Below are 57,671 nucleotides of genomic sequence, written 5' to 3'. Positions count from 1 at the left end.
GCTCCCATAGGAGAGGATTTAGAGTACAAGGTCGACATTTTGCCATAGAGCGAAACTATCCCCTAATGAAATAGTATATTTTTCAACAAAGAAATCTCATCTGCCACCTGTCCTACCAAGGACGAAGCAATACAAAAAAGCCCAGCATGGCGCTGAGCTTTTTAAACAATCGATATTTGGATATCGTTCGCTCTGTCCTAAAGGTATGGCACCTTAACAGCAGGACTATGGGTTACACATTCAACAACAGATGCTCTCGCTCCCAAGAGCTAATCACCTTATTAAAGGTTTCAAATTCAGACCGTTTCACTCCGATATAAGCATCAACAAACTTTTGTCCCATGATCTCACAAATTTCTGGGCAATCTTCTAACAGACGCAAAGCTTCTTCTAATGTTCTCGCCAAATCCACCTCACCCGTTTCCTGAGCAGAATTCACACTAGAAGGCTCAGTGGGACGCAACTTCTCTTTTAATCCTAAATAACCACAGGCTAAGCTGGTCGCAATGGCAAGGTACGGGTTGCAATCGGATCCAGGAAAACGGTTCTCAATGCGGTAAGCTTCTGGAGCCGACACAGGAATGCGCAAGCCAGCCGTTCTGTCATCTATCCCCCACTTCATATTTACTGGCGCTGCCATATCTGGCGCAAACCGTCGATAAGAATTAACATTTGGAGCGAAGAAACTAATAGCATTCGGGGTGTATTTTTGCAGCCCCCCTAAGTAGCAGTAGAAAGCTTCACTGTATTCACCGTTATCATTAAAGATATTTTTCCCGGTTTTTATATCAATAAGACTTTGATGGATATGCATGGCACTGCCTGGTTCATTTTGCATAGGTTTGGCCATGAAGGTGGCATGTATATCATGCTTAATCGCTGTCTCACGCATGGTGCGTTTAAAGATGAAAACCTGATCAGCCAAATCTAATGGGTCACCGTGCAAAAAGTTGATTTCCATCTGCGCCGCACCCGACTCATGAATCAAGGTATCTACATCCAGATCTTGAGCCTCACAGTAGGCATATAAGGTATCAATCACGGGATTAAACTCATTGACCGCATCAATGCTGTAGGAACGACGAGCCGTTTCACGACGGCCGGAACGCCCCGCTGCTGGTTTGAGTTCGTAATCAGGGTCATTGTCTTTTTGCACCAGATAAAATTCCATTTCAGGCGCAACAACAGGACGCAATCCTTCTGCTTCGAACAAAGCCAGCACACGCCGTAAAATCGTCCGGCTGGACAGAGGGTGTGGGTTACCTTCGGTATCAAAGCAATCATTGATCAATTGAGCCGTTGGCTCATCCGCCCAAGGCACAATACGCAAGGTATTAGTGTCCGGCACCAGAATCATATCTCGATCACGGGCGTCCACGATATCGTAATGATTGTAAGCCCAATCCCCAGTGACACTTTGAACCAGTACGGTTTCAGGCAACCGGCCTCCTTGTTCAGATAAAAACTTACGAGTCGGATAAAATTTACCTCGCGCATTACCTGTCATATCCGGCAGAGTGGACTCTATTTCTGTAATCGAATGCGTTTTAAGAAAATCCTCTAGGATCCCCATACATCACCTTTTTTGTTTGTGCTAATAAAGTTAACCAGTACCTTGTTTGATATTGTCCCTTTTAAGCAAAAATACCACTAAAAAATGATCAACGCATTGTTCTTTCTACGTTAGGATAGCTTACTATCTTTAAGAGACGCTTATCGAGGAGGCTCTTTTCATGAAAAATCAAGGCTTTGAAGCATCGTACTACGCCAATACGGCCAATCAGAATATACGTTTTCCCAGCTTAGAGGGGGACCAGGAAACGGATGTTTGCATCATTGGTGGTGGGTACACTGGCTTGTCTGCAGCCTTGCATTTATCGGAAAAAGGTTACCGAGTCACCTTACTCGAAGCTCATCGCATTGGCTCTGGGGCATCCGGACGCAATGGTGGTCAATTATGCCAAGGCCATAATATGAGCCATGCTGCATTAAGCCAAAAAGTCGGCAAGCACCACGCCGATTTACTATGGGACATGTCTGTCGAATCCGTCGAGTTAGTGAAGCATTTGATTCATCAACATCAAATTGACTGTGATTTAAAACCAGGGGTGCTGCATGTCGCCGCCAAAGCCTCTCATGTGGAAGACATACAACAGGCCGTCGACTACAAAAGAAACACCCTTGGTTATCAAAAAGTGCATTACCTCACCAAGCATGATGTTTCCGCCGCCCTTGGTACGTCCCATTTTCATGGTGGCGAATTGTATGAAGATGGCGCTCATATCCATCCCTATAACTTTTCCCTTGGGCTTGCTAAAGCCGCCCAAGAAAGCGGCGCGCAATTGTTCGAGATGTCCGAGGTGATTCACTATCAAGGCGGAAACCAGCCCAGCATACAAACCCCAAGAGGCACAGTAAAAGCCAGCTACTTACTGTTTGCTTGTAATGGCTACCTTGGCAAACTTCACCCTCAAGCGGCGAAAAAAATCATGCCGATCAATAACTTTATTCTAGCAACCGAGCCGCTTCCAGAAGCCGTTTATAATAGAATTAACCCTCAGGATTATGCCATTGCCGACTCCAAGTTTGTGGTGAATTATTTTCGACTGTCAGCGGATAAAAGACTGCTGTGGGGAGGTGGAGAGAACTATCGCTCACGCTTTCCGAAGGATATTGCCAGCTTTGTCAAAAAACACATGCTCGAAGTATATCCTGAATTAACCAACACCAAGATTGACTTTAGTTGGGGAGGCACATTGGCCATTACCTTAAATCGAATGCCCTATTTAGCCCACCAAGAGAAAAACGTGTTTATCGCCCAAGGCTATTCTGGTCACGGTGTCGCTCTGGCCACACTCACAGGCAAGTTAATGGCCGAAGCCGTTAGTGGCACTGCCGAGCGGTTTGACGTGTTCTCAAGCGTCCCTTGCGCCAATTTTCCTGGTGGCACCCTGCTACGCTGGCCAGGACAGGTTGCTGGAATGCTTTACTACTCATTAAGAGATCGCTTTTTCTAACTTAGCCGATTTGTTTTGGCCCTTTTTAGGAGACGATGATGAGACGGATTCATCGTCATTTTTTTGTAAGCGCTCTCAAAAAAGAGGGATTTAATAGCCTGAAAATCGAACACACCGTGTTAAAAACAACACATTCTTTATTTTTTCTCATTTCATTTTTTTATATTTCAGCCTGACTAGAAGACAAAAAAATTCGATTTTGCCCTGTTTTATAGCAGAAAAATAGAGAATATGGTGCGAATATCAACCATCCTATTTTTAGGATATTGTATCCCACTTTTTGCCATTGATCTTCACTGACCATCTCCTTACTCTTGCCGCTCTTTCCCCATCTTCCCAATTAGTTAAACCTTTAGTGTTGTGAGTAAATAGAATCAATGACCGATACAGAAAAACACATCATGAACAAGAAAACGACGGTCGTGGTACTGGCTATTACCACCGTCATCGCTTGTATCGCCGCCTATATTTGGTGGTCAAAAATAGGACAGTTTCATGAGTCAACAGAAGACGCTTACGTTGCCGGTAATGTGGTTAATGTCATGTCGCAAGTCTCTGGTACCGTAACAGACATCATGGCGGAAAATACCAGCTTGGTTAAGCAATCTGACCTACTCGTTAAAATAAACCCCGTTGATGCCCAGTTAGCACTTCAAGAAGCGCAGGCGAATCTTGCCAGTACCATTCGCGCAGTTCGCAACAGTTTTGCCGCTTTAGAAGAACAAAAAGCCAATGTTGAATTAGCGAAAGTCGCTCTGGATAAGGCAGACAGTGATTACCAACGGCGGGTTAAACTGAGAAAAAACAATCTCATTTCGAGTGAAGATCTAAGCCACTATAAAAGCACCTATATCAGTGCGAAAGCCTCATACGACGTTGCTCAAAAAGCCTACGATGCCATCAAAACCAAAGTGGATCACACAACCGTACTTACTCACCCAGATGTTCTAAAAGCCGAGTCCGCGTTAAAAAGCGCCTGGCTTGCTTTGCACAGAACCACCATTGTCGCACCAGTCAGCGGCTATGTTGCACAACGTAGTGTGCAAGTTGGACAGCATGTCTCTGCAGGCAGTACCTTAATGTCGATCGTGCCGTTAAATCATGTGTGGGTCGTAGCAAATTTTAAAGAAACGCAAATAGGAAATATTCGTGCCGGACAACCTGTTAGTTTAACCTCCGATGTTTACGGTTCATCAGTCATTTACCATGGTACGGTACAAGGGATCATTCCAGGAACAGGCAGCGCCTTTTCATTATTGCCAGCCACTAACGCAACAGGTAACTGGATCAAAGTGGTACAACGTGTTCCTGTACGCATTGCCCTCAAGCCACAAGAACTCATTGATCATCCTCTTAGACCCGGTCTCTCCATGAATGTGACGGTCAACACACAGAATGCAGGTAAAGCGGAATTAACCACCGTAGCAACACCTCCAACACCTTGGCGAACCGATGTATTCGACGATGGGGATAAAGGCGCCAATGCGCTTATTCAAAAGATCATTAAAGAAAACATGTAACCACTATGATCCAACGCATTAGCCAACATAAATACGTTCCTGCGCCGTCGCACAATTTTTTGATGCTGGCGACCATCTTCTTACTGATGCTGCTAAACTTCCTGCAAACAGGGATGATCGCCTTCGCGGCGGCCCCCTTAATGGGGGAGTTAGGCGTCTCACCACAGGAATACAGTTTAACGACGGCGGCATACGCTTGTGTCGCTGTCGTCACCATCTCGAAGCAGCGCTGGTTAATCGAGCGAATGGGCTGGAAATACTATATTCTAGCCTCGCTATTCATCTTTTTTATCGGCTGTTTGATCTGCTTTTATGGCAATAATTTCACGGTCTTTTTGATCGGTCACGTGGTGATGGGGTTTGGCGGCGCGGCTTTTATGGCGGGTGCACGGGTCATTATCACCTTATTTCCACCAAGTCCACTTCGACTCACGGGCATCAAAACCTATGCTTACGGTCTCACCATCAGCTCTGCTCTGGCACCGTTTTTAGTGGCAAACTTGTTTTTAGATGCCTCTTGGCAATATCTGTTTGCTATCTTAATGGTCTTCACTGTTCTCGCTGCCATCACTGCAGCGTTTTGTTTGCCAGGCATTCCAACCAAGAAAGAGCTACGCTCCCAATCCCATCCCTATCTCGTCATGGCATTAACAGCGGGCTCCTTTTTAATACTTTACGCACTGCGTTATGGCAGCTATGAGTTCTACAGCAATACCGTTTTAGTCAGCGTCATTTTATTGCTCGGATTAACCAGTATTTATTACTTTATTCGCAGTACCATTCGTCACCATCACGCCAGACCGCTGTTGTCGATAAAGCAACTTTTCGAAAGCAAAATCTACCGCTCCGGCGTACTGGTGTTTTTTACCTGCTATTTGATCATGGGGTCGAATAACTACCTACTGCCACAGATATTGCAAAAAGGGCTAGGCTTTAGTTGGAGTACAGTGGGGAACTGGTATGCATTAGGTTTAGTGTCTGCCATTCTTGGGGTATGGGTTCACATGAAGGTGTTTCCAAAAAGACCCAATGGGAAAAAGTTTTTCATGTTTGGCTTTTTTTGTTTAGGTTGTTATGGCTATATCATGTCGCACTTGACACCAAGCTCAAACATGCAAACGCAGATTTTGCCCGCCATTGCTTTCTTTGGTTTCTTTACTGTGTTTTTGCAAGGTACCGCAGCGGCAAAATCTTTTAAGGAGCTTGAACACGATGAAACCGCTTTTTCCCATGCTCAGCAGCTAAAAAATATGATTTCTCAGATCGGCATGTCAATGGGCACCGCATTCGCAAGTATTGGCTTACAGTGGCGTACCACGATTCACTACAACGCACTGAACGAGCATGTGGCAGCAAACAATCCCATTTACCAAAGTACCCTGCACCAAGTAGCAAATGCCTATGGACAAGTCAGCCAAGTCGTCGCCAATAAAATGGCCTTTGCCTGGATTGCTCAACATGTGAAGCAAAATGCCGTGCTATTAGCGGGGATCGATTATTACTCTCTGTTATTTATTGTTGCTATTATCGGTTTTATTATCATGGCGTTGCAAAGTCGCCTTAACTAACAAGCAATCACGTCGACTCACAAACACCGTCTTAGCAGACTGGAGAGACTAATTACCAATGGATTTTAACGATCTCTACTATTTTTATCTGACGGCCGATAATGGCGGCTATACTGCTGCAGAAAGGGCATCTGGAATTACTAAATCCCTACTTAGTCGACGGGTGGCTAAGCTTGAAGAAAAAGTTGGGGTGCAATTAATTCAACGTAACAGCCGGCAATTTTCACTGACCGAAGCCGGCCGGCAGCTTTACGAAGGGGCCATAAATATGGTCGCGGAAGGGCAATCCGCTTATGACTCGGTTGCTTTATTACAGTCGGTGCCCTCAGGGTTGGTACGAGTCAGTTGCCCAACCGTTTTGGCTCAACACCATATTTCCTTGTTATTGCCTGACTTCATGCGACAATATCCAAAGGTCACCGTCTCTCTTGATGCCACAGACAGAGATGTACAAGTCATCGAAGAGAGGGTCGATATTGCGTTGCGTTCCAGAAAGTCCTTAGATTGCGAGCCGGGGTTAGTGGCCAAGCCACTGGCAAGCAGCAAAATGATTCTTGTGGCGAGCCCAGACTTTATCAGCACTCACGGTAATCCAACCCACCCAGATCAGCTGTCTCATATGCCAACATTGAGCGAACAGCTCAATAAACTAGAAAGTCAGGAACATAAGTGGGAGCTATTTGGCCCAGATGGCGCCCCTTGCATCGTCAAACATCACCCTAGACTCTTTTGCTTAAACCGCTGGATTCAATTGGAAAGTGCAGTGCAAGGGATTGGCGTTGCCCTTATTCCTGCACCGGTTGCGTCCCCCAGTATTGAAACTGGGCAGTTGATTCAATTACTGCCAGAATGGACTTCCAAAGCTCATACTGTGCATGCCGTTTTCTCTAAACGAAAAGGCATGAACCCCGCAACACGAGTCTTTCTTGATTATCTGATTCTGCATATTCCTGAGGTACTCAAAGACCCCCCTTTCAGGACGGGACAAAGTCGATAAAAAAAGCAAACAGGGCCACTGCTTGCTTTTTTGTTTAACGATGAAATGCAATATCAATTCAGCTTCACATACTATTCAGATGTTGGTTGCCAAAGCGACGTCTAATTAGAAAGGATACGCCGTTGCTTGTTCTTTCACTGTCATCCATTGCCAATGAGTATAGGTATCCCAATCTGATGGACCACCGACCGCATTGCCATTACCTGAATTACCACAACCACCAAATGGGTTGATGCATTCGTCGTTTACTGTCTGGTCATTAATATGCAACAAGCCGACATGCAATTGACTAGCAATTTTTTGCGCTCGACTAACATTGGCACTGATGACCGCACCGGACAATCCGTACTCAGTATTATTAGCCAACTCAATAGCTTCTTCGTCGGTACTGAAGGTGACAATATTCGCCACAGGGCCAAAAATTTCTTCTTCAAAAGAACGCATGCCTGGTTTCACCCCCGACAAGACCGTTGGCGAATAGAACAATCCCTCATAAGTTCCCCCTACTTCAAGCGTCGCGCCTGCAGCAATGGTATCTTTTATAATGCTGTCCACTTTCTTCAATTGTGTTTCGTTGATTAACGGCCCAAGTGCGACTTGTTTAGTGGTAGGATTCCCTACTGGCAAGTGTTGCGCTTTTTCAACAATTTTCGCGGTCAATGCTTTTGCGACACTCTCTTGTACTAAAATACGACCTGATGCCATACAAATCTGGCCTTGGTGGAAATAGGCTCCCCATGCGATGTTGCTGGCCGCCACATCTAAGTCCGCATCTTCCAGTACAATCAGCGAGCTCTTACCCCCTAATTCTAAAGACACTTTTTTAAGATTTCGGCCACAGGCTTCACCCACCTTGCGACCCGCAGCCGTTGAACCTGTGAAGGCCACCATACCGATTTCTGGCGCATTACAAACGGCTTCGCCCGCTTCTACAGCACCAGGTAGCACCTGATACAAACCTTTTGGTAAGCCCGCAGCTTCAAAGGCCAACGCCAATAAGAAACCACCAGTAACGGGCGTTTGAGGATCAGGTTTCGTGACGATTGCATTGCCCGTTGCTAACGCTGGAGCAATAGAACGAATCGATAAAATAAGCGGGAAATTAAAGGGGGAAATAACCCCAATAACGCCATGGGGTATGCGTTTTGCTATGGAAGTACGACCCGCCGTAGTCGGTAGAGTCAAACCATTTGGTTCGAGCACCATGTGCGCCGCTAAACGCAAAATGGTTGAGGATTCACGAACCTCATGCTGACCTTTTTGAAAAATCCCACCCGTTTCGCGGGCGATATACATGGCAAATTCTTCAGCATGCTCATCAAAATAGTCCGCCGCACGATAAAATATGGCGGATCTTTCTCTTGGCGACATATCCAACCATGTTTTTTGAGCCGCCGCCGCATCCTTAGCAGCACGATAAATATCGTCAGCAGTGGCTAGCACAATACTGGAAAGAGAATCACCTGTGGCAGGCTCAATGACAGAAACACTGTTACCGGAGGCCTCGACCCAATCACCATTAAAAAAAGCATTATTCCAAGGCTTTGACTGTAAAACATCGGTACTCATAATCTTACCTTCTTTCAATTTATTATTGTTATCTACCCAGTATGCATACAACTGAGCATGGATAGTCGTTTTTCTTTCCCTCGGCGCCGTCCTAGCATTATATAGTTTTATTTATAAACAGTTTTAGAATCAACTTTTTTTATGACAAAGTACAATATAAATTATCTATTACCATAACGTCCTCATCGACTAATCAACTGATTGCCACCGAGCAGTCACTATGCCGCCGCCGTCACTTATTTAAGTCACTAGCGTTCAGTTATCTATCAAGAAATCATAAAAAATAAGACCAAATGCCATGACCAAAGAAAGGAAAAAGAAAAAAAATAGGAAATATTGTTGTAAGACAAAACAGTTTATGACATAAGTATAAGGAGGCAAAGGAAGCCCCTTTTGTCCAATCACATTCACCGACAAAAAAAATAAAGGTGTCGATTATGCGAATAAAATCTCTTTTAATGGCCGCAGCCCTGATGCTTACCACTGTCTCTTTCGCGCAAGCGGCTGAGCCTGAATTTACGTTTAAACTGCACCATATGTTGCCCCCCTCCTCAACGGCCCACACTAAAGTATTAGAACCTTGGGCGGAAAAGGTAATGAAAGAGTCTAATGGACGAATCAAAATCGTCATTTACCCTGCGATGCAATTGGGCGGTAAACCCGCTTCTTTATACGATCAGGTACGCAAAGGCCGTGTCGATTTGGCCTGGACGGTCGCAGGTTATACGCCTGGCCGTTTTCCTAAAATGACAGTCTTCGAACTACCTTTTATGGTTGGCTCTGCCAAATCCACCAGCATGGCATTGCAAGAATACTATGAAAAAGAAATGACGGATGAAATGCGCGACGTTCATGTCCTTGCCTTACACACCCATGCCCCAGGATCCTTGCACGTTCGCGATAAAGAAGTCAGAACCCTAGAAGACATGAAAGGCTTAAAAGTTCGTGTGCCGAATCGCATCATGGGGGATGCATTTTCTCTATTAGACGTAAACAGTATTTTTATGCCAGTGACACAAATGGCCAGCGCGCTATCTAAAGGTGTGGTGGATGTTGCCGTGCTGCCTTTTGAAGTAACAGCTCCTCTGAAAATTGATGAGCTAGCAACGCACAACGTTGAAATCTCTGGCAAGCGAGGTTTGTACTCTAACACCTTTGTATTTGCCATGAATAAAAAGGCTTACAACTCCCTTCCAAAAGACCTGCAAAAAGTCATCGATAATAACTCAGGCATTCCCCTAGCAGGTTTTATCGGCGACGAATTTGATAAAAACGAAAAGGTTGGCCGCGATGCGGCTGTCGCCGCAGGCAATGACTTTTATACCTTACCGGATGAAGAGGTCGCCCGTTGGAAAGCGAAAATGCAGCCTGTGACAGATAAGTGGATTGAAACCATGAATAAATCCACAAATGGTCGCGGTCAAGCACTGTACAACGAAGCAGAAAGCCTGTTGTCAAAATATGAAAAGCAAAATGGTGAGTCATGAGTGATACCCCCATTACTTCTGAGTCCGAATACCTAGGGAGCAATCCAGCTCTGACCTGGGTATCACGACAGCTCGCGATTCTTGGTGGACTCATTATGATGGCACTTGCCATCATGGTGGTCGCCAGTATTTTAGGGCGTCTTTTTTTTCAAACGTCTGTCACCGGAGACTATGAGTTAGTAGAAATGGGGTTAGGAATCAGCATTTTCTGCTTTTTGCCCTATTGTCACCTAAAAAAAGGCCATGTGGTGGTAGACATTTTTACCGCATCAGCAAGCCCACGCACCCTTTCGTGGCTTGCTATATTGAGTGATTGCTTGATGTGCCTTGTCGCTGCTCTATTAACATGGCGGTTAGCCCTAGGCGGTCTGGATGCCTATGACTACTTTGACTACACCATGATATTACAGTTACCAAATTGGGTCGTGTATGCCGTTGGCTGTGGTTCGTTTGCTCTATTAACACTCAATTGTCTCGACAGCATACTGACCTCTTTAAAAGGATTGAAACATGGGTAATGTGGAACTGGCATTATTAATGATGGCATTCTTGCTTATATTAATGGCCATTCGTATTCCAATTGCGCTCGCAATGCTCATCAGCGGTGGTACAGGCTATATCGCACTGGCTGGAACACCCGCCCTATTAAGCTATTTAAGTACTGCTCCGGTGGCGAAATTCTCAACCTATGATCTGTCTGTGGTGCCTCTGTTTTTATTAATGGGAGAAATCACCACACGTTCAGGTATCACTAGTGAGCTTTTTCGTACCTGTAATAAGTGGGTCGGCCATTTAAAAGGAGGGCTGGCTATGGCGTCCATTGCTGGTTGCGCTGCCTTTGGTGCCATTTGCGGTTCGTCTTTGGCAACCGCCTCCACCATGGGGAAAGTCGCCTTACCGGAAATGAAAAAGCACAAATACGCTAGCGGCTTAGCCGCTGGAACCCTTGCAGCAGGAGGGACATTAGGCATCTTGATTCCACCATCCATGGTGTTAATTATTTTTGCGGTCCTGACTGAACAAAATATCTCGAAGCTTTTTATTGCGGCCTTCTTGCCAGGTTTTTTAGCCGCTTTTGGTTACATGTTAGCCATTGCCATTTATGTCCGCATCTTTCCAAAAGCGGGCCCCCGTGGTGAAAAGACAAGCTTAAAAGAAAAAATCACCTCCCTAAAAGATGTCTGGCACATAACAGTTATTTTCCTAATCGTCTTAGGAGGGATTTACCTAGGCTTCTTCACGCCAACCGAAGCGGCGGCAGTGGGAGTGATTCTGACGTGTTTATTAGCCTTACTGAATGGCTCATTAAGCTTTAATGTGCTGATTGACTGCATCACCAGAACGGCAGTCTCATCCGCGATGATTTTCTTCATCGTCTTTGGGGCTGATTTGTTCAGTGTCTTCATTGCCCTCACACAGGTTCCTAGCCTTGGGGTCCAATACATAGAAAACGCAGGGTTTAGCCCTTATTTAGTATTAACGTTAATGCTACTGACCTACTTAGTGCTTGGCTGCTTTATGGACAGCTTAGCCATGATATTACTGACAATCCCTATCTATTTCCCAGTTATCATGGCAATGGATTTTGGTTTCCCGCCTGCGGATGTGGGCATTTGGTTTGGCATCCTCGCCTTGATCGTCGTGGAAGTGGGATTAATCACTCCTCCGGTGGGTATGAATGTGTTTATTATCAACTCGTTTGATAGTTCCTTGTCTCTCAAAGAAAGCTTTAGAGGTGTCATCCCCTTTTTACTCTCTGACGTAGCACGGGTGGTGTTGTTAATTGCCTTTCCTTCCATCACCTTGGTGTTGGTTCATGCGTTAACCTAACGTCTCTCTAAAAGTGTTTCCGCACAATCTAAATAGCCGTCATCAAATGGATTGATGACGGCTATTTACTATCGCTCCCTATATTTGATACATCCCTTGCGGATGCGCCAAAACGGAATATTTTACAACAAGCTCACAAGATGATTTCCCATACCGGAAAGCGCTTGTATTGAGCAAGTCGCACCAAGATTAATCGCCTCTCTTGGCATACCAAAGACAACACAAGAGGCCTCATCTTGAGCGACGGTGTATCCCCCTTTGTCTTTAATCTTCTTCAGGCCTTGTGCCCCATCCTTACCCATGCCTGTCAGTAAAACGGCCATGGCGGTTTTACCAATCAGTTCCGCCACGGAGTCAAACATCACATCCACCGATGGTCGGTGTCCACAGACTTTCTCGCCTATAACAAGATCGGTATAAATTAGGTTTCCTTTACGGCGTAAGGTTAAATGGTACCCTCCCGGAGCGATATAAGCAGTACCAGGCTTCACCACTTCTCCCCCTTGGGACTCAACAACTTGAAAACCGGTTTGCCGATTCAATCGCTCGGCATAGGTTTTCGTGAAACCAGGTGGCATGTGTTGCGATATCACTACCCCAAACTGTTCTGCGGGCAGCTGCTGTAATAAATCACGGATGGCTTCCGTGCCTCCCGTAGACGCACCTATCGCCAATATTCTATTAGAAGCATTTTTCTTTAATGGTATTTTAGCTGGAGGCGTGGCTGCCTTAGTCCGAGATCGAACATTCGCTCTAGCAGCTTGACGCACTTTACTAATCATTTCTTTTGCATATTTGTTCAGTGTCGAACCGTCATAAACTTTAGGCTTCGCGATGTAATCTACCGCACCGTATTCTAAAGCCGTTAAGGTGGCCGCAGCATGTTGCTCGGTCAAGGTCGATACCATCACGACTGGCGTCGGGTTCGCCTTCATTAAAACCTGAAGAAAACGCAGTCCATTAACTTCCGGCATCTCAATATCCAGCGTAATCACATCCGGAGATAGCTTTTTAACCTGCTCTTTCGCCTCATAGGCATCTTTAGCCGTTCCCACCACTTTAAGATGAGAATCTGACGATAAAATGCTGGTCAATAAACTCCGCATCAACTCTGAGTCGTCAACAATTAATACCCTTACTTGCGACCGCTCACTCATATACAACTCGCTCTTATATGGATAAAAAATGATCGTTATAAAATCAGGTCTTAGCAAACTGATCCCTTAGCAAAACATAGCTAAAGGTCTTAGACTAAAAGAAATCAATATCACCGCCTGAACTGTTTTCAACTTCTTCTTTGGCTTTTCCTTGATAGCGTTTCTCTTGAGCAACTACGTCAGATTGGTAAATATCGGCAAGCTGTTTCACAAATGCCTTTCCACTTTGAGGGAAAAAATTGACTTTTCGAGGGGTAATATCCAACACACTTGACGAGCAGACAGGGATATTTTCCTGCTTTAAATACATCATAATAAAGGCCACATTACGCTCCCCAACACTGGAAGCAGACGACAAGCTTTTTATCACGTTCGCACCACCAAATACCTTGGCTTTAATCCGTTCCCGCCTTGCCCCTAGTTTCATCAAATGGTTCACCAACAGCTCCATGGCATACACGCCATAGCGCCCTGATGATGACAACATACTGTTGTCTCCATCCTCACCAGGTAATAAGAAGTGGTTCAGTCCTCCAACTTTCGCCTCTTCATCAAACAAACACGCCGCCACACAAGAACCAAGTAAAGTGGTAATCATAATGTCGTCTTTTGACGCGTAATATTCACCAGGTAAGACCTTAACACCAGCGGCTTTAAACTTATTGTCATAGTACTTATGGGTCGCTAGGTGCTCTAAACTTTTTGAGTAAGAATACATATAAACACCTTACTTTTTCATGTATACGGTTTTACCAATGGGGTGCAAATACTCCGACATCCCTGAAAAATGTTCCGAGTGCCCTGCCACATACAAGCCACCCGGACGAAGTTTTTCGACTAATTTTTTCAAAATTTCTAACTGAGTTTCTCTATCAAAATAAATCATCACATTACGGCAAAAAATCACATCCTGTAGTTCATTAATTGGTAACCTCTCATCCATAAGGTTAATGCGCTTGAATTCGATCATTTTTTTAAGTTCCGGGATAACTTTCGCAAAACCAATGTTTGGCCCAGTCCCTTTACGAAAAAAGCGTTTCTTATCCGCCAGCACGTCCACTTGTTTCAAGGCATAAATGCCTTTCTGAGCTTTCGCCAGTACATTGCTGTCTATATCTGACGCAATGATTTTGCAGGCATTGAACGACTCAAAAGCCTTTACTAACGTCATGGCAATGGAATAGGGTTCCTCCCCCGTACTAGAAGCAGAACACCATACCCGCTGGACTTTTTCTCCACTCTTCACAAACTCCGTTAATATTTCAAAATGGTGTGGCTCACGATAAAAAGAGGTTAAATTCGTCGTCAATAAATTGATAAAGTGCTGTGTTTCCTCATCATTTTCCATCAAAAAAGCCAGATATTCCTTCACTGACTTAAAACCAAAACTCCTCAATCTCGGTGCTAAACGACTGTAGACTAGTGAGTCTTTACTATCTGCCAGCCTAATACCTGCCGCCTGACGAATAAGTTCACGAACAACATTAAAATCAGCAGGCGTATACTCAAAATCTCTTAGTGGGTCGGTCATAACGGCTAAAATTCTTCCCACTCATCATCATCGTCAACGGGTGAAGTAACGGGTTTTGACGGAGCGGGTTTAACATTGGCCTTCGGTGCTAATTTCGTCTCAGACACCAGTTTGGGAGACACCACAGAGGCTTTTTTCGCAACAGGTGGTTTCTGAATCATTGGTTTCTGGGTTGTCGTTTTCTCCACGGGTTTAGCAACAGTGGAAGGTTCTTTACTCACTGGCTTATTTACTGACGCACCAACCTTATGTGGCAATGTCTCTTTAGAGGCTGCTGGTGAGGGCAGAGGAGAGTTTGTTATAAATGTCGAGCTTTGGGAGTAATCGGACTGGCTCAAAACAAAGTTAGACACCTGATTGGTTAACAAACTCGCCTGATGTTGCATGCTTGCTGCAGCGGCTGCTGACTCTTCTACCAAAGCCGCATTTTGTTGCGTCATCTCATCCATTTGCACAATGGCTTTATTTATTTCATCTACCCCCGATGCTTGCTCAGCGGAAGCACTGGCGATTTCCGTCATGATGCCGTTTACACGCTTAATGGAATCAACAATACGATCCATGGTTTGACCCGATTGCCCCACCAAATGATTACCATTTTCTATTTTACCCACCGAATCCAAAATCAGACCTTTAATGTCTTTAGCCGCATTGGCAGAACGTTGGGCAAGCGTCCTCACTTCTGATGCCACAACCGCAAAACCTCGCCCTTGTTCACCTGCACGAGCCGCCTCAACTGCCGCATTCAAGGCCAGAATATTGGTTTGAAAAGCAATACCATCAATCACACCAATAATGTCTGAAATTTTCTGCGACGATGCGTTAATCGCCGCCATGGTATTGACTACCTCTGAGATCAAATGCCCCCCTTCTAACGCCACTTCAGAAGCTTCAGCCGCTAGAATATTCGCTTGATTGGCATTATCGGCATTCAATCGAACCGTACTGGTAATTTGTGCCATACTGGATGAGGTTTCTTCCAAGCTTGATGCCTGTGTTTCTGTTCTAGCAGATAAATCCATATTACCATTGGCTATTTCAGTAGACGCTCCCTTAATGGTCTCCGCTGCATGACGAATCTCACCCATCATCTTTGTGAGGTTTTCACTGGTTTGATTACAGTAACGCTTTAAATCGTTAAATTGACCTTCATAATCGGCAGTGATTCTTTCGGTTAGATTACCTTGGGATAACGCCATTAAGACCCGGCTGATGTCCTTTAAGCCATCATCTGAGGTTTTCACAAGATGGTTTAGCGAGTCAGAAATAAACTTCATAAAGCCTATTTTATTACTCATGCTAATGCGTTGAGAAAAATTACCTTTGGATGCTTGCTCGACAATTGCCGCAATTTCATTCTCAGCTTCTATCTCAGACGTTCGATCTAACCACTCTATGACCGAACCAAGACACTCACCGTTAGCACTGACTATCGGGTTGGCGTTCACCCTAAAAAACAAATTTCCTAAGGTTATTTGTGTGTCCTTGCTACTGGATAATTCCTCTAGGGCTAAAGAGTCCGTTGCAGTGTCCTGATTAAAAAGACTTAAGTGACTTCCTACCATTCTGCTAGCCTTGAAATTAGGTAACACTTTACGTAGCTCACCTTCGGCATTCGTCAACATCGCCGTCAGAGAATGGTTTGCATAAATGATTTTATGCTCATTATCAACGACCATCACATTGGTAGAGGTGACGTTTAAAGCTTGCTCTATTCTCGTTGTTTCAATCAATCTTGCTTCTATTTCAGTTTGTATCCTATCTCGCTCATCACGGGCTTTCGACAAACTCTGCGCCATTTTCATTAAGCCCCGGTTAATTGGTCCAAATTCATCTTTACGAGCCGTCTTTAGCTGAACGGCAAAGTTGCCATTAGACACTCCATCAACCGCCTTAATAAGCAACTCCAAACTGCTCTTAAGTGAGCGAATCACACCGATTGAGATAATCAGCAGTAGCGCAATCAAAGCACCGATAATACTGAGGTTAGTGAGTATCGTTTGGTTAGCTTGTTTAATACGCTCAAGCATCATAGAGGATAATACTTGATTACTAGATTGCCCAAAGAGGTAAAGCTGGTTAATGATCGCCGAACTTTCCTCAAAAAAAGAGTTCGGGTTATAAGTGGTAATGTCTTTACTAAGTATCTCTTCGTCGACAACCTTTAGTAGTTGACTAATGCTCGTATCCAGCCCCTTCATTTTGGCCAACAAAGCGTTGACTTGCAGGTTATCGCCCGATTTCGATGATACCTCTAAATTATGAAATAGTTTTTGCTCTGCTGATTGCAATAAAGAGGAGAGTGAGTTAATGCTGGTAAGCTGGGCAGGATTGACTATTCCTTTAGATAACGCCGCAGCCCCCTGCCCCCGCAACTGAGCCATATATTCAATCAAGGCGGGAAGGTTGTCGTTCGTCGCAATAATCAAGTGATAAGAGTTCGCCACAGGGTCATAACTTAACCCTGAGGTCTCCATAATCGCAGGAATAACACCGTACATCAGTACATTGACGACATCTGTTTGTTGAGCAAATGCCTCACTTGGTAACACCGTTTTCGACTCAACGCGTGCTTTAAGTTCAGAAAACGCTGTTTGCGCACGACTCAATTGCGTTAGCATTAGCGATTTAGGGTACTGACTATTTAGCAACTCACCAACCTGCTTGAAAGCAGCTAATACCTCACTTCCTTTGGCAGATAATGCCTTATTGTCATCATTACTTTGATTGAGATAAATGGCCGTTAAGCCTCTATATTCCTGAATTTTTTTTATCAAAAAAAGCACACTAGTAGACGGTTCGATACCATTAAGCTCCTGTTTAGAAGCCTCGACTAACCCCGTCTCAACTTCGTAAAAAAACTTCGTGGGAATCACAATGCATAAACACGCCAGAAGTCCTAATACCAGAAATTTGAAAGACAATTTTATATTCGAAAAGACACTCATTGCCCTCTCCCTAAACAGTATCTACCGTGTCAAATAATCCCAGCTCTTCACTGGAAACCAGAGCCTCAATGTCTACCACGATGACCATTAGATCATCTACCGCCGCCAACCCATCCAAATAACGACTGTCGAAAGCGGCCCCAAACTCTGGCGCGGGCTTAATGTCTTCTTCTTCAAAGTTCATCACATCCGATACACCATCAACCACAATACCGAGAATGCGATCCTTGATATTGAGCATAATGACGATAGTCCACTCATTGTAACTGGGCTCTCCCACACCAAATTTGATGCGCAAGTCCACAATAGGAACGATGTCCCCTCGTAGATTAATCACCCCTTTTATGTAGTTAGGCGCATTGGCTATTTTGGTCACTGGTTCGTAACCCCGAATCTCTTTCACGGACATAATATCGAGTGCATATGTCTCATCTCCCAATACAAAGGCGAGAAACTCTTTTGTTACAGAATGCACAGCACTGCTATTAGGTAAGGATGACATGATCAATCTCCTCTTCGAGTTCCAATGATTGAGAACTGACTAACGATTCAATATCTAAAATTAATGCCACACTGCCGTCCCCCATGATGGTTGCGCCAGCCACGCCTTTGACACGACGATAGTGTCGCTCAAGGCTTTTGATCACCACTTGCTGCTGCCCCAGCAAGCCATCGACGATCAGCCCATATCGTCTTTTCGCAGTTTCCACCAATACCACAATGGATTCACTGATATTGACAGGATGCTGACCGCCATAAAGCGCTTCTTCTAAGTTAATCAATGGCCAATATTCATCCCGTACCCATAGCAATTGCCTGTTTTGCATCACTTTTATTTGACTCTCTAATGGCTGAATACTTTCTACAATGTTCACCAGTGGAATCACAAAAACTTGGCTTGCGTTTTCAACACACATCCCATCCAGTATTGCCAAGGTAAGCGGTAAGCGAATTTCAAAGGTCGTCCCTACACCTTGATTTGACTCGATACTGACCCGCCCACCTAATGCCTCAATATTGCGCCTCACCACATCCATACCCACGCCTCGGCCAGACACATCCGTCACCTCAGCGGCGGTGGAAAAGCCAGGGGCAAAAATCAACAACCAAATGGCGGCATCGGTTAAGGGATCAGGCAGGGAAATACCTTTCTCTAGCGCTTTATTTAAAATGCGTTCTTTATTAAGACCCGCTCCATCGTCGCTAACGGTAATCACAATTTCCCCCCCCCTTTGCGAAGCAATCAGCTTCACTACGCCTTTTTCAGGTTTGCCCTTGGCAATACGCTCTGCAGGCGGTTCAATACCATGATCAACGCTGTTACGAATAAGGTGTGTAAGTGGGTCCGAAATTTTCTCGACTAGGTTCTTGTCTATTTCTGTGCTTCCACCTTCGATCACCAGCTCAATGTTCTTGGTTAACTTATTCGATAAATCTCGAACTAAGCGTGGAAAACGATTAAACACAAAGGAAATAGGTAACATCCTCACGGACATCACGGCTTCTTGAATTTCACGAGTATTGCGCTCAAGCTCGGTTAATGCCGTTTGCATTTTTTCGGCAATGCTTTCTTGCGCTTCACTGCCAATCAGATTCAACATGGACTGAGTAATGACTAACTCACCGACAAGGTTGACCAGCTTATCAATTTTAACGGTCTCTACTCGGATACTGGCGGATTCTGATGACTTACTCTCGGCTGCCGCTTTGCCTTTCACAACAGGCGTTTTATCCTCCTTGGCGGACGTTAGCTTGGTCGTCGAGACCGCGCTGGGCATTTGATTACCTTGTGAAGGATGAATCTCCTCCTTGCTTTGCTGATCACTGGGTGATGATGAAGCCATATCGGTCTCAAGTCTTTCTTGAAAAAAGCCATACCCTTGAGACTCTTCCGCCGTTTCTTCTTCTAAAGACGCTGTTTCGAAAAAACCAAATCCTTCGTCTTCAAGACCACTGCTGCCATTTATCTCTTCAGTCTCTTGCTCAAAAAAGCCAAAACCTTCATCGTCAAGAGCACTGTCATTTGAGCCCGCTACCTCCTGCTCAAAAAAACCAAAACCTTCGTCTTCAAGCTCAGTGTCATTTGCGTCCACTATCTCTTGCTCAAAAAAACCAAAACCTTCATCTTCAGCATCAGAGGCTGTTAATTCACTTGCTTCTTCTTGCACAGGGCTTTTTTGCACAGCCTCTTTCTGAACATCGTGAGCTTCTTGCAGAACACTTTTCAATCGTGTCTTACCTGACTCCACTTCGTCCCAATCAATCTCAATCTCTTCATGATAGTTATTGAGAATGATTTTTAATAAATCAATAGTTTCTAGTAAAACAGTGATCAAATCATTGGTTAAAAACAGTTCTTGGTTACGTGCTGAGTCAAGCAGGTTTTCCATCACATGGGTCAACCCAGTCATGGCCTTAAAACCAAAAATGTCACTCCCACCCTTAATAGAGTGAGCCGCACGAAACACACTATTGAGTGCCTCAATATCGGGCTCACCTTCTGGATCATAATCCAGCAAAAAGGTCTCCATGGTTTCTAGATGCTCTTGGGCTTCCTCAAAAAACATCTCACGGAATTGGCTCATATCATCCATACACAACTCAACTGTAATCAATAATGAATCGACGGAACGTTTTACTAAATGCGCTCGTACACTATGCTAGCCAAGCACTTTTTTCACCACATCCAACAGTTTAGAAGGATCAAAGGGCTTCACCATCCAGCCCGTTGCGCCCGCTGCCCTACCCTGACTTTTCAAGGCATCACCAGCTTCTGTCGTCAGAACGATTAAAGGCACTCGTGCATAAGCCGACATAGCTCGTAAGGATTTAATTAATGTAATACCATCCATACGGGGCATATTCTGATCGGTCAGAACAAAGTCAAATCGTTCACTCCGGCATTTTTCAAATGCTTCCTGACCATCTTTTGCCGCCGTAACCGCATAGCCAGCGCCCTTTAATGTCGCTTCAATCATTTGGCGAACCGAAGGAGAATCATCAACAATCAACAATTTTTTAGCCATCTCTACACCCTATTTAAGCAATAAGAACTGTCGTTTTATTTTCTGTTTTATCGTAACAATAAGACTCACTGACTTTTCTAATGAGTTTGAGTCCTCTACCGTGCAATTCGGTATCATCACTATCCCCTAATACTGACACGTCATACCCTTTACCGCTGTCTTTAACACCAATCATCATTCTCATGTCTTTCGCAAGCCATTCGACGGTTATCTCAATAAAATCATTATCTAACACTTTTTTTAAACCTTCAGATCGCTGTTCTAAATATTCAAAAAAGTTCTTTTCCTTTAACTCTGAGGAAAGGCTCAAAACACCATGATCAATCGCATTACTCACCAGCTCAGTTAGTACTAAAAATACCTTTTGCAAAAAATCAGTAGGAAACGGATATTTTTCAAGCATAGTAATAAAACTAGATACAATTTCTTCATTTGCAAGTGCTTTTCCCATCAGAACAGAACGAAACTCGATATCACCAATGTCCTTCCTACTTTGATCTGTTTGCAGAATATTCGATAGGCTCTTTTTTACCTTAAAAAAATCAACATAAGAGAAAGACATATCATCAGCATCATCAATAGATTCACTGAGAGCATGATATTTATTAATAACATCCAAAGGGTGCAAACGGTTAGATTCAAGATCTTGATAAATTTCTTGAAATGAGAGTAGCTTTCCATTGGCTATTTTATTTTCTATGACGCCATCACTCATCAGCATCGCAAAGCCAACCTCTTCCAAAGAAAAACGATCAAACTTAGTCGTTATCAAATCATTACTAAGTATTCCCAATGCCATATTCTTGGATTTTACTCGGGTGAAAGGCTGATTATTTTTATCCATCAATAACACATCTGGCATCCCGGCGTTCCAGATAGAAATTTCATTTTCCTGATAGAGAACTTCAATCATAATGCAGGAAATAAAACGATTATGTGGTACTGTTTGCGTGTGTTTTTTATTCAGCTCCAATAAAATTGCAGCAGTGGAAAATCCTTTGTTAATCAAAGAAGTAAAGGTCGTCACCATAGGATAAATAGTCAGTGCGGCCGCCATACCATGGCCCGTTGCATCTGCTAACATAATCATCAAATTACCATTCGGTTTCACCACTTGCATTAAGATATCGCCGCAAAACTTACCATGAGAAAGGCTTGCGTGCTCAACACCATCCAGTTCTTTTATGTTTTTATTGATGATATGATCGTAAACGTAAAAAGCTAAGGCTTCCTCTTGGTCTTTATCATGCATTATTCTTTCTAATAATACGGTTTTTCTTAGTTCTTCAAGCTCTACGCTGTAACTTTCAATGACACTGATAATTTTTCTAGAAAAAAGATAGACGTTGATCGGCTTATGCAAAAAATCTTTTGCTCCCAACTCATAAAAATCAGAAATGATTTTATTTTCTAAATCTCCTGTTAAAACGACCACGGGAAGCCGACTATTTTTCTCATGAATGTATTTCATAAAAGACTGGCTTGGCCCGTCCTCTAGATTCACGTCCAATATAATGAGATGAAATTCATTCTCATCAACCATTTTTTTCGCTTCTTTATTTGACGCGACAATGATCACTTCTAACTCATGAGAAGAAAGAATGTTTCTTATAAGCGACTGTGTTGGAAAAGAATCCTCAACTAAAAGGATCTTTTTTTTATTATTCATATTGATACAAGTTACCAAAATTGGCCATTTCTAAGATTTCTTTTGCATTGCCAGATACGTTTCTTACCACCCCTTTTTTATTTTTTTCAGCCAATAGGCGATGCAGTAAAACCATCATCCCCAGTGCAGAGGAGTCAATATATTGGACACAAGAAAAATCAAGAACAATATTATTGTTAGTTAGCAAAGCCTTTTCATACTCTTTGGTAAACCATTTATGGGTACTAAAATCAAACCTTTCTGGTAAAACAATCACAATATCAGTCATAAGAAGTCCTTATTCTAAAATAGCTCGACATCACCACTATCGACCCCTTTTTGTGAGACAGGGTTATGCCTTTTTTCTTTTCTCTGATTTAAAAGAGCCAGTCTTTCTTGAAGAATATTCTCAATTTCTTCTGCTGATCCACCATTAAAGGCTTGTAAGTTATCCTCAATAAATTTTAGCGTTTCCATGATGAATAATATGTTTTGACTATTGATGTCATCAAATTGCAACCCTCTCGTCGCTTGGTGAATAGCTTGCTCTAAAGTACCAGACAGACTTTCTAATTCGCTGGTTACCCGCGCGTCTGAATGTGCCTTTTTGACAATCCTGTCCAACGCAACATTCATCTCTTTTTTCGACTCCATGATGTAAGTCACATCATGAGCAGCGACTTTTTCCATAGAAACCGATAGCTGGTTGACCTGAGTTTGAATATTGTTAATACGAGACTGAATGGCTTCACTGAACCCAGTGGAGCGATTGGAAAGAGAACGCACTTCATCCGCTACCACAGCAAAACCTCGACCAGCCTCCCCCGCTCGGGCCGCTTCGATGGCGGCATTCAATGCTAATAAATTGGTTTGAGCAGCAATATCATCAATATCTTTTAAGGCTTTGGCGATTTCTGGCATTTGTTCGTTAATCACATTGACCTGCTTTAATAACTCCATAGAAGACGCTGACATCTCCACCGTGCTGGAAATAAAACGGTCAATGGTCTTTGATGTTCGGTTGGCAAACGCTTTCATGGCATTACTGTAGGTGTCTCCGCCTTCCATACCATCTTTGACCAACTCCTCAATATAACCAGACTGGGAAGTAACAAGATTGTCGATATCTCGAAAGGACTCGGTAAGTAACGCTACGGCATCCTCTTGAGTCTTTAAGACATTCGATAAATCGTCATCACACGAATGTAGCAATGGAATCAGCTCATTTTGGAATAAATGCTGTTGCACACTCTCCATGTCGACTACTGGTTTTTTGATGGTTTCACCATCATCAGTATTTGCAGGTTGATCCACAGTAACCAAATGCTTTTTGGCAACCACAATGACCGCTCCGGCGCCTACAGATAAGCCGATAAAACCCGCTAGGGGAGCAACAAACACAAACAGACTGCAGCAAATAACCAGCAGAAAAAAATACAACCACAATGTTTTTTTCATAACGATCCTAGTTACTAAATATAGGCCCTTGTATGAGCGGTTAAGCCATTGCTTGCTCAGAAAGTAGAAAAAATAAAGAGGGGTACAGTTCACGGCGGACAAAAAGCATGCATCGATGAGGTTTCAATTACGACTTGCTCCTGTAAACACTTTTTATAGGCGCCAAATAAGGCACTTTGTCTTCCCTACGTTACTTTTTATACAATGCAATTAAAGTAAGCGTAGTAGACTCCCCAATAAAATGTACGTTGAGTTTGTAATTTTTTTATACCAAGTGAACACTGACATAGACCTGATAGCATAAGGCTATAAGAGAGGTTTTTAACGCGGATAACTCGCTGATACAGCATCAATAATTTGTGGGTTTTGCTGTATAGCCTTATAGTTAAGCAAGGTACAAACAACGGATAAACATGATCATGTCAAAGCATGATCCTGACTAGAATACTATTTTGCCAGCTCACTTTTTGGATGGTCCATAATGCGCATCGTTTTCCTTATAATTGCTTTTTCACTGTTAACCGCTTGTAGCTTCATCAACACCAAAGCGCTCTCTCTACAAGAAGGGATGGATAAACAACAAGTCACGAATATTATGGGCAAGCCCATCTATCGCTCCTTCAATGGCACCACTGAAGCATGGCAATACGCCGCCTTTAATGGTGTAAAGCAATGTATCTACATTACCGTTTGGTTTAAGCAAGGTCAGATGGTTGCTATGACCAACCGTCAAGAACCTAGCCAAGATCAAAGCTGCTTACAAGGTATTCGAGAAATTGACTGGACACAAATTCCACGAGGCTTATAGTCGGTAATCAACGTCTTAGTGACCCCGCCAAACATAACAACAAAAAACCCACTAGAGGAAAGTATGGGCCAACAAAAACAAACCACCGCTACTCTAGATAGCGACCAAATAGAGCTGAACAATGGCCAATTACGCGTGGTTATTTTGCCTCTGGGCGCCAGCATTCAGTCTATTCATTTAAGCGGCTATGAGCATTCATTGGTGCTTGGTAGTGCGTCTCTTGATCGCTACTTAGACCAAGCGAAATACTTTGGTGCCGTGGTTGGGCGTGTCGCCAATCGTACCGCACAAGGTCGCGCTCTGATTGAAAACCAACAATATACTCTGCCCCTTAGCCCACCAGAAAAACACCATTTACACGGTGGCCCCTTGGGAACCAGCAGTAAAAATTGGTCCGTCGTCGAACATAATCTCGAGCGGGTTCACTTACAAAGTGTCTTGGCGGATGGAGAAATGGGGTATCCAGGTAAGATGGTTGTGGATGTCTTTTATCGGCTATATGGGACAGCACTAGAACTGGAAATTCTTGCTACAACAGACCAGCTAACGATCTGTAATTTTGCAGGGCACAGCTATTTTAACTTAGACGGGCAAGGTTCTGTACTCGACCACAAGCTCGCGATTCAAGCGGAGCATTATTTACCTGTGACAGAGGAGTTAATTCCCACAGGTGAGGTTCTCGCGGTTCAAGACACACCCTTCGATTTTCGCACACTAAGACGTATTGCCAGGGACGATTATTCTGGTTTAGACACCAATTTTTGTCTGGCCCAAGACAAACAGCCGTTACGGGACGTAGCGACACTTATTGGCCCATTAACAGGCATTCAAATGTCATTAAAGACCAATGAAACAGGCCTACAAATCTATGATGGTAGACACATTCAACTGGCTCAGGAGCACAATATTAATCACGGTGCATTAAGCGCTTATTCAGGATTAGCCATGGAAGCACAAGCCTGGCCAGATGCCATTAATCACGGCCACTTTCCCTCTATTTTGCTCTCCCCAAAAGATCGCTATCAACAGATCACACGTTATTGTTTTTCTTAACAGCGAGTATTATAAAGCGCCATAATAGCATCATTATCTTGATGCTATTATGGCGCAACAAATCAGACCGACTGATAGCACAGCCCTCTTGAGCACTACAACAGTACTTAGATACTAATCACCTCATCGGCGACTGGTTCTTGATACAGAAGAGCGATTTGATCAGGACGATTATCTTGAACCGCACGTTGGTTTAACGATCCTTTATCAGTAATTTCGTGGGCGTCAATACTAGCCGCTTTGGATTGCAAAATAATGCGTTTTACCAAAGTAGAGCTACCAGTACTGAGTTGAGCGAATTCCACCAATTTTTCTCTAAAGGCTTCACGTACGTTGCTATCACGGATGATATCCTCATAAGACACCTCTTCATAGCCAGGCATAATCGCACGACAATGGTTCCAATCTGGAAACACCATTGCTGTGACGAAACCTGCGTTTGAACCACATATCACCACGTCTTGAACAAACGGCGCCAATGCACTAATCAGTTTCGCTTTAATAACGCCAGAGCTCACCCAGGTACCGCTGTCCAATTTAAAATCTTCAGAGACACGTCCATCAAAACGGAACCCACGATGAGGGTTTTGCTCATCCACATAAGCAAACGCATCCCCAAGGCAATAAAATCCTTCTTCATCAAACGCTTTTTTATTCAACTCAGGTTGACGCCAATAGCCTGGCATAGTGGTCACCGCTTTGACCCGCGCTTCCAACTTTCCTTCATTAGGAACCAACTTGACCGTCACACCCGGTGCAGGCACACCGATCACACCTGAAGCAGACTCTTCAACAGAAGCAAAGGTGGCAGACGGTGCCGTTTCAGTACAACCAAGCCCCGTTAACATAGGGATTTTCTTGCCAGTATATTGGATGGCTAAGGCATCGAGATCGTCCCAAATATGTTGAGCTAAGCCAGCGGCGGCGAAAAAGGTAAACTGCAATCGAGAGAAGAAGCTTTCCGCTAGTGCACTGTCAGCTTTCAAATGCTTAACCAAAAGCTCAAACCCTTTTGGCACGTTAAAATACACCGTTGGCTTGACGTCCACGATGTTTTTCAGGGTTTTATCAAACAGTTTTTCGGTTGGCTTCCCATCGTCCAAATACAAAGCACCGCCATTGTATAGGGCAATCCCCACGTTATGGTTACCACCAAACGTATGGTTCCAAGGGAGCCAGTCCACCATAACAGGTGGTTTCTCTGCTAAAAATTGCATAACTTGATGAATCATCACCTGGTTAGCACAAATCATTCTCTGGGTATTGGTCACCCCTTTTGGGAGCCCTGTTGTACCAGAGGTAAACAAGATTTTTGCCACCGTATCGCCATTCACTTCAGCATTTTTAGCCTCAATCACAGGGTCCAGTGGATGATCCCAAAACGCATCAAATGAAATGGTTGGGTTGGTGATTTTTTGTGGTTTAACGTCCCCTTTAATCACCGCGACAGGAGTACTGGTATCCGAGCAAACAGCCTGTATGGCTCTTTCATAAGGCGCTAAATCATCTACCACAATCAACCCTGGCGTTAAAACATCAAAAATGTGCTTAAGCTTGGTATAATCTGTTGCGATTAAAGAATAGGCGGGAGAGACAGGGGAATGAGCAATACCCACATACATTCCTGCTAACGCCAGCATTAAATGCTCAACACTATTACCGCAGAGAAAAACGATTGGGCGCTCTAAAGAAACGGGCTGCTTAATCAACCAAGAGGCAATCTGGCGAATACGTTGCAGGGCTTGAGAGTAAGTTACCTCATCCCATTCACCATTATCATTACGTTGCGCAACAAACACTTGATCCGGCGTTTTATCTGCCCATAAAGCAAGCCGATCGGTCCAACAACGTGCATAGTCATTCAGCGCCTTCTGGCTACTGATTATTTGTACCCCATCTTCCCTATATTCGATATCAATAGGGTGAGCAGTCACTTTGATAGGATGAAATTCACCATTCATTTTAAGCTCCTAAAACCACGCTGGTTATTTTTATGTGGTTAAAGTTTTAGGGAAGCGACCATCATAGCCACAACCAATATTATTGTTATTCTCTCGACGAGACAGAAGCCCATCAGCGCTTGCAATAGCAGGATTAGCTCGCTAAGCGAGTTATTTAGCGGCCATCCGCAATGCACCATCTAAACGAATCACTTCGCCATTTAACATGACATTTTCAATGATATGCTGTGCCAAAGCCGCATATTCATCTGGCTCCCCCAAACGAGAAGGAAACGGAATAGCAGCACCCAATGATTGCTGAACGTCTTCTGGCAGCACATCCATCATCGGAGTTTTAAACAAGCCAGGGGCAATGGTCATAACGCGAATACCAAAGCGTGCAAGCTCACGGGCAATTGGCAATGTCATCGCACAAACCCCACCTTTAGACGCAGAATAGGCCGCTTGACCAATTTGCCCATCAAACGCCGCAACAGACGCCGTATTAATGATCACACCGCGTTCTAAATCCGCTGCTTGTTCGTTATGCTGCATTTTGTCAGCCGCCAAACGAACCATATTGAAAGTCCCCAACAGATTGACTTTTAAAGCACGCTCAAAGCCAGCTAAGCTGTGTGGCCCTTCACGTCCTACCACCCGTTCAGCACCAGGAATACCAGCACAATTGACAATGCCGCGAATTGGGCCAAAAGCGTCGACGGCTTTATCCATACAGTTTTGTGCCGATGCTTCATCAGACACATCTGTCGTCACAGCCTGAACGTGTTCACCAAGATCCGCTGCCACACGCTCTAACCCTTTTTCATTCATATCCGCTAATGTAATCTTTGCCCCCAAACCATGGAGGCGGCGAGCAACCGCTTCACCAATACCAGAAGCCGACCCAGTCACAATAAAATGATTATTTTTGATTTGCATATTAATTGCTCCAATGAAGGTATTAGGAATTCTTTTTACGATTTAGAAAGGCATCAATGCGCGCTTTCACTTCAGGACTGGTTTGCGTCACACCACAGAGTAAAGACTCGGTGTACATGCCCTCAGAAGCCGACATACTGTTAATATGACGTAATCCGGTGGTCATCGCCCAGTTAGAATATTTAGAGTTGGTTGCAATCGTCGCTGCGACCTCACGCGCTTTTGCTAACGACGCGCCATTGTCAACCACATAATGAGATAAGCCGATGCGCAACCCTTCTTCTGAATCGACATCTCGTCCTGTCAGCATCATTTCCGTCATTCGACTGGTACCAATAACATTTGCTACATTGACCGATGCACCACCGCCGACAAAAATGCCGTGGCGACCTTCTGGTAATCGATAAAAAGTTCCCTTTTCAGCAACACGGATATGGGCACAGATTCCCAGCTCCAAGCCGCCGCCAATGACAGCCCCTTGCATCGCCGCTACAACAGGAACCCCTGAATTTTGGATATGGCCAAAAACGCGATGCCACATATTCGAATGCTTCACCACATCAAATGGCTCACGTGCGGTGTGCTCACTTAGATCTAACCCTGCGCAAAACTCAGGGCCCGCCCCTGATAACAAAATGACACTCACCTCATCACTCAGATTGATAAATACGTTTTCAATCTCAAGACACAACTTATCATTGATCGCATTCTTCTTTTCAGGGCGATTTAACACTAGATGGCCAATACCATCTTCTACGGAAAATTTAATGTACTCGTACGTTGCCATGCGTCTGCCTCTATTCTTATGGTTATGCAGCCAAGGTCTGCCCATGTTGTTTATATCGTGAATAAATCATTAAAGTGATAATAGTTGTACACATAAACAAATGTCAAACTCAACATTCTATAATAATTGAAAATATTTAAATAAAACGGTGTGTTGCGACCTGTAAAAAGCCAGAAAAAAAGCCATCCGAAGATGGCAAGCCTTACAGCAACGGAACATCATCACCATTCGCCCATCCTGCGCAAACGGTGAACAAAACAAAGACCAAGCCTAGCGTTCGGACACTTTAATAATGGCAGCCATACCCGTATCACCCGCCGCACAACCAGTAAACAAGCCATAACCGCCGCCACGAATCGCCAGTTCCTCAATCATCTCAATAATGGCGCGTAACCCTGTTGGCCCCTGAGGGTGCCCCCAGATCAAAGAACAGCCATAGTTATTCATCGTCATGACATCAATATTCAATGCCTTAGCCAGTGCCACATCGTTCACCGCAAAGGGATTGTGTGTCTTGATCGCATCTATTTGTTTAATATCAAGATTGGCCATTTGCAACGCACGTTGTGCCGCCTCAATGGGAGCCGCTGGCATGTAAGCCAAATCATCCCGAGCTTGACCAAACCCCAAGACTTCTACCTTGATCTCTGGCCGAGTCGACAGAGCCTGAGCTTGATCACTATGACAAACAATAATCGCCGCATTACCATCCGCAGGATGAGTTTGGTTACCAAAGGTGATCACTCCCCCTTCCATAATGGGTTTCAGCTTCGCCAACCCTTCAGCCGTCGTAGGAAAAACCCCTTCATCACCTGTCAGAACCGTTTCTTCTTTTTTAAAGTTTGCGGTTGGCACAGACAAAGGCAAAGTCATAAAGCGCTTTTGGAATGCTTGGTTGTCTTTTAAAGCTTCTTGATACTGCTCATAACGACGTAAAGTAACGGCATCCAACTCTTCCCTCGAAATATCAAAACGCTTGGCAACATTTTCACCGGTTTGCATCATGGAATGCCCCCCCATTGGGTCATTCATCATGTTGTATGTCACCTGTGCTTCGCTCTCACCATAGCCCCCCATACCTTTTGGATTTGGGTAATAAATCTGTGGGCCGTTAGAACAACGATCAGCCGACATTAGCAATGACACCTTCGCCATACCACACATGACTTCCGATGATGCCGCAAATAAGGCCCGTGCACTGGTTGCGCAGACCTGATTAACCGCATGACCTGGGGTACGAATTGCCCCAAGATCATACAAAGCCCAAGGGGCACCGTTAAAAGATTGATACTGATTAATGGTCATACCCAACACACCAGAATCAAAAATCAGTGGATCAATCTCGCGTTTGGCCAGCTCTTGTTTCGCAACATGAGCGGCAAACTTCATCGAATGCAAATACTGTAGCGAGCCTTGCCACTTGGTAAACGGCGTACTCCAATAAGCACCATAAGGAATTTCAACATTATTAATAGACATAAACTTACCCCTTGTTATCTTGTAGCCGCTACTGCCATAGCTTTCGTTAAACCGCCCCATTGCTCATAAAAGATCTCTTCCGGCATGGTTTTCAGATCCTCAGCAATCACTGGTTTGAAATCCATCATATCAAGCACATCTTTTTGTAAATCCAGCCCCGGCGCGATTTCTGTTAACACCAAGCCTTCTTCCCGTAGCTCCAAGACACAACGCTCAGTAATAAAGAACACAGGCTGCTTATTGGCTTTCGCCACCTCACCACTAAAGGTAATATGATCCACGGAGTCGACAAATTTCTTCGTTTTGCCTTCTTCTACCACACGTACTTTTCCCGCTTCGAAGGCTAATTTCGCACCATTCACCAAGGTACCGCAGAAAACCACTTTTTTCGCACTTTGCGAAATGTTAATAAAACCGCCCGGACCAACTACTTTTGGCCCAAATTTACTAACATTCAAATTACCGTTGCGATCCACTTGGGCTAAGCCAAGAAACGCCATATCCAAACCGCCACCGTCATAAAAATCGAACTGCGCTTCATGGTTAATAATGGCTTCTGGGTTCCATGCTGCCCCAAAATCACCACCTGAAGCAGGAATACCCCCATAGGTTCCAAGCTCTGTCGTCAGGGTGAATAAGTGTGCAGCGTTTTCTTCCGCCGCCACCGACGCCACGCCATCAGGCATACCAATACCTAAGTTGACAATCGCCCCTTCGGCTAGCTCCATGGCGGCACGACGGGCAATAATTTTGCGATCAGAAAATTTTAAAGGAGGGATACCATTGGATGGTACACGGGCATTGCCTGCTAAGCCGGGGTTATAATCCGTGGTGATGGTTTGCATATGGTCTTCTGCCGGAGCAACCGTGACATAGTCAACCAACACGCCAGGGACTTTGACTTCTTTAGGTGGAATGCTGCAAGCCTCAGCAAGATACTTCACTTGAGCAATCACGATGCCGCCGCGATTTTTCGCCGCTTGCGCCATAGACAAAATTTCTGCCATCATGGCTTCTTCTTCAACGGATAAATTGCCTTTTTCGTCTGCCGTAGTGGCTCGAATCACCACTACATCAACTGGGAAGCTTTTATACAAAAGCCAATCTTCCCCTTCAATTTCAATACGTTTAACCAGTTCTTCTGTGGTAATGTTCGTTACCTTGCCACCATCGATTAATGGATCTACATACGTCCCCATTCCGACTTTGGTTATCACACCCGGCTTGTTACCGGCAATCTGACGCCATAAAGTGGTCAAAACCCCTTGGGGTAATAAATAGGCTTCGATTTGGTTATCCGCGATCAAATTCGCCATTTTGGGGGCTTGCCCCGTATGACCCGACACCAAGCGCTTTACCAATCCTTCATGGGCTAAATGGGACATGCCCTTTTCTTTGCCATTACCACAACCGCAGTCATGAACTAAGGTTAGATTCTGTGGGTGGCCCGTTTGCAAAAAGCGCTCTTCAACAGATTTCGCTACCGCCTCAGCAAAATACGACATACCAACGGTAGACCAAACCACACAGTCGCCATCGTTAATCAGGCCCGCCGCTTGATCCAAGGATATTACCTTGCTCATAAATCACCTTCTTTATTTTAGATTTGTTATAGAATGAACCGGATAAAACATTCCATTGTTGTACACCACAACAGTTATTTTTGTAAATAATTATTTTGCTAGCTGCGCCAAAAAGGCTTAAAAAGCAAACGAAAGGAAAGCAAACTCTAAGCGTTGGTAGAAGCACAGGTAATGAAAGAAAGGAGCAGAACTATTTGATAGCGCATACAACAATTAAGCATTACAATTATAAAAATTGAATAATAGATATAATAATTGAATAATACTCCCCTAGGTATGGCTTCACAGAAATAGCCATCTAGACGAATACAGAGAACTTAAGAGGTAGCCATGGCTCAAACCGACACAATTAACGACACCGATATCGACTTTGGAATGCTAGAAGAATCCGTCGGTTACCGATTACGGCGCGCACAAATGAACTTCTTTGCAAAGTTCAGCGAACTCTGTTCCGATTTAGGCATCAGCCCTGGCCTTTTCTCCGTTCTGGTGATTGTCGAAAAAAACCCAGGACTCACGCAAACTGCTGTTGCTCAGGCTCTTGGCAATGATCGATCTGCGATGGTGGCCGCGGTCGATAAACTGGAAAACATGAAACTCATCGAACGTCGTCCGGCGAAAAACGACCGCCGTTCCTATGCCTTATTTATGACCAAATACGGCCAAGAATTTTTTGAAATGTCGTCTAGAAAAGTCCGTGATTACGAAAATACCATGATGGCCAGATTGCATAGCGATCATGAAAAAGACCAACTGGTTGATATGCTCAAACGACTCTCCTAACCATGCCATGATAAAAAATAATGCCTTAGCTCCATGAGACACTATTTTTTATCTCCCTCCATGCATCACTTTTGAACAATGCTGGCCAGTTCGAATACTGGCCAGCGCTATACTCACCAACGTGGCTTGTAGGTTAGAACGAAACCAACACACCATAAATAATCACCTCATATTTATAAAAATATCGAAAGCAGTATCATGGAAAAATTGACTAAAAAATAATCCATCCCCCACTTTGTCAACTTCATCAGGTATACTGCTTTTAACGCACAGCTGAGAATGGTGAGTGGTAGTGTATGAACCTCGATAAGCCCACACAAGCAAGACTCATAAACATCGTCCGCCGGGCAGGCCAAGAGATCGTTATGCCTAGCTTTCGCCAACTGAGTGCCGCCGATGTTGAAACCAAAAGTAGCCTTACCGACCTAGTTACCATTGCCGACAAAGCCAGCGAAGCCTTTATTAGCAATGAAATTGAAGCTGCATTTCCTGATTGGGAAATCGTTGGAGAAGAAGCCGTCGCTGACGACCCATCAAGGATTGATAAAATCGCCACCGCCGACACCTGCGTGATCATCGATCCCATCGACGGCACTTGGAATTACGCTCATGGTTTATCGGATTTTGGCATCATACTTGCCGTGGTCGTAAAAGGCATCACACGCTTTGGCTTACTCTATGACCCCGTCAATGACGACTGGATTTACGCCAATCTAGGAGAAGGCGCGTTTTTCCAACGCACCACCATGGCGGAAAAAGGTAAGAATCAAGTGCCGACTCAAGCGCCTCTTCCCTTGCACATCATAGCTGAACCCGAGCTAGATAAACTCGCGGGCATCATGTCCGTTAACTCTTATAGCGATGACAGAAAACGAGACTTTGCCCTAAAAGCATCTCGCTTTGTACGCATCAACAACTTACCTTCTTGCCCCGCTTATCGACAAATCGCCCAGGGCCACTTTCATTTCAGCCTAACCTACAAAATGCTGCCTTGGGATCACGCAGCGGGCGTACTGGTTCACACCGAAGCGGGCGGCATCTGCCGAACCCTTGATGGTCAAGAATACAGTCCAACCCTGCTCGATGGTGAAATGCTCGCCGCCCAGTCAGAAACGCAATGGCAGGAATTGGCGGCGTATTTTAGACACTAGCTTCTAAATAGATAGCGATTTAAAAAAACTCTTATTAGACATTTATAGATCCAGTCCAAAGGTTGATACGGTCTGGTCTATTCTCTTCATATAGTCGCGTAGCAAATCGTACACTTTGATAAAATCTGGCCGTTCACGGTTTTCATTTCTCGACCATAAGGCAATATCTCGCCTTGGCCCAAGGGGGCCTTCCACTTTAATCATCTGTGCCTCTGACACGTCCCCCGTCATGAGCGTCATTCGCGCTGGCATACGCACCAACATATCTGACGTATTCAGAAGATGAAGTACCGAGCGAATACTCCCTGTAAAAGCAACGTTGGCCGCCTTCTGCCCAGCCAATTCCGTTGGTCGATCTAAAAACCCCGCACTGGCGCCCGCAATCATCCACTTTTGTTGTGCCAAAACTGCCTGGGAAATAACTTTTTTACTTCCATACAGCTTAGATTTCTTACCCACAAAAACACCAGAGCGATCACGGAAAAGCAGCTGTCGATCAAGCGAGCCTTGCGGCACAGAAAGATGGGCGGGCGCAAACAGAAAGTCGAGTTCACCGTTTTTTAATAAATCGATCTGGGCAGCGGCTGAACTGGTACGAAAGTGAAAAACATAACGTTTTTCGTGCAAGAAGAACTCTGTCATTTGCTGCACGGTGGCGAACTCCCACAAAGGGTCCACACCCACTACAAATTCATTGTGATAACCGTTGTGATATTGACGGATCACCTCTTCCGCTTGTTCTGTCTCCGCCAGAATGCGCTCGCCAATACTGGCAAGTCGAGCCCCAATATCCGTCGGTTCCACACCATAACGGGTTCGAATCAATACCGGCGCCTCGACACGCATTTCCAGCTGCTTAATGCTGCGGGTTAGCGTCGGCTGGGTAATATACAGCTGCTCACAGGCTCGACTTAACGATCCTTGCTTCACCACGATGGCCAATTGCTTCAATAAGTTAGGATTCATATATGCAAATTCTTTTAGTCTGGATCTAAATATCTATTTTTCCTTATATCTGAATTTAGTTAAAGTCCTTATAAGCTATAAAAATAACTTTTAAGAAAAAGAATAAGAGGACTCCTCATGCAATTTTATGAAAACGGTTTTCATCCCGGTAATCCACGGATCAATGATCCCAAAGATCGCGTTATTGCCCCACCATTAAAGCAACCGCTACCAAAAAAAGTTGATGTAATGATCGTTGGCTGTGGCCCCGCTGGCCTGAACCTTGCCGCACAGCTTTCTAAGTTCTCGACAATTTCTACCTGCATTGTTGAACAAAAAGACGACCGCCTCTTGGTGGGCCAAGCCGATGGGATTGCGTGCCGTACCATGGAAATATTTGAAGCCTACGATTTTGCCGATCAGATCAAGCAAGAAGCCTACTGGGTAAATGAAATTGCCTTTTGGCGACCCGATGATCAGAAGCCGGAAAATATTGTGCGTACCAGTAAAATTCAGGATGTCGAAGATGACTTGTCTGAAATGCCGCACGTCATTGTCAACCAAGCACGCGTTCACGATTTTTTTCTAGACATTATGCGCCGTGGTGCCAGTAAAATTGAGCCCCATTACTCACGTAAGTTGCTTGATTTAGAAGTCGATTACAACCATCCAGATTACCCCGTGACACTACAATTCGAACGTTTGGACTCGCAACATCTTGGTGTCATTGAAACCGTTCAAGCAAAATATGTCGTGGGCTGCGATGGGGCACGCAGCACCGTGCGCAAATCCATTGGTCGTGAACTAGTGGGGGACTCCATCAACCAAGCGTGGGGGGTCATGGACGTCCTTGCCACCACGGATTTCCCAGATATTCGACTCAAAACCGCCATCTATTCGAACAATCAAGGCAATATGTTGATCATCCCTCGCGAGGGGGGCTACATGGTTCGTCTATACATTGAATTGGATAAGCTAAACGAAAATGAGCGTTTTAATCGTGAAGCCATTACGCCCGACAGTTTAATTGCGGCGGCGAACCGCATCATGGCGCCCTATCATATTGACGTGAAAGAAATCGCTTGGTGGAGTGTGTATGAAATTGGACAACGCCTAACCACCGCTTTTGATGATTCAGAAACCGACCGCGAGCCTCACGTATTCCTTGCAGGCGATGCCTGCCATACCCACAGCCCAAAAGCAGGGCAAGGCCTGAATACTTCACTCAATGACACGTGGAATCTGGGCTGGAAAATGGCCCATGTACTGACAGGCAAAGCCGACCCCTCTCTGCTTCATACCTACTCGGAAGAAAGACAGAAAGTCGCTCAGATACTCATCGACTTTGACCGAGAACTGTCCACTATGTTTAGCGCCAAACCTAAGTCAGCAGACAATCCAGATGGCGTTGATCCCGCTGAATTTCAACGATATTTTATGAAGTCCGGCCATTTCACAGCGGGCGTGGCCATTCATTATCCCGCTTCTCGATTAGTCGGCAAGGATCAGCATCAAGCCTTAGCAACGGGCCAAATACTTGGCAAACGCTTCCATTCGGCCAAAGTAACCCGTCATGGGGATGCCAAAGTCGTCCATCTCGGTCACTCAGTCAAAGCCGATGGCCGATGGCATATCTTTGCCTTTGCTGGCAAAGAGGCCTTTATGTCAGAGTCTTGTCGGGTCAAAGCCTTATGTAATTTTTTACAAGAGGATCCACACTCCCCTATCAATACCTACACGCCAAAAGGCTCGGACATCGATTCTATCATCAGTCTCAGCGCCATCTTCCAAGAAGCGCATCGTGATGTGGAGGTGTCGGCACCCCATCCGCTATTGCAACCGCTAAAAGGCACGCTTGGCCTGAAAGACTACGAAAAAGTATACAGCGCCCAAACAAGAGAGGGCTCTTTCTACGATAAGCGCGGTATCGATAAGGAACAGGGCTGCATGGTGATCGTTCGCCCAGACCAATATGTGGCCGATGTTTTGCCTTTGGATGATTACGATCGTCTGATCGCTTTCTTTAAAGACGTTTTAATCAAACCAGCAGACTAGCAACATTTGCGAGCGTTTGTGGATGGTCTTCCCTTACTCCTTTTTTGCGAGCCCTTTCGGGGGCCATCCATCTTTTTAATCTACCCATTGTTTTCATCTAAACTGAGTTGTAATACCGACGAAGCAGCGTGCAACCCCAGCTGTTCTAATTCCCCTTTGGCAAACTTATCAGCCGCTAAACTGCCTTCTAACCACAGTCCATCAATAATCGCATTCACTTGAATGGCAAAACTCTGCACGGCCTTATTGTCCAACACCTTATCTTCTTGCTGAAAAGAGTCGGCGATTAACACCGCCAGAATATCCGTGGTATCCACATAAGCTTCACGGCGAATGGTCGCCATCTCAGGATCGCTGTAGGTTAAAGGCAAGAAATTCGCCCACAACAAAACCGTTCGCGGCGCCACAATCGGCGGGCTCAGGGTTGCCCGAATAAACTCGCGTAAACGGACTTTTGCAGGGACAGACTCATCCTCTACGCCCACACGTGCCGTCACATAAATATGCTCCAATAGCGCCGTATACGCGGCACGAATCAGCTCATCTTTGCCCGCGAAGTAAAAGCGAATTAAACCATTGGTCACCCCCGCATAGTCGGCCACTTTACGCACCGTCGCCGCTTGTAAACCTTCTTGGGCAATACACTCAAGGGCCGCTTCGATCAGCGCTTGGCGGCGCTTATTGCTTTCTCTTCGTTTTGTTTCCATGGTGTTAATTCGCTTTTTACCAATAAATCTATAGAGACAATGTCACGAAATGACGAGCGAAACCAAGCATGGTTAAACACGTAAGATAGTATTGGTTAGACAGGTCGGCCCACCTTCACAGGCAATACAAAGGGCATCGCCTTCAAACACATGTACTGTACAGCCCGCCTCTTCCATCATTTTTTTGGTTTTTGGGAAACCATCAATCATGATGCACTCACTCGGCCTCACCGGCAGTACGTTTAGATTCAATCCACCACTTGTCAAAAACTCATCCGCAGGCGCGTCCAACAGAGTAAAGCCTTCTTCCAACAAAAGTTGATAAAAGGCCGTTGGCATTAGAGGAGAGTAAATCAGAGCGAGCTTATCATCCAAAGGCGAAATCATCGACATAAGATGCAAGCAAGCTTCTGCCCCTTGCCAAACGGGTAAATCAAAACCAATGACAGTGATCTCATAAGGATTCAAAATCGCATTCAGCTGCGCAATGCCTTCACGGTTAGAACGAAAGCCACACCCCACCACAATGGTTTTGTCGTTTAGCCAAATAAAATCGCCCCCTTCAATACGCCCATTGCCAGTAAGCTTACCAATAACAGGCACACCAGCGGCTTCATAAGCCTCACCATGCATCGCAGGCTCTGGCACCCGCAAAGGTTTGCCCATGTTGAGCAACACCGTACCGTGATCCGTTACCAAAGAAGCATCTTGGGTAAACATGGCATCACAAAGGCCATCGCCATTGTCTTCAAGCCAAGTGATTTCCGCGCCAGACTCTGCCACCAGCTTGGCAAACACATCGTATTGGGCAATAGCTTTTGACGCATCAAACAGACTGCCGTAATGCCATTCTTTGGCATCCGCCGCGAGCAAACTCTTACCTGGACGACGCATTAACACACGCTTGATCGGTGCGACCATGGATTGACTGCCGAATGTTTTCATCTCTTTTCCCCTACCCTTCTGTGTTTCGTATTAGCACGAATTCTAAAAATTCAACGGATAAGCGACATTATTATGCACTTGCATAAAATTATGCAAGTGCATAATAAAAATTTTAGCGTTAAAAAAACCGAACACTTGGTTCGGCTTTTTCGAGACTTTTCCTTCAGCGGATCCATTTGGCCCAGCAATCAACCTCAAGCTTGGCAAATCAAATCCTCAGCACTTAAATGCGGTCTTTCTGCGACCAATTTCACTTCCGTTGTTGAATGATCAGGATTGCGCAACACGATCCTTCCATTCTGTAAATATGCAGCCGACACACCCGCTTTTTCAGCTTGCAGCATCGCTCGGCGTGACGCTTGAGCGGCAACCTGCTGCAAGGTTCTTAGATCGTGCAGAGGTTCTTTGCGAGCTTTACGAGAAATCATTTTAACTTTACTCATTACGACCTCCTATAAGTAAGCATTTGATTCTGTAAAAAGGATAACATTATATCAGCGAAACGCCACGATAGTTTATTTTCTATTCATCAACACAACGAACGAAGCCTCCAAGGTTACCAAGAGTTATCAGCAAAGTAGCTTTCTAGATAATCAATTAAAGCACGCACAGTAGGCGATAAGTGCTTGCGGGAGGAGTATAGGGCGTAGATGGTTAGGTCTCTGGGAGTCCATTCTGGCAATACGTGGCACAAGCGACCGTTGTGTAGGTAGTGGTTTGCCAAATAAGTGGGTTGCAGTGCGACGCCCATGCCATTTAATACGCCATGCAAGAGTGCTGTTGCTTCGTTAACGCTTAAACGACAATCCACCGATACAGACTCAAATTGCTCGCCTTTCGACAAGTGCCAAATATGGCGTTCAAAGTTTTTGTACCCCAAGCATGCGTGTTTCACTAAGTCCTGTGGATGATGGATTTCACCCAATGTGTGGCGTGTTTTTTCTAGGTACACCGGAGAAGCAACCAACACAGATTCGCACACTGCAATGGGTTTACCGATTAAGGATGAGTCTGGGTTGGAGGCGATGCGGATCGCAAGATCGATGCTTTTGTCCGTTAAATCCGCTGTGCTGTCTTCTAAATCAATATCAATACGCACTTGCGGATGCAGATCCATAAAGCCTTGTATTGCGGGCATTAATTGGGAATAACCAAACGACATGCTGCTGGTAATGCGCACCATGCCAGAAAGCTCCTGGCTATTGTTCACTAAGGCGGTGAGTTGATCCGCTTGCTGTAACCATTGTTCGACGTCTTTTAAGCAGGCTTCCCCCGCACTGGTGAGGGATACTTTGCGGGTTGTTCGGTGTAATAGGCGAATCTGTAGCCAATCTTCCATGGCTTCTATGTATCGCGTCACCATAGGGCGGGACATGTTCAAACGGGTTGCGGTACGAGAGAAACTCTGTGATTGGGCCACATCAAGAAATACTTTTGCAGCGGTGACTCTGTCCACTACTCTTCCACCTGCTCGATTTAAGAAACAAAGATGCTCATTTTTGTCTATTTTTCCGAGCAAGACAATTCTTTATTCTAACACCATAACTTTCAGGTTACTGGACAGCGTCGGTTAAAACCGTTTTCTCACGCGATTTCCACTCAATTTTCGAACTCAATAGGTAAGATACAATGCTCAAAGTTCACTACTTCTTCGACCCAATGTGCGGTTGGTGCTATGCCGCGTCTTCTTTGGTGGAGGTGTTGGCCAATATGCAGGCATTCGAAATTCTCTATCATCCTGGTGGTATGATCCCTAAACGGGCCATTGAACCGTCCTTTAGACAACATATTTTGCAAGCGGATAAACGCATTACCGAGATGACGAAGGTACCTTTTGGCGACAACTATATTGCCCGTGTAAAAGGACCGGAAGAATACGTTGTGGATTCTCTGCTCCCTACCCAAGCCATGATCGCAGGGGAAAAAATGGGCATTGATCGTCATACAATGCTAGTGGCGCTGCAAAAGGCTCACTACCAAGAAGGCAAACATTTGCACGAGCCCGAGGTATTGGCAGAACTAGCGCTGTCCCTTGGTTTAGATAAAGCCGAATGGGAGAAGACGATGACGCAGTCTAGCCATGCAATGAAATCGGAAATAACCCAAAGCCGTCAACTTATGTCGCAGATGCAAGTCAGTGGCTTCCCAACCTTTATCCTTGAAAAAGATGTCACCTGGATGCCTTTGTCTCACAGCGCATTCTATGGCAAGCCCACTGAATGGAAGGCGTATCTTAGTAATTTACTCTAAGACTGTAAGCCATTGCTTTCATAGGCTTTCTTTCTTCATGCATCCAGACACAATGAAGCGGCCGTATTGTTTAACATCATTCGGCCCTTCTGCCCTGCGTTTCCATGCCTCCGCCCAACGCTTGAATCAGCGTCACATGATTCTGGAGTTGTGCCAAACGTGTTGTCGCTAGAGCCACCTCTGCGGAACGTCGCCGCTTCTTGGCATCCAGCCAAATCCGCAAGGCAACTTGTCCAGCACGGTAGCGCGCTTCGTAGATTCTTTCTATCTCTATTGCTTCATTGAATATGCGCCATTGTGCGGCTTCTTGCTGAGCAAGTTGCGTTCGCGCTGACAGGGCTTTTTCGACGTCGGCGAAGGCGTTGTATAGCGACTTTCTGAATATGACAATGGCTTCTTCATAACGTGTACGGGCGATGGCTTTATTGATACGCATGTCGCGGACATTAAGGAAAGGCAACGTCAGGCCCGCTCCGAGTGTGGCCACTGGATGGGCCAATACGTTTAGTAAAGCGGTACTCGATGTACCAAGGCTGCCAGTTAACGAAAGAGCAGGATAGTAACGTGCTTGAACGGCGTCACTACTGGCCAAAACACGGCGCAAACGTAATTCCGCTGCACGCAAGTCGGGACGGCGCTGCAGAAGTTCTGCTGGCAATCCTGACTGCACCGACGGCAGTGGCCGCATCGGCAGATGCTCAGGAGCGGGAGACGGGGGCACAGCACCATCGAACAACACCATGAGCGACTGCTGCAATTCCGCTTTCGCTTGGACAAGCTGACTGAGTGCTAGTTTTTGTTCGGCAACGGCTTGCTCTGCCTCTCTGCGCTCTAACCCCGATACAGCACCCGCTGCGTATTGGCTCAATACTAGGGCATGAATGCGAACGGCATCGGCCACATTCTGTTTGGCCAAGGCGATTTGTTGGTTAGCAAAGGCCAGTTGCCAATACAGTTTGACCGTAGTACCAACCAGCGATAGAGCCACGGCGTTTCGATCCTCAGCGGTTGCCTTTGCCTCGAATGCAGTGGCATCACGCTGAGCTCCCAGCCGATCAAATAAGTCTATTTGCCATGTCACTCCTAGCGTTCCTGTAGTGGTTTTAGTAGAGCGCTGGGTATCACCGGACAGTGGACGGCTCACGCTGGTTGCAACCGTGCCGTTGAAAGCGGGTAATAAGGCATTGCCTGCTAAACGAGACTCAAGGGTCGCACGTTTCACACGGATGGCCGCCGCCATGAGGTCGGCATTACGAGCGCGAGCTAAATCAACCCAAGCATCTAGATGCGGCTCCTCTAACCGACGCCACCAGACATCAAGAGGTGTGGCCCCAACGTCACTTGTGACGTTTTTAAAAGTCGCCGGTAGTGAAACAGCCGGTGCGTGATAGTCAGTACGGGTGAGCGTGGAGCAGCCTGTCAGTATAACAGCGGCCAATACAACACTTTGCTTAAACATAGTCATCAGTCCCTCGCCAATGCTTGGATCGGATCCAGCCGAGAGGCATTGCGGGCAGGAAAAAATCCGAAGGCGATGCCGATCAATGAGGCACAGGCAACCGCTAGCAACATAGAGTCCACGGAATAGATTAATGGTAGATCGATCCCCGTGAGCTTAATCAGCCCTCCCACTGACAATGCCAATGCGATACCGATGAACCCACCGACCAAACACACCAATACCGACTCAATCAGAAATTGCTGTAGGATATCGACTTGACGTGCCCCCACTGCCATACGTACACCAATCTCACCAGTACGTTCAGTGACGGATACCAACATGATGTTCATCACCCCAATGCCACCAACAAGCAGTGCAATGGCGGCAATTGCAGAGATTAATAGCGTGAGCGTTGCACTGCTTCTCTCCACCGCCTGACGCACTTGGTCTGAGTTAAAGATGGAAAAATCCTTGCTGCCATGACGACGAACCATAAAGCTTGTCACTGCTTGCTCAGCGGCCTTGCTGGAAACCTTGCCCTTTAGACGCACGGTAATATTATCCAGATAAGACTTCCCTATCAGGCGAGTGGCGACAGCACTGTAAGGGACATAGAGGATGGGACTGGAGCCAGTAAAATTGTTTTGCGATGACTTTAACACGCCAATGATCTCGACTGGCATGTCTCCAATCAACACGACCCTACCGATTGGGTGAGCAGTGTGTGCAAACAAAGCGGCCTGTGCCCGTTGATCAATAATGGCCACTTGGGCAGATTGCTCGGCCTCACGTTCGTTAAAAAAACGCCCACTGGCAAGCTTCAAGCCACGTACTCGAAAGTAGTCTGCACCGACCCCGTTCACCTGAGCTTTTGCGGCAATATTCTGATAAAGGGCTGTCACACTGGTTGAAACATTAGGGGTTACACTGTCGATATAGGGTTGTGTTGCCAGTGCTTCAGCATCTCTTGCGGTCAGGGTTTCGATGGCGGCCGCCTCTAAATCACCAAAATCACTACCAGGATAGATATCCAGCGTATTCGTCCCCAAATCACTAATCTGCCTCATAACCTGCTGCTGGGCACCACGACCAATCGCCACCACAACGACCACGGCAGCAATACCGATGATAATGCCCAGCATAGTCAAAAAGGTCCGTAAGCGGTGTGCATTCATCGAACGTAGCGCCATACGGAATGCTTCCGTAAAGCCTCCCCAAAACGCACTCAACACATCGGCACGGGGTGGCAGTTGATGATGCAGAGCTGATGGCGGATTGCTTGGTTCGCGACGCTGGTCGGCGACAATTATCCCATCGCTGATTTCAATCTGCCGAGGAGCATGTGAGGCGACTTCCATGTCATGGGTGACAAGAATAACCGTATGTCCGTCAGCGTTGAGTTCCCGTAGAATATTCATTACTTCCACACCGCTGGCTTTATCCAGCGCACCCGTGGGCTCATCGGCTAGAATCACTGCGCCGCCATTCATCAAAGCACGCGCAATCGACACACGTTGTTGTTGCCCACCCGAGAGTTTACTCGGACGAAAATGCTGTTTATCTCCCAAACCAAGACGGGTCAATAAAGCGCTCGCCCGTTCATGGCGCACAGAGGCATCACAGTTGGCGTAGATGGCTGGCAGTTCAACATTGCTAAGAGCACTGATATCAGTCAGTAGATGGTAACGCTGAAAGATAAAACCAAAGTGTTCCCGTCTCAGTTCGGCTAATTCATCCCCACTCAGTGAACTGGTTTCTCGCTCTGCGATCCAATAAGTACCAGAACTAGGACGATCCAAACATCCGAGAATATTCATCAAGGTCGACTTACCCGAGCCAGATGCGCCGACAATAGCCACCATCTCGCCTTCGTCGATGCGCAGGTTAATGTCTTTCAAGATCGTGACAACACCTTCCCCAGCAGCAAATTCACGGCGCAAATTACGTATTTCAAGTAATGGTGATCCCACGGTTATATCCCCATCAGATTGGCTGACGAATTGCTCTCTGACCCAGCCTCACCGAGAACAACCTGTTCACCAGGCTTCACACCAGAAATGACCACCGCTTGGTTGGTCGTGGTTATTCCAATTTTCACCTGACGAGAAACCACTTGGTGAGTTTCAGGATTCACCACTCTAACCCGATAGCCATCATCGATACGCTCCCCCAATGCGGCTATGGGAATCAGCACAACGCCCCGCTCCCTTGCTACCAGCACAGATACCTGAGCTGTCATTGATGGCTTCAACACGCCCTTTGGATTCGGTACATCAAACAGCGCGTTATAGTAGATGGCTTGAGCAGTACTGGTTTCACCTTTGACAATGGATTTTGGGGCTGGCTCAACCTGTTCAATGTGTGCTTGATAGCGATGTTTCTGCCCCAGTGTGGTAAACCAAACCGACTGGCCGGGATGAATTTTATTAACATCGGCTTCCGCGATTTTGGCTCGAACGGTCATGACATTGAGCTTGGCGATGACCACAATCGTAGGAGCTGACTGGAATGAATTAAGCGTCTGACCCTGTTTGGTCACCACGGCGACGACCACGCCATCCATGGGTGCAGTAATACGTGCGTAGGCCAATTTGATGCGCGCCGTCTCTACCTGTATACGAGCTTGATCAATTTGTGCTTGCAGCGAGTTGATTTCCGCACGGACCACATCTCGTGCGGCCCGTGCCGCTTCGACATCGGCCCTTGCCGTGGCATCAACCGCTATCAACGTCTTTTGTCTATTGTAGGTGAGTTGTGCTTGCACCAATGTCGCTTGTCGAGCAGCCTTTTGTGCTTGTAATGACGCGACGGACGCTTCTGCATTACGCAATGCTAGCTGTTGTGGCTTGGCATCAATTTCGGCAATAAGATCGCCCGCTTTCACCTTCTGCCCCAGTACGACATGTAGACGCTGGACTTGACCTGTCACCTGAGCGCCCACATTGACTAGCTCCTTAGGCTGTAAACGTCCCAATGCCGTGACCGTCTGATCCAGATTGCCGACCGTCACAGTAGCCGTCAAAAAATTAGCGCTACTGGTTTGCATTAGATTTGACGACATCGCGACGCCAACCGCAATCACCGCCGCGACAGAAAAACCGATAAAAACCCATCGTCGATGAATCGACATATAACACCCTTTCTTACGTTGCTGTAGTTAAGAAAGCTGATTCTCACATTGCTCGATGGAGTATTGATTGATGTTGTGTGGAGGTTTAATGGAGGAACAACGGTTTGCGTTTTTTACGATATACCCAAAGCGATGCTAGTAGGCATAAGTGGAAAAACTTCCTGTCTGATCTCATAAGTCAGATGTGTTCATAATTAAGCGAGGAAACCACTGTCTAGAGGCTCTAGACAGTGGTTTTTAATTAGAATTGGTAATTCACAGATGTCCGTAGGACTGTTAAGGAATCTTCTGGGACATTTTGATTGTAATTCATATAGGATAGCTGCATCAGCGCAGACAAACCTTTAATGTCTTGGGACTTATAATCAACACGCAAAGACGCTTCATATCCACCATCTAAATCCGTACCACGACTGTGTTTTATCCCCTGTGCACTTTGTTGCCAAGAGGTATAACCAATTGTCGTTTTAAAACCAGGTATGTGAAAGCCATAATCTGCTGCAATCGATGTGGTTTTTAGGCCAGCATAATACTCGCCCTGTAAGCCTGGGTTGTAAGCACGAAACATGGGGACATGCCCTAAGGTCCCCGGGAAGCTCGCCGCATCTTGCACAGAAGTATACGCCAACTGAACACCAATACCGTTAAAGGTATTTTTAACAAGTGCGCCCCAGTAGCCAGTATTGGCACTGTTTTCAAAATTGGCCGACAGTGTCTTAGCACCGACCACCCAATTGGTATCCAATACTTTATAAGTCAACCCCAAAAAGCTTGTATCGTAATCCTTCGCCGTTACCGCTGTCGGTGGGTCACCTGCATTTTCATCATTATGGTTCGCCAACCATTGAGCTTCAATGTTTAAGCCTTTGATGCTTTTGTTATCCATATAGAGTGAAACAACGGGGTTGTGATAACTTTTACTGGTTTGGGTGAGAGAGCCATTGTTATCATCGCCATAGCGCATATTCCATTTCGTTACATACATAACACGCAGCAAGGTATTCTGAATATCTTTGTTCTCAATTACTGCCGCGTCAAACGAATCTTTCATTGGATAGACGCCGCTATTCATTAATAAAGGAGAAACAATCCCCTGTCGACCGATGCGTATGTGGGTATCGGTTATCTCTTTACGGAAACGATAATCAAGGAAAGCTCGATACAAATTTGTCGTATTGACCGTATCTCGATGATCATTTTCCCCACCGGATGTCGTTAGAGTGTCATTGTCTTGGAGTTTCCAGTCATAACCTGTTTCAGATCCCATGCCTACTTTAAAGCCGTAATAGGATCCTGTGAGGTAGTCTAAGGTCAATGCCGAACCCAAGACTTTCGCGTTGTTAAACGCGCCGGCGGCCGTCGCATCGGATTTGGTGGCAAGCTCTAGCGTATTACGAAGTTCACCAGAGAAGGTCCCACCTTTGATCGCATCCTGTAAACTGTCGGCCTGAGCATTGGCACTGATTACTCCTATCACAGACATTGTCACGAGAGTTCCATAATGTATTCTTTTCATTGTAAACAACCTTTTTATTATTATTTAAGTTCATTCCCTTTATGGAAATGTCTTCTGCATGCTGTTGCCTATATCAACAACATATTGCCCTACAATAAAAAACCCTAACGCTGAGGCATATCCGCAACGCTATAACCAAGACTTACCGTAGCATCCTCTGGTATTGCGGGTATCGTGGCATTCCAATCAAGCCACTGCTGTCTCATCTCCTCTAATTTTTCAGGATACTTTTTCCCCAAATTCGCTCGCTCACGAGCATCATTGGTTACATTAAATAAGTATTCATGCTCATCTACTTTTAGATATTTCCAATCGCCGATGCGCAAAGCCCGTTGATTACGATGGTTCATGCGCCAATATAGTGGCCGCTCAAACTCTTCCGTCTCCCCTGTTAGAACCGGCATCAGGGATACCCCATCCACAGGGTAATCAGGATCAAATTGACCATTTCCCGCTTCCAGTAGCGTTCGCGACCAATCCATTGTCATACAATGCTGCATGCTCACACTCCCTGGCTTGACCACCCCAGGCCAACGAACAATCCACGGCACACGAATCCCCCCTTCGGTCAGGTCCATTTTGCCGCCGACTAATGGCCAGTTATCTGAAAAGCGCTCGCCGCCGTTGTCACTGGTGAAGACAATCAAGGTATCCTTTGCCATATCATGCTCATCTAAAGCTGCCATAATACGACCGATACCTTCGTCCATATGATGAATCATCTTCCGATAGGTATGGATATTGCCGCCTTCTAGATGAAACAGTGTGGAGAGGTTATCTGCTAGGTGGGCATCCTCTCTCGTCTCCCAAGGCCAATGAGGAGCGGTATAATGAATACTCAAAAAGAACGGTTTGTTAGACGCCTCAGTTGCTCTTCGGTTAATAAACTCCAAAGAATGCTCGGAGATAAGATCCGTTAAATAACCGATCTCTTTGTGCTCTTCTTCATTAATCCACAGATCGTGATCGCCATAGCCACTTTTGTGAGAAAAGTAGTCAACGCCACCTGCCATAATGCCAAAAAACTCATCGTATCCAGACGATCTAGGGCCAAAGCTTGGCGGGTACCCTAAATGCCATTTCCCCATTAAGCCTGTGTAGTAACCGGCTTTTTTAAGTTGAGAGGGCAATGTCGGTATATGCGGAGGCAAGCCCAACACTTTACTGCCTTTACTCTTACTATTGATTGGCTCTTCTAACGCCCCCCGAAGCCGATACTGATAAGCCATGGTCATTAGCGCGAAACGGGTTGGCGAACACACAGGGGAATTCGCGTAACCTTCTAAGAAAATCATGCCCTCTTCCGCCAATTTATCGATGTTTGGTGATACGTCACCAAACTGAGCCTTGCGGCCTCCATAACATCCTAAATCCGCGTAACCAAGGTCATCTGCGACAATGTATATAATGTTGGTCATTATTCTGCTCCCTTAAAACGATGCCATATTTTAAAATCATGGCGTAAATGCCAAACCCACAAGAAGATAGCGAAACAAATACCGACTTGATCCCACAAGATATCTGGGACAAACAGCATAACGGCCGCAGCCAAGCGTGCCGCGATTTCATAAAAACGCAGTTTGTGTCGATGAAAACCTGACAGTGCGGTGGCAATCAACACAATTCCTACTACCAGTTTCATCACTACCCATAACCATGGTAACAACTCGAAACTCACACCAGATTGGCTCACTGTTAGTAGCTGTGGATTGAACGCAAACGCAAATGGGATAAGGAAAATCATGATGCCGACTCTAGAGGCCTGCACGGACGTACCAATGGGTCCACCATTCGATATACTCGCCGCCGCAAAGGCGGCGATCGCGACAGGCGGAGTAATGCACGACCCTACAGCGATGAAAAACACAAACATATGAGCCGTTAGTGGTGCCAAGCCCAATTGCTCCATTGCGGGTATAGCAATTGTCGCAACGGTTACATAGGCTGGTAACGTTGGCATCCCCATGCCTAAAACAATGCAGCATAATGCCGCAATCAGTAAAGAGAGCAACAGAGAGTTAGAAACAATGCTGGCCAGTAAAACACTGAATTTAACGGGAACACCTGTCGCAGATAAAGACGAAATAACAATACTCACGGCCGCAATTGCCATCAATAAGCCGGCAAAGGTTCGACCGCCAATGGCCAAGCTTTTTATTAGTGCCACAGGTTTCGCTCTAATTTCTGGATTAATCAGACTTAATGGAAATAACAGAACTAAGGCAACAATGGAGGCCCCAGATGGCGATAAGCCATACAGCAGCAAAGCAACGATGATGGCAAGGGGAATAAAGATAAGCATCAAGTTCATATAATCTTGCCTATTCGGCTTATCAACACCAACGATCTCTTCTTCCGCCTTAATACCAAGTCTGCGGCACTCGAATACGATCATGGCAAATAAACTGCCATAGTAAGCAATAGAAGGCACCAATACTGCGATCATCACTGTCATATAACTGACGCCAACAAAATTCGCCATCACCAGCGCGGCGGCCCCCATTATAGGCGGCATTATTTGCCCACCAGTGGAGGCTGAGGCTTCAACCGCTCCGGCAAAGTTTGCTGAAAAACCTCTTCGCTTAATCATTGGAATGGTGATAACACCTGTCCCTACGACATTCCCGACGGCGCTTCCAGATACGGTTCCGAACAAAGCAGAAGAAATAACGGCGGCGTGCGCAGGTCCACCTGCTGTTTTACGCATCCAATGAAAGGCAATGCGTATCATCGAATCGCCTGCTCCAACACCTTCCAGAACAGCACCCAGAATAATAAATGGAAAAACCGTGGTTATAACAATGGAAAAGGTACTGCCTAGGATCCCCGTATCCAGACTGTATAATAAGTTCTGGGAAAGCGTTTCATTAATATCATTACTGACGGTTTGTAATGGACCAGGCCAATAGTGACCCGTTGCCATATACAAAATACCAATAACGCCCAGTAACGTAACCGGCACTCCCCACATCCGCCAGCAAAAGAAAAGCGCACCAGCCGAGGCAATAAGAGCAGTCCACATTTCCTTTGGGCCGAACAAAAACATACCACTATCTAGTTCGCTGCTCACTTTATAGAAAGACCAACAGCACCACATCATCGCAAACATTAAGATGGTGCTAATAATCGAAATAATCAGTCCTTTTTTTTCAGTAAGGGACCTTTCAATAATAGATAAAGCAATTACAACGACGCACAGAGCAAAAAAACTTGCACGAAAAGGAACCAGTGGAAAGGGACCAAGACGAAAACCGCCAATAGCAGGCATGACATTTGCCAAGCCATATAAGCAGACTAATAAACTAAGGCACCCAGGAAGCCAAGAAAACACTCTAGGCAAGGTTCGAAAAGAAGACATGCAACCTCCCTTCATCGGAGAGATAGCTCTCCGATAAGTAAGCAGTTCAAAAATAGAAATTAAGAAGTCTGGCTTAATACACTTTGGCTTTAAGGCAATAATTTCGCTGGAATTTTAATCCCTGCTTCTTTATAAGCACGTACCGCACCAGGGTGCAATGTCATATTGACGCCAGAAAAATAGTTTGTGGTAAGAAGATCTCTGAGCATGACATTCGACTTAGCCAGGGCTTTTCTATGCTCGATGTAGTCCTTTGTTAATTTATAAGCAACCTCATCACTCATGCTTTTTTTAACAACCATCATCATCAAGGTTTGCCAAGTGATGACCTTTTTCTCATTGACTTGGCCAGGATAGGTGTGTGGAGGAATAACGGCAGGCTGCATACCAGCCCCTTCTGGCGGATTCATTTTGGATTTAGGTATTCCTAAAAGACGAAACTTATTCGTCAGTCCTAATTCCGCGACCGCTTGTGACCCTAAAGAAAAAGTCCCCACATACACATCAAACTGACCGTCTTGATAACTTTGAGTGGCCGCTCCCCAAGGTGCTTTGATCGCGTCATAGCTTCCTGGCATCAGCCCGCCCGCTTTTGCGAGTGCAATAATTTGTTGATTAGCCGCACCGGCTGGTGGTCCTATATATACGCGTTTGCCTTTTGCTTCAGGCCAACTTTTAATACCAGACTTGACGCTTGTAATGGCATGATAATAACTTCCCGGAATAGCAAATAAGGCACGTACATTCCCTGCGATTGACTTGGTTTTAGCTGCAATTTTGGCATATGGGCCTGTGCCTTTTTGAAAGTCTTCATATGCGAGAGGAGGAACAACGGCAGAATCTAGCTTGCCTAATGCTATTTTAAGAAGAGACTTGGTGAGCGTTTGATTGAGAGCAAGTTGAATATTTATGCCACTTTTCGCCCAGTATGGAGCCATGGCCTGAGGCAACATACCGAGAACACTGTTTTCACTGGCTGATTCCATGCCTATTGTTTGCGCCTGGCTGACGGTCGTAACAAACGCACTGGCACAAACAAGACCAATGATCCCTATCGGCTTCCTAAAGAACCTTTTGAAAGTATACATTTTATTATCCTGCTGATTTTATTTTTTTTGTTTAGCAGTAAACAATCTACCTTCATTTCATATATCCGTAAAATAGCAATTTGAATCTTTAATCATACAAAAATGAATACGAAAATTGGCTTGTTTGCCTGAATAGTGCAAACTAGTAGACCTTGTGTACACAAAAGAAGTGCCAGAAAATTCGATTAGAACGACGTCTCTTCTTCAATATATACGTACTAAAAATAACAAGAATAGGAGGTTTTATATGATAAATGCACCAACGCTGAATTACTTCGCCACGTTAGAAATCGAAGTGGCCAAGCCACAAGAAATAGGAAAATCAGTACATGGTGAACGTCGTCTCATCCCCATTTTAGGCGGTAAAGTTTCTGGGCAGAATTGGCAAGGAAAAGTGCTATCAGGCGGGGCTGACTACCAACTTATCGCCACTCCTAGACTGGCGCTTTTAGATGCACACTATACCATTGAAACAGACCAAGGAGAGTGTATTTATGTCCATAATAGTGCTATTCGAGTGGCCTCCCCTGAAGTGACACAACAAATCAAAAAGGGTGAACCAGTGGATCCTCAGCAAGTTTATTTCCGCTGTTCTCCTAAATTTGAAACCAGTGCAGAACGTTTCCAATGGATCACAGAACGTCTTTTTATCGGAGTGGGGGTTCGCAAACCCACATTGGTTGAATTAACGTTATTTGAAGTAGGCTGATACGCAGCTGAACAGTCGCAGATGACCTAAAGAGGCATTGTTAATGGAATCCAAACACCTTGTTTACTTATCTATTATTTTAGAAAAAGGCTCTATTACCGCCGCAGCCGAGCATTTAAATATTGCCCAACCGACGCTAACAAGAGCCATGGCCACCCTCGAAATGCAGGTGGGTACACAACTGTTTACACGCAGCCGTTTTGGTGTCTCAAGCACTCCAGTAGGTGAATCTTTAGCGAGGGAGGGTCGCGCGATTACTCGCAGATTAGACTCGGCAAAAGAACAGGTATCTCAGTATAAATTAGGTATTAAACACAATTTACGCATTGCTTCTGGCTCACTGTTCGCAATGGAAATATTGCCCATCATCATTGAAAAAATGTTGGAGAAGCACCCAGAAATAGCAATAACGGCAACCTGCTTAAATCCATCCATTGCTTTAGAAGGATTGATTGACGATCAATTTGACATCATTATCGCTCCCCAATCAACGGACAAAATCGCCCCAACACTCCATAAAGAACTCATTATCCGAGATAAAATCGGTATTTTTTGCGGTGAAAATCATCCACTAGCCAATGAAAAACACATTCAAAATAAGGATTTCATCGAGCAAGATTGGCTCAGTCTAGGCATCGCCTCTTACTTTGAAAAGCAAACGACAGAAATGCTGACCTCCTATGGGATTCATGGCACGAAAACCAAAGTGGTCTTTCGAAATGATGCGATGATGCTGATAAAAATGCTGTCTACAGGACGTTACCTTGCTGCCTTACCCAGTTTTCCAGTCTCAACCATTCAAAAACATTATCCCATCATTGAAATTAAAATGAATGATGTCACGCCAATAAACAGAGACTTGTATCTATGGTGTGCAAAATCGATAAAAGACTACACCGCTTACTTATCATTTAGAAATATAGTTCGTAGTGTCTTTGACGACCTATCTAAAAGCAACGAAGTGGAAAAATAGAGGGAAAGTAAAATTATTTCCCTCTATTTATAAGAGGATCGAGTTACCTATTTTCCGCCAATTTTGGTAGGCAAAACTTAGGTGACGTTTCCACTAACAAAAATGATCCGATACAAGCTATCCCCGCGACACCTGCAGCAAAGTAAAACGAAAATAAACTGATCACCCTATAAGTTTGATTACCTGAAAAGTAGAAAATGGAAATCCATTTAAATTCAGCCTCTGTTTTTTAATAGCAAATATTATTTAAACTTCTTAGAAATAATGGATTCCACAACCTGTGCAATGGCTAGCACATTTCGATCATGGTTAGGTAAGGATTCAATCGAAATACCAATAGGAAGTTTACTGCTAGGGCCTAAGCCCATAGGCAATGTAATAGCGGGTAATCGTATATTACTGCCCATATCAGTATTTCGAATAACCCGTGAAAAGTTTTGCGGTGAACTTGCTTCAGCGTTGGAATCTATGGCTACCTGAGGCGTGGTTGGAAAAATCAATGCATCAATTTGGTTTTCTTCATACGTTTTCTCGTAGACTCTTAATAATGCTGGTCTGTATTTTTTTATACCTTCTATATACAATGATTCAAGGCTTGGATCTGATTTATTTGTACTGAATGTTAAAGGAATAACCGCATCGTTAATGATAGTGTATACATCAGGGCTCTTAATCTCCGATCCCAGCTGTTCAATTGTTATACCTGTTTCTGTTTCTTTCAAATACCGAATTAATTCCTCCCGCGCTTCATATATAGCCACGGGCATACTAAATTTGTTAGCGAGATCGGTTGCGCCTTCCAACTCAACATCGACCACTTCAATACCTGATTTGTTTAGTGTTTCAATTAGGTCTCTAGAGCGCTGCGCTGTCTCTTTATCTAAATCGCTCCAGTGATAACTTGGCATACCAAGTCGTATTTTAGAATACTGTGGAAGGGCCTTTATACCTGTGATGACGTTATCAACTGTAATAATATCAGCAACACTATGAGCCATAGTCCCAGGAGTGTCACGACTAAACGAAATAGGGATTATACCGTCTGTCGGATAGCGAAGTGTTGTTGGACGAAAGCCCACACAACCATTTAAAGCACTCGGAATACTGACGGATCCACCGGTATCAGTACCAATAGCAATGGGGGCGATGTTTGCACCAACGGCTGCGCCACTGCCTGACGACGACCCCCCAGCGATTTTTGTCGTATTATGAGCATTCTTAACGCCCACTCCACTATCAGATTGATAGTTTGGGTTGTAGCCAGATATGCCAAAAGCTAGCTCTTGCATCGATGTTTTGCCGAGAATAACTCCGCCAGCCGATAGAATTTTTTCAATCAGTTTAGAATTGCTTTTTGGACGGTAATGTCGAAGAGCATAGGTCCCCCCAGTATTAACATACCCTTCTACATCAATATTATCTTTGATGGCAAAAGGTACGCCAGCTAACTCTGGACAGGCTCCCGTTGTCTTGACCATTTCATCTACATGTATTGCTTGGTCAATTGTGTGCTGCCTATTGATACTTGAAAAAGCATTATACTTATCAAGATTCTCTGCTCGATTAAGCCAAAATTTAGCTACTTCCTGTGCTGTCATTTTTCCTGAACAAATGCGATCTCGTATGTCACGAATATTAGTCATATCTTCTTTTCCTGCAAAAGTGGAGTTGCACTGAGCGACAGTAGTGTTAATAATAGATTTCTGTACATGATTTTTCCATAGTTACAAAATTTCATCTAACGTTAGTGAAAGTTTTACTGTTTGAGAATCCTCCAAATGGTGGAGGAAAAAAGATAGTTTCTGGCATTTATATTGCTTAACCACAACAAAAATAAGGAGCACTTTTATGCTGAATGAAAAAGATTTAAGTCATACTGCTTCGATAATTTGGCAGTTACAACAGCCAATTTCTTCAGAAGTGAAACGAAAGAATGTGCTATCAAGTTTATCTGAATTACTTAACTCAGAATTTATAGCTTCATACGTTTTTGATAAAAATAGCCAAAAATCCAGGAAAGGGGTTGCTCTAAATATAGATCAAGCTTCAATAGATAAATACAACTCTTATCAATACAGTGACGATATTGTCACGCCCATTGCTAGTATGCACATAGAGCCTGTTATTATCGATGAAGTAATAGAACGGAAGAGATTAGAAAATAGTGCCTTTTACCATGATTTTCTAGAGCCTAATGATATGCATCATGGTATTAACATGTTTATCTCCAAATGCGGGTTTCACATTGGGGATTTTAGAATATGGCGATCTAAACATAAGGCACCATTCTCGAAAAGAGAAGTAAAAATTTTAAGCCTACTTAAGCCCTACTTTGAGGAATCATTGTCTGATAAAGCCCCATTTTTGCCTCTTCTCACAGCAAAAGAGCTGGAGGTTGTGAAATTTTTACCCTCAGGTTTCTCTGATAAAGAAATTGCGCGAGAAATGGCCATAAGTTCTACAACAATACGTACCCATATTAACAGTGCGATGCATAAACTGAATTGTAAAAACCGTACTCAACTAGCCGTCCTGTTAAGTCGCCATACCAGTTAATATGAGTGTTTGCAGCAAAGGAAAAATAGCGCTAATTTTCATTGGTTGCAAATTTATTTCAATATAGCATGGCGTTTCGTTCCTGAAACGCCATAATTTAAGAATGAAAAGCAGACAAAATACTAAAGGATAAAACAAGAGTTTAAAGCCTATTTTTTTAGCATTGTATTCAAAAATTTTTAAAGTCCCGCTTAACGGCCTAACGTCTGCGTGGTTGCTGGTTGATGCATATCCTCACCTACTCGCTTTTTAAATTTCGGAGATGTCTCCAGCAATAAAAATGATCCGAGACAAGCTATCCCCGCGACACCTGCAGCAAAGTAAAAAGGCGCATTTAGTCCATACATATCCGCCAAAACACCGCTAATAGCAGGGCCAGAAAAACCACCAAGCAGTTCCGTTACGGCCATAACGAAGCCAAGCGTTCCGACAACGTGCTGACGGGGAACACTTTCTGATGGAACAATCGACATGACAATAGGAATGGATCCCAAACCAAAGTAGAAGAAGAATAAGCTGATCATCATATAAGTTTGATTGCCTGCCAAATACAACACGCTTAAGGGACACAGGATCGCAATCAGGGTAAAAACGCGAAAGACGCGAGCTCGACCAAACATGTCTGACAACATAGGAACAAATAACCCAGAGATGACAGCGGAAGCCCCCAGTACACTCATTACACTACCCATTTGATAACCGCTATAACCTTGAATTTTGGTCAAATACACAGGAATAAACGTCAGTTGAGAAAACATCCATGCCACCATCAGACAAGATAAAATGCCACTTAACACTACGTTTTTATTCTGAAAAACCCTTTTCAAGCTAAATGGCACAGCTTCGGTTTTTTTCTCTTTTATAACAGGGGAATGAGGTTGCAATTTGACATATTTATAAATTAAAAACGCCACAATCAAACCCGGCAAACCAACCACAAGAAAGGCATGGCGCCAACCATAATGCTCCGCAACAAAGATCAATACAATTGGCCCAAGAACTGAACCAAATAAGTTACTTGAGACATTTTGTACAAAGCCCATATTAAAACCACGACGTTTGTCTGAAGATTCTTCCAGTAATATTGACTGAGCAATCGGTAATACTGGCCCTTCTGCGATCCCCATTAATATTCGAATAATGACTAGCAGCATAAAACTTGCAGCAATCGAAGATAATAGAGTAAATATTGAAAACAAAACGACACACGCGACCAACACTTCAGTCCGACGCCCAAATCGAGTACAGAAATGGCTTAAAAAATACGCAGAAATGGCCCAAGACACGGATAATGCAGAGGATAAAAAACCAATTTGAGCATTGGTAATATGAAATTCTTGTGTAATAAACGGCATTAGAAAGTTGATGGATAGACGATCAACAAATACAAAACCAAACGTCAACCCCATAATAGATAATATTGTATTTTCTCTCGTTAATATTTTCATTGACTGTTCCTATAGGTGCTTATTATTCAATAATATTAATTATTTTTATCAAAATTTTTTAATTGTAAGTTAAGAGCTATTTGTCAGCCTCTTCCTCAGAAGAATTAACCTCTTCTGAATACAGTTCATGTGAGATTTTTCAAATTTTTGGATTAAAAATAATACGTTTACGTCGATCATTAAAAACAATTTCATAAGCGTATAATCGAGAAAAATGTCCTAAAAATCTTAAAAATTGCTGACATCCATTAACAGCATCAAGATTAAAAAC

General features: G+C 44.8%; 47 protein-coding genes. 16 read left to right on the top strand and 31 right to left on the bottom strand.

Going from position 1 to position 57,671, the window contains the following annotated elements; all coding sequences use genetic code 11:
• Positions 1 to 232 precede the first annotated feature (232 nt).
• The gene (locus JHD45_RS08685; RefSeq protein ID WP_199476126.1) at positions 233 to 1,573 is read right to left on the bottom strand and encodes a glutamine synthetase family protein; all 1,341 of its coding nucleotides are present in this window, start codon (positions 1,571 to 1,573) and stop codon (positions 233 to 235) included.
• A 160-nt stretch (positions 1,574 to 1,733) separates the two neighbouring features.
• On the opposite strand from JHD45_RS08685, the gene JHD45_RS08680 reads away from it, so the two are divergent.
• The 4 genes from JHD45_RS08680 to JHD45_RS08665 all read left to right on the top strand — a co-directional run bounded on the left by JHD45_RS08680 (position 1,734) and on the right by JHD45_RS08665 (position 7,102).
• On the top strand, positions 1,734 to 3,017 hold the full coding sequence (locus JHD45_RS08680) for an NAD(P)/FAD-dependent oxidoreductase (protein WP_199476125.1): 1,284 nt from the start codon (positions 1,734 to 1,736) through the stop codon (positions 3,015 to 3,017).
• A 401-nt stretch (positions 3,018 to 3,418) separates the two neighbouring features.
• The gene (locus JHD45_RS08675) at positions 3,419 to 4,537 is read left to right on the top strand and encodes an efflux RND transporter periplasmic adaptor subunit (RefSeq protein WP_233407723.1); all 1,119 of its coding nucleotides are present in this window, start codon (positions 3,419 to 3,421) and stop codon (positions 4,535 to 4,537) included.
• Positions 4,538 to 4,542: 5 nt separating this feature from the next.
• The gene (locus JHD45_RS08670) at positions 4,543 to 6,105 is read left to right on the top strand and encodes an MFS transporter (protein WP_199476123.1); all 1,563 of its coding nucleotides are present in this window, start codon (positions 4,543 to 4,545) and stop codon (positions 6,103 to 6,105) included.
• Positions 6,106 to 6,163: 58 nt separating this feature from the next.
• Complete coding sequence (locus JHD45_RS08665) at positions 6,164 to 7,102, top strand: LysR substrate-binding domain-containing protein (RefSeq protein ID WP_199476122.1); 939 nt, start codon at positions 6,164 to 6,166, stop codon at positions 7,100 to 7,102.
• A gap of 105 nt (positions 7,103 to 7,207) precedes the next feature.
• Here JHD45_RS08665 and JHD45_RS08660 read toward each other — a convergent pair whose 3' ends face one another.
• Positions 7,208 to 8,671 (bottom strand): benzaldehyde dehydrogenase, encoded by a 1,464-nt coding sequence (locus tag JHD45_RS08660; RefSeq protein ID WP_199476121.1) that lies wholly within the window; start codon positions 8,669 to 8,671, stop codon positions 7,208 to 7,210.
• A gap of 437 nt (positions 8,672 to 9,108) precedes the next feature.
• Between JHD45_RS08660 and JHD45_RS08655 the strand changes: the two genes are divergently transcribed.
• From JHD45_RS08655 to JHD45_RS08645, 3 genes are read left to right on the top strand one after another with little or no spacing between them, the layout of a single operon-like run.
• Positions 9,109 to 10,158: a TRAP transporter substrate-binding protein gene (locus JHD45_RS08655; RefSeq protein WP_199476120.1), complete on the top strand. Its 1,050-nt coding sequence runs from the start codon at positions 9,109 to 9,111 to the stop codon at positions 10,156 to 10,158.
• A complete protein-coding gene (locus JHD45_RS08650) occupies positions 10,155 to 10,676 on the top strand; it encodes a TRAP transporter small permease (protein WP_199476119.1) in 522 nt (173 codons plus the stop codon). Before JHD45_RS08655 ends, JHD45_RS08650 begins: the two co-directional genes overlap by 4 nt.
• Positions 10,669 to 11,988, top strand: coding sequence for a TRAP transporter large permease (locus tag JHD45_RS08645; RefSeq protein ID WP_199476118.1), 1,320 nt, complete (start codon positions 10,669 to 10,671; stop codon positions 11,986 to 11,988). The genes JHD45_RS08650 and JHD45_RS08645 overlap by 8 nt, the downstream gene beginning before the upstream one ends.
• Positions 11,989 to 12,110: 122 nt before the next feature.
• Here JHD45_RS08645 and JHD45_RS08640 read toward each other — a convergent pair whose 3' ends face one another.
• From JHD45_RS08640 to JHD45_RS22585, 10 genes are all read right to left on the bottom strand, one after another.
• Positions 12,111 to 13,145, bottom strand: coding sequence for a protein-glutamate methylesterase/protein-glutamine glutaminase (locus JHD45_RS08640; protein ID WP_199476117.1), 1,035 nt, complete (start codon positions 13,143 to 13,145; stop codon positions 12,111 to 12,113).
• A 94-nt stretch (positions 13,146 to 13,239) separates the two neighbouring features.
• Entirely contained in the window at positions 13,240 to 13,863 is a 624-nt protein-coding gene (gene cheD / locus JHD45_RS08635) for a chemoreceptor glutamine deamidase CheD (protein ID WP_199476116.1), read from the bottom strand.
• 9 nt (positions 13,864 to 13,872) lie between these two features.
• Positions 13,873 to 14,676, bottom strand: coding sequence for a CheR family methyltransferase (locus JHD45_RS08630; protein WP_199476115.1), 804 nt, complete (start codon positions 14,674 to 14,676; stop codon positions 13,873 to 13,875).
• Positions 14,677 to 14,681: 5 nt separating this feature from the next.
• A complete protein-coding gene (locus JHD45_RS22525; protein WP_199476114.1) occupies positions 14,682 to 17,624 on the bottom strand; it encodes a methyl-accepting chemotaxis protein in 2,943 nt (980 codons plus the stop codon).
• Between the two features lie 10 nt (positions 17,625 to 17,634).
• Positions 17,635 to 18,126, bottom strand: coding sequence for a chemotaxis protein CheW (locus tag JHD45_RS08620; RefSeq protein WP_199476113.1), 492 nt, complete (start codon positions 18,124 to 18,126; stop codon positions 17,635 to 17,637).
• Positions 18,110 to 20,218: a chemotaxis protein CheA gene (locus JHD45_RS08615; RefSeq protein WP_199476112.1), complete on the bottom strand. Its 2,109-nt coding sequence runs from the start codon at positions 20,216 to 20,218 to the stop codon at positions 18,110 to 18,112. The genes JHD45_RS08620 and JHD45_RS08615 overlap by 17 nt, the downstream gene beginning before the upstream one ends.
• A gap of 66 nt (positions 20,219 to 20,284) precedes the next feature.
• The gene (locus tag JHD45_RS08610) at positions 20,285 to 20,650 is read right to left on the bottom strand and encodes a response regulator (protein WP_067018476.1); all 366 of its coding nucleotides are present in this window, start codon (positions 20,648 to 20,650) and stop codon (positions 20,285 to 20,287) included.
• Between the two features lie 13 nt (positions 20,651 to 20,663).
• Entirely contained in the window at positions 20,664 to 22,319 is a 1,656-nt protein-coding gene (locus JHD45_RS08605) for an ATP-binding SpoIIE family protein phosphatase (RefSeq protein ID WP_199476111.1), read from the bottom strand.
• Positions 22,312 to 22,587 carry an STAS domain-containing protein gene (locus JHD45_RS08600; RefSeq protein ID WP_199476110.1) on the bottom strand — a complete coding sequence of 92 codons (276 nt, stop codon included), beginning with the start codon at positions 22,585 to 22,587 and terminating at the stop codon, positions 22,312 to 22,314. The genes JHD45_RS08605 and JHD45_RS08600 overlap by 8 nt, the downstream gene beginning before the upstream one ends.
• Positions 22,588 to 22,601: 14 nt before the next feature.
• Entirely contained in the window at positions 22,602 to 23,258 is a 657-nt protein-coding gene (locus JHD45_RS22585; RefSeq protein ID WP_418903775.1) for a methyl-accepting chemotaxis protein, read from the bottom strand.
• 979 nt (positions 23,259 to 24,237) lie between these two features.
• Between JHD45_RS22585 and bamE the strand changes: the two genes are divergently transcribed.
• Both bamE and JHD45_RS08585 read left to right on the top strand, forming a co-directional pair.
• Positions 24,238 to 24,564, top strand: coding sequence for an outer membrane protein assembly factor BamE domain-containing protein (gene bamE, locus JHD45_RS08590; protein ID WP_199476108.1), 327 nt, complete (start codon positions 24,238 to 24,240; stop codon positions 24,562 to 24,564).
• Positions 24,565 to 24,627: 63 nt separating this feature from the next.
• On the top strand, positions 24,628 to 25,617 hold the full coding sequence (locus JHD45_RS08585) for an aldose epimerase family protein (protein ID WP_199476107.1): 990 nt from the start codon (positions 24,628 to 24,630) through the stop codon (positions 25,615 to 25,617).
• 107 nt (positions 25,618 to 25,724) lie between these two features.
• On the opposite strand, the gene JHD45_RS08580 is transcribed toward JHD45_RS08585, so the two are convergent.
• The 5 genes from JHD45_RS08580 to JHD45_RS08560 all read right to left on the bottom strand — a co-directional run bounded on the left by JHD45_RS08580 (position 25,725) and on the right by JHD45_RS08560 (position 32,345).
• Positions 25,725 to 27,578, bottom strand: coding sequence for a feruloyl-CoA synthase (locus JHD45_RS08580; RefSeq protein ID WP_199476106.1), 1,854 nt, complete (start codon positions 27,576 to 27,578; stop codon positions 25,725 to 25,727).
• 150 nt (positions 27,579 to 27,728) lie between these two features.
• Positions 27,729 to 28,496 (bottom strand): 3-hydroxyacyl-CoA dehydrogenase, encoded by a 768-nt coding sequence (locus JHD45_RS08575; RefSeq protein WP_199476105.1) that lies wholly within the window; start codon positions 28,494 to 28,496, stop codon positions 27,729 to 27,731.
• 22 nt (positions 28,497 to 28,518) lie between these two features.
• Positions 28,519 to 29,283 (bottom strand): crotonase/enoyl-CoA hydratase family protein, encoded by a 765-nt coding sequence (locus tag JHD45_RS08570; RefSeq protein ID WP_199476104.1) that lies wholly within the window; start codon positions 29,281 to 29,283, stop codon positions 28,519 to 28,521.
• Between the two features lie 270 nt (positions 29,284 to 29,553).
• Positions 29,554 to 30,762, bottom strand: a complete 1,209-nt coding sequence (locus JHD45_RS08565; RefSeq protein ID WP_199476103.1) for a thiolase family protein — start codon at positions 30,760 to 30,762, stop codon at positions 29,554 to 29,556.
• Between the two features lie 14 nt (positions 30,763 to 30,776).
• A complete protein-coding gene (locus JHD45_RS08560; RefSeq protein WP_199476102.1) occupies positions 30,777 to 32,345 on the bottom strand; it encodes an acyl CoA:acetate/3-ketoacid CoA transferase in 1,569 nt (522 codons plus the stop codon).
• A gap of 330 nt (positions 32,346 to 32,675) precedes the next feature.
• Here JHD45_RS08560 and JHD45_RS08555 point away from each other — a divergent pair, with 330 nt between their 5' ends.
• Positions 32,676 to 33,128 (top strand): MarR family winged helix-turn-helix transcriptional regulator, encoded by a 453-nt coding sequence (locus JHD45_RS08555; RefSeq protein WP_199476101.1) that lies wholly within the window; start codon positions 32,676 to 32,678, stop codon positions 33,126 to 33,128.
• A gap of 296 nt (positions 33,129 to 33,424) precedes the next feature.
• Positions 33,425 to 34,279, top strand: a complete 855-nt coding sequence (locus JHD45_RS08550) for an inositol monophosphatase family protein (protein WP_199476100.1) — start codon at positions 33,425 to 33,427, stop codon at positions 34,277 to 34,279.
• A 42-nt stretch (positions 34,280 to 34,321) separates the two neighbouring features.
• Here the strand turns inward: JHD45_RS08550 and JHD45_RS08545 are convergent, their stop codons facing one another.
• The gene (locus JHD45_RS08545; RefSeq protein ID WP_199476099.1) at positions 34,322 to 35,245 is read right to left on the bottom strand and encodes a LysR family transcriptional regulator; all 924 of its coding nucleotides are present in this window, start codon (positions 35,243 to 35,245) and stop codon (positions 34,322 to 34,324) included.
• 117 nt (positions 35,246 to 35,362) lie between these two features.
• Here JHD45_RS08545 and JHD45_RS08540 point away from each other — a divergent pair, with 117 nt between their 5' ends.
• The gene (locus tag JHD45_RS08540; protein ID WP_199476098.1) at positions 35,363 to 37,279 is read left to right on the top strand and encodes an FAD-binding monooxygenase; all 1,917 of its coding nucleotides are present in this window, start codon (positions 35,363 to 35,365) and stop codon (positions 37,277 to 37,279) included.
• A gap of 80 nt (positions 37,280 to 37,359) precedes the next feature.
• Here JHD45_RS08540 and JHD45_RS08535 read toward each other — a convergent pair whose 3' ends face one another.
• From JHD45_RS08535 to JHD45_RS08520, 4 genes are all read right to left on the bottom strand, one after another.
• Positions 37,360 to 37,986, bottom strand: coding sequence for a TetR/AcrR family transcriptional regulator (locus JHD45_RS08535; protein WP_199476097.1), 627 nt, complete (start codon positions 37,984 to 37,986; stop codon positions 37,360 to 37,362).
• A gap of 72 nt (positions 37,987 to 38,058) precedes the next feature.
• Complete coding sequence (locus tag JHD45_RS08530; protein WP_199476096.1) at positions 38,059 to 38,931, bottom strand: dimethylarginine dimethylaminohydrolase family protein; 873 nt, start codon at positions 38,929 to 38,931, stop codon at positions 38,059 to 38,061.
• Between the two features lie 194 nt (positions 38,932 to 39,125).
• The gene (locus JHD45_RS08525; protein ID WP_067344869.1) at positions 39,126 to 39,374 is read right to left on the bottom strand and encodes a hypothetical protein; all 249 of its coding nucleotides are present in this window, start codon (positions 39,372 to 39,374) and stop codon (positions 39,126 to 39,128) included.
• A 113-nt stretch (positions 39,375 to 39,487) separates the two neighbouring features.
• Positions 39,488 to 40,387 carry a LysR family transcriptional regulator gene (locus JHD45_RS08520; RefSeq protein ID WP_199476095.1) on the bottom strand — a complete coding sequence of 300 codons (900 nt, stop codon included), beginning with the start codon at positions 40,385 to 40,387 and terminating at the stop codon, positions 39,488 to 39,490.
• A gap of 173 nt (positions 40,388 to 40,560) precedes the next feature.
• Between JHD45_RS08520 and JHD45_RS08515 the strand changes: the two genes are divergently transcribed.
• Positions 40,561 to 41,181, top strand: a complete 621-nt coding sequence (locus tag JHD45_RS08515) for a DsbA family protein (protein ID WP_199476094.1) — start codon at positions 40,561 to 40,563, stop codon at positions 41,179 to 41,181.
• Between the two features lie 76 nt (positions 41,182 to 41,257).
• On the opposite strand, the gene JHD45_RS08510 is transcribed toward JHD45_RS08515, so the two are convergent.
• From JHD45_RS08510 to JHD45_RS08480, 7 genes are all read right to left on the bottom strand, one after another.
• Positions 41,258 to 42,640: an efflux transporter outer membrane subunit gene (locus JHD45_RS08510; protein WP_199476093.1), complete on the bottom strand. Its 1,383-nt coding sequence runs from the start codon at positions 42,638 to 42,640 to the stop codon at positions 41,258 to 41,260.
• Between the two features lie 5 nt (positions 42,641 to 42,645).
• On the bottom strand, positions 42,646 to 44,592 hold the full coding sequence (locus JHD45_RS08505; protein ID WP_199476092.1) for a MacB family efflux pump subunit: 1,947 nt from the start codon (positions 44,590 to 44,592) through the stop codon (positions 42,646 to 42,648).
• Between the two features lie 2 nt (positions 44,593 to 44,594).
• Complete coding sequence (locus JHD45_RS08500; protein WP_199476091.1) at positions 44,595 to 45,752, bottom strand: efflux RND transporter periplasmic adaptor subunit; 1,158 nt, start codon at positions 45,750 to 45,752, stop codon at positions 44,595 to 44,597.
• A gap of 241 nt (positions 45,753 to 45,993) precedes the next feature.
• Positions 45,994 to 47,241 carry a hypothetical protein gene (locus JHD45_RS08495; protein WP_199476090.1) on the bottom strand — a complete coding sequence of 416 codons (1,248 nt, stop codon included), beginning with the start codon at positions 47,239 to 47,241 and terminating at the stop codon, positions 45,994 to 45,996.
• Positions 47,242 to 47,372: 131 nt separating this feature from the next.
• Positions 47,373 to 48,686, bottom strand: a complete 1,314-nt coding sequence (locus JHD45_RS08490; RefSeq protein ID WP_199476089.1) for a sulfatase — start codon at positions 48,684 to 48,686, stop codon at positions 47,373 to 47,375.
• Positions 48,686 to 50,626 (bottom strand): TRAP transporter permease, encoded by a 1,941-nt coding sequence (locus JHD45_RS08485; RefSeq protein WP_199476088.1) that lies wholly within the window; start codon positions 50,624 to 50,626, stop codon positions 48,686 to 48,688. The genes JHD45_RS08490 and JHD45_RS08485 overlap by 1 nt, the downstream gene beginning before the upstream one ends.
• A gap of 89 nt (positions 50,627 to 50,715) precedes the next feature.
• Entirely contained in the window at positions 50,716 to 51,714 is a 999-nt protein-coding gene (locus JHD45_RS08480; protein WP_199476087.1) for a TAXI family TRAP transporter solute-binding subunit, read from the bottom strand.
• A 247-nt stretch (positions 51,715 to 51,961) separates the two neighbouring features.
• Here JHD45_RS08480 and JHD45_RS08475 point away from each other — a divergent pair, with 247 nt between their 5' ends.
• Both JHD45_RS08475 and JHD45_RS08470 read left to right on the top strand, forming a co-directional pair.
• Positions 51,962 to 52,423 (top strand): DUF3237 domain-containing protein, encoded by a 462-nt coding sequence (locus JHD45_RS08475; protein ID WP_199476086.1) that lies wholly within the window; start codon positions 51,962 to 51,964, stop codon positions 52,421 to 52,423.
• A 43-nt stretch (positions 52,424 to 52,466) separates the two neighbouring features.
• On the top strand, positions 52,467 to 53,396 hold the full coding sequence (locus JHD45_RS08470; protein ID WP_199476085.1) for a LysR family transcriptional regulator: 930 nt from the start codon (positions 52,467 to 52,469) through the stop codon (positions 53,394 to 53,396).
• A 242-nt stretch (positions 53,397 to 53,638) separates the two neighbouring features.
• On the opposite strand, the gene JHD45_RS08465 is transcribed toward JHD45_RS08470, so the two are convergent.
• Positions 53,639 to 55,039 carry an amidase family protein gene (locus tag JHD45_RS08465; RefSeq protein ID WP_199476084.1) on the bottom strand — a complete coding sequence of 467 codons (1,401 nt, stop codon included), beginning with the start codon at positions 55,037 to 55,039 and terminating at the stop codon, positions 53,639 to 53,641.
• Between the two features lie 205 nt (positions 55,040 to 55,244).
• Here JHD45_RS08465 and JHD45_RS22520 point away from each other — a divergent pair, with 205 nt between their 5' ends.
• Positions 55,245 to 55,952 (top strand): helix-turn-helix transcriptional regulator, encoded by a 708-nt coding sequence (locus tag JHD45_RS22520; RefSeq protein ID WP_325097279.1) that lies wholly within the window; start codon positions 55,245 to 55,247, stop codon positions 55,950 to 55,952.
• Positions 55,953 to 56,143: 191 nt separating this feature from the next.
• Here JHD45_RS22520 and JHD45_RS08455 read toward each other — a convergent pair whose 3' ends face one another.
• A complete protein-coding gene (locus JHD45_RS08455) occupies positions 56,144 to 57,400 on the bottom strand; it encodes an MFS transporter (protein ID WP_199476083.1) in 1,257 nt (418 codons plus the stop codon).
• Positions 57,401 to 57,671: the final 271 nt, after the last annotated feature.

It is taken from the genome of Marinomonas spartinae, from assembly GCF_016461715.1.
Classification (GTDB): domain Bacteria; phylum Pseudomonadota; class Gammaproteobacteria; order Pseudomonadales; family Marinomonadaceae; genus Marinomonas; species Marinomonas spartinae_A.
Note: the sequence above shows the minus strand (reverse complement) of the source record. Positions and strands in the feature narration are given on the sequence as shown.

Excerpts from the sequence above, each read along its gene's own strand:
- JHD45_RS08455 (WP_199476083.1), bottom strand. The coding sequence starts at position 57,400 with ATGAAAATATTAACGAGAGAAAATACAATATTATCTATTATGGGGTTG.
- JHD45_RS08645 (WP_199476118.1), top strand. The coding sequence starts at position 10,669 with ATGGGTAATGTGGAACTGGCATTATTAATGATGGCATTCTTGCTTATA.
- cheD (WP_199476116.1), bottom strand. The coding sequence starts at position 13,863 with ATGTATTCTTACTCAAAAAGTTTAGAGCACCTAGCGACCCATAAGTAC.
- JHD45_RS08585 (WP_199476107.1), top strand. The coding sequence starts at position 24,628 with ATGGGCCAACAAAAACAAACCACCGCTACTCTAGATAGCGACCAAATA.
- JHD45_RS08650 (WP_199476119.1), top strand. The coding sequence starts at position 10,155 with ATGAGTGATACCCCCATTACTTCTGAGTCCGAATACCTAGGGAGCAAT.
- JHD45_RS08610 (WP_067018476.1), bottom strand. The coding sequence starts at position 20,650 with ATGGCTAAAAAATTGTTGATTGTTGATGATTCTCCTTCGGTTCGCCAA.
- JHD45_RS08580 (WP_199476106.1), bottom strand. The coding sequence starts at position 27,578 with ATGAATGGTGAATTTCATCCTATCAAAGTGACTGCTCACCCTATTGAT.
- JHD45_RS08470 (WP_199476085.1), top strand. The coding sequence starts at position 52,467 with ATGGAATCCAAACACCTTGTTTACTTATCTATTATTTTAGAAAAAGGC.
- JHD45_RS08555 (WP_199476101.1), top strand. The coding sequence starts at position 32,676 with ATGGCTCAAACCGACACAATTAACGACACCGATATCGACTTTGGAATG.
- JHD45_RS08475 (WP_199476086.1), top strand. The coding sequence starts at position 51,962 with ATGATAAATGCACCAACGCTGAATTACTTCGCCACGTTAGAAATCGAA.
- JHD45_RS08680 (WP_199476125.1), top strand. The coding sequence starts at position 1,734 with ATGAAAAATCAAGGCTTTGAAGCATCGTACTACGCCAATACGGCCAAT.
- JHD45_RS08655 (WP_199476120.1), top strand. The coding sequence starts at position 9,109 with ATGCGAATAAAATCTCTTTTAATGGCCGCAGCCCTGATGCTTACCACT.
- JHD45_RS08615 (WP_199476112.1), bottom strand. The coding sequence starts at position 20,218 with ATGGATGATATGAGCCAATTCCGTGAGATGTTTTTTGAGGAAGCCCAA.
- JHD45_RS08490 (WP_199476089.1), bottom strand. The coding sequence starts at position 48,686 with ATGACCAACATTATATACATTGTCGCAGATGACCTTGGTTACGCGGAT.
- JHD45_RS08560 (WP_199476102.1), bottom strand. The coding sequence starts at position 32,345 with ATGAGCAAGGTAATATCCTTGGATCAAGCGGCGGGCCTGATTAACGAT.
- JHD45_RS08500 (WP_199476091.1), bottom strand. The coding sequence starts at position 45,752 with ATGTCGATTCATCGACGATGGGTTTTTATCGGTTTTTCTGTCGCGGCG.
- JHD45_RS22525 (WP_199476114.1), bottom strand. The coding sequence starts at position 17,624 with ATGAGTGTCTTTTCGAATATAAAATTGTCTTTCAAATTTCTGGTATTA.
- JHD45_RS08545 (WP_199476099.1), bottom strand. The coding sequence starts at position 35,245 with ATGAATCCTAACTTATTGAAGCAATTGGCCATCGTGGTGAAGCAAGGA.
- JHD45_RS08685 (WP_199476126.1), bottom strand. The coding sequence starts at position 1,573 with ATGGGGATCCTAGAGGATTTTCTTAAAACGCATTCGATTACAGAAATA.
- bamE (WP_199476108.1), top strand. The coding sequence starts at position 24,238 with ATGCGCATCGTTTTCCTTATAATTGCTTTTTCACTGTTAACCGCTTGT.
- JHD45_RS08660 (WP_199476121.1), bottom strand. The coding sequence starts at position 8,671 with ATGAGTACCGATGTTTTACAGTCAAAGCCTTGGAATAATGCTTTTTTT.
- JHD45_RS08640 (WP_199476117.1), bottom strand. The coding sequence starts at position 13,145 with ATGAGTGAGCGGTCGCAAGTAAGGGTATTAATTGTTGACGACTCAGAG.
- JHD45_RS08515 (WP_199476094.1), top strand. The coding sequence starts at position 40,561 with ATGCTCAAAGTTCACTACTTCTTCGACCCAATGTGCGGTTGGTGCTAT.
- JHD45_RS08485 (WP_199476088.1), bottom strand. The coding sequence starts at position 50,626 with ATGTCTTCTTTTCGAACCTTGCCTAGAGTGTTTTCTTGGCTTCCTGGG.
- JHD45_RS08605 (WP_199476111.1), bottom strand. The coding sequence starts at position 22,319 with ATGAATAATAAAAAAAAGATCCTTTTAGTTGAGGATTCTTTTCCAACA.
- JHD45_RS08565 (WP_199476103.1), bottom strand. The coding sequence starts at position 30,762 with ATGTCTATTAATAATGTTGAAATTCCTTATGGTGCTTATTGGAGTACG.
- JHD45_RS22520 (WP_325097279.1), top strand. The coding sequence starts at position 55,245 with ATGCTGAATGAAAAAGATTTAAGTCATACTGCTTCGATAATTTGGCAG.
- JHD45_RS08525 (WP_067344869.1), bottom strand. The coding sequence starts at position 39,374 with ATGAGTAAAGTTAAAATGATTTCTCGTAAAGCTCGCAAAGAACCTCTG.
- JHD45_RS08670 (WP_199476123.1), top strand. The coding sequence starts at position 4,543 with ATGATCCAACGCATTAGCCAACATAAATACGTTCCTGCGCCGTCGCAC.
- JHD45_RS08465 (WP_199476084.1), bottom strand. The coding sequence starts at position 55,039 with ATGACTAATATTCGTGACATACGAGATCGCATTTGTTCAGGAAAAATG.
- JHD45_RS08530 (WP_199476096.1), bottom strand. The coding sequence starts at position 38,931 with ATGAAAACATTCGGCAGTCAATCCATGGTCGCACCGATCAAGCGTGTG.
- JHD45_RS08665 (WP_199476122.1), top strand. The coding sequence starts at position 6,164 with ATGGATTTTAACGATCTCTACTATTTTTATCTGACGGCCGATAATGGC.
- JHD45_RS08510 (WP_199476093.1), bottom strand. The coding sequence starts at position 42,640 with ATGTTTAAGCAAAGTGTTGTATTGGCCGCTGTTATACTGACAGGCTGC.
- JHD45_RS08570 (WP_199476104.1), bottom strand. The coding sequence starts at position 29,283 with ATGGCAACGTACGAGTACATTAAATTTTCCGTAGAAGATGGTATTGGC.
- JHD45_RS08540 (WP_199476098.1), top strand. The coding sequence starts at position 35,363 with ATGCAATTTTATGAAAACGGTTTTCATCCCGGTAATCCACGGATCAAT.
- JHD45_RS08575 (WP_199476105.1), bottom strand. The coding sequence starts at position 28,496 with ATGCAAATCAAAAATAATCATTTTATTGTGACTGGGTCGGCTTCTGGT.
- JHD45_RS08675 (WP_233407723.1), top strand. The coding sequence starts at position 3,419 with ATGAACAAGAAAACGACGGTCGTGGTACTGGCTATTACCACCGTCATC.
- JHD45_RS08600 (WP_199476110.1), bottom strand. The coding sequence starts at position 22,587 with ATGACTGATATTGTGATTGTTTTACCAGAAAGGTTTGATTTTAGTACC.
- JHD45_RS08535 (WP_199476097.1), bottom strand. The coding sequence starts at position 37,986 with ATGGAAACAAAACGAAGAGAAAGCAATAAGCGCCGCCAAGCGCTGATC.
- JHD45_RS08630 (WP_199476115.1), bottom strand. The coding sequence starts at position 14,676 with ATGACCGACCCACTAAGAGATTTTGAGTATACGCCTGCTGATTTTAAT.
- JHD45_RS08480 (WP_199476087.1), bottom strand. The coding sequence starts at position 51,714 with ATGTATACTTTCAAAAGGTTCTTTAGGAAGCCGATAGGGATCATTGGT.
- JHD45_RS08550 (WP_199476100.1), top strand. The coding sequence starts at position 33,425 with ATGAACCTCGATAAGCCCACACAAGCAAGACTCATAAACATCGTCCGC.
- JHD45_RS22585 (WP_418903775.1), bottom strand. The coding sequence starts at position 23,258 with ATGGAGTTATTAAAGCAGGTCAATGTGATTAACGAACAAATGCCAGAA.
- JHD45_RS08620 (WP_199476113.1), bottom strand. The coding sequence starts at position 18,126 with ATGTCATCCTTACCTAATAGCAGTGCTGTGCATTCTGTAACAAAAGAG.